Raw genomic sequence first — 55,472 nt, 5'->3', positions numbered from 1 at the left:
ATCGGAGGCTTCTGCGGCCGCGGTCCGGGTGCTGGTCCGCTGGCACCTCCCGCGGGTCTCACCGCATCGGGAACGCGCAACCGCAAATGCCCGTCGGGCGCCACCGCGTCGATGTCGGCGTCGATCGCGCGGGCCAATGCCTCGCCCGAAAGCGCCTTGTAACGCCCGGCCTTCACACCCGCGCGCAGCGCCGCTGCGTATTTCGTGCCGGTTTCGGGATAGACATAGTCGCGCTCGAGCAGCGCGGCATATTTTTCGGCGACCGCATCGCCATTCACTTCGTCCGCGGCAATCGCCGCCGGCGAGGCGATCAACGGCGCAGCGATTATCGCACCGGCCATCAGCAGGCCGGGCAAGAGGCGCAGGGAAATCGTCATCTTCATCTCCAATCCAACCCCGGATTGGCCATGGCGTATCACATAGACAATACAGATCAACTACATTTGTAGTCGATCCGTCAGGGCTGCCGTCTTTTGCGAGCGAACAGGATCAGGACGATACCGAGGATCGACAAAAACAGGCCATTGCGCGTCCAAACCGTGTCGCCGAGCATGAAACTGCTCGCCGGCCAGCGGACGATGTCGAGCCCCTGCAGCACCCACAGCCCGCCGACAAGGATCGCCGCGACCCCGACAATCGTCAGGATTCCCCTTAAAGCCCCCATGACGCCCTCCCTATCTGCGCTGCAATCCGATCAGCGGCCGCAGCCAGCCGATGTTGCGCCCGATGACGTAGAAAAGCCAGCATCCAAGCGTGGTCGCGACGAGCAGGACTAGGAAGGACGGCAGTGCCGCGACGCCGGCCTGCAGCAGATACCAGCCGACGACGACGATGATCGTCTGGTGGATGATATAAAAGGGGAACACCGCCTCGGCGAGCATCGTGCGCGACGGGTGATCGCGGTTCCAATAATGGTCGGCGATCCCGACCAGCGCGACGATCGTCGCCCAGCCCTGCACCAGATGCGCGATATTGAACGGCAGCCGGCCCCACTCGGCGGGCTGCGCCCCGGTCAGCCAGAGGCACATGATCCATGCGACCACCGCGAACGCCGCGACCGCGAGGACCAGCGCGACGCGCCACCAGCGCGCCACCACATCGAACAGCTGCGGCCGCACCCGGAGCAACCAGCCGACAAGGAAGGGCATCAGATAATGAAGATGCGACGGGCCGTCGTCGAACAGCGCGTGCGTCTCCTCATGGTCCGGAAAGGCGGCATGGATGAGCAACCACGCCGCGAGCGGCCAGATGAGCAGCCCAGCGCCGCTGAGCCACCGCGCCGCGCCATCGGCGATCCGCGCCCGCATCGCGCCCGGCACCAGCGCCGCCAGGGCCGCGGCGAGCATCGTATAGACCCACAGATAAACGACAAACCACAGATGCTGCCACGTCGGCAGGACGATCCCGCCCAGCGATCCGAAGCGGAAATAATCATGGAGCCAGAAATGCAGGAAGCCATGCCGATAGCCATGCTGGCCGACGAGTTCGATCCACGGCTGCGGCGGGATGATGACGATGATGCCGAAGACGAGCGGGATCAGCAGCCGCGCGCTGCGCGAGCGCGCAAAGGCGCCGCTGCCGCCCAGCTTCGCGAACAGCGCCGCGCTCGCATAACCCGACACGAGGAACAGCAGCGCGAGCCGCCAGCTGTTCGTCGCGAGCATCGGCAACTGCACCCAGTCCAGCGGCTCGGCGATCTTCACATGCCAGCCCCACGGCACGAAATACATGCCGATATGATAGAGGATCAGCAGCCCGAACGCGCCGATCCGCAGCCAGTCCATGCCATGATGGCGCGCGGTGTTCAAAGGCTGCCGTCCCCCTTCGTTCCGTCATCCCGGCGAAGGCCGGGATCTCACCCTCGCGATCCAAAAGCAAGGTCGGGATTCCGGCCTTCGCCGGAATGACGAATGAAGGACTATTTCAGCACCCGCCACGCCAGCTCGGCAAACTCGCACAGGAGCGGCCGCGTATCGCGCGGGTCGATGATATCCTCGACCCCATATTTCTCCGCGGTGCGGAACGGCGAACGTACGCGATTGAGCCGCTCCCTGATCGCCTCCAGATGCGCCGCGGGGTCCTCCGCCGCCTCCAGCTCGCTCTTGTACGCAACCTCGACCCCGCCCTCGATCGGCAGGCTGCCCCAGTCGCCCGACGGCCAGGCAAAGCGGTACTGGAAGCGCTCGGCGTTCGACATCGCGCTGCCCGCGATGCCATAGGCGCGGCGCACCACCACCGATGCGAGCGGCACCGTCGCGCGGTAGATCGCGTTCATCGCCTGCACGCCGTACCGGATCGTCCCCGTCCGCTCGGCTTCGCCGCCGATCATAAAGCCCGGATTGTCGACCAGATGGACGATCGGCAGCCGGAACTGGTCGGCCATCTTCACGAAGCGTTCCGCCTTCTCGCTCGTCTTCGCGTCCCACGATCCGCCAAGATACGACGGATCGCTCGCGAGCACCGCGACCGGATAGCCGTCCAATCGCGCGAAGGCGGTAATCACCGCCCGCCCCCAACGCGCGCCCATTTCGAAGAAACTGTCCTGGTCGAACACCGCGTTCGCGATGCGCCGCATCGAGTAAACCTGCTTCGCCTCGCGCGGCACCGCCGACAGCAGGCTCTCCTCGCGCCGGTCGACCGGATCGCTGCATGCCGTGCGCTGCGCCCGGTCGTGGATCGACGACGGCAGATAGGACAAAAACCGCCGCGCCGCGGCAAAAGCCTCGACCTCGCTCGCGACCTCGTCATCGACGACACCGTTGCGCGTATGCACGTCGCTGCCGCCGAGTTCCTCGCGGTCCAATGTATCGCCGATCGCCGCCGCGACCGCGGGTCCCGCCGCGAACAGCTGCGACAGCCCGCGCACCATCACGCTGTAATGGCTCGCAACGACGCGCGCCGCGCCCAGGCCCGCGGTCGGCCCGAGCGCGAGCGCCACCACCGGCACGGTATCGAGGTTCGCGATGATCTCGTCCCAGCCGGGCACGTGCGGGATATAGGTATAGCCCATATCCTCCAACGTCTTGACCGACCCGCCGCCGCCGGTACCGTCGATCATGCGGATCAGCGGAAGGCGATATTCATGCGCCATCGCCTCGCACTGGACGAATTTCCGGTGCAGCGCCGCATCGGCCGCGCCGCCGCGCACGGTGAAATCGTCGGCCGAGGCGACGACCGGCCGCCCGTCGATATTCGCGCGCCCGAAGATGAAATTCGACGCCGCCAGATCCTCCAGCTCGCCGTCCGCACCATATTTGCCGCGGCCCGCGATCTTGCCGATCTCGCGAAAGCTGCCTTCGTCGACGATCCCCGCGAGCCGCGCCCGCGCGTCCATCTTGCCGCGCCCATGCTGCCGCGCGACCTTTTCCGCGCCGCCCATCTTCTCGGCCATCGCGCGGCGTTGGCCCAGCTCTTCGATCTCTTTTTTCCAGCTCATGGGGCGAAGGCTATCTTACGTTGACGGAAACGTCATCCGAAACCTATCGTCGGCAAATGACACGCCCGATCGCCCTCGCCCTCACCGCCGCGCTGCTCGTCATGTCGTCCGCCGCAGCCACCGAAACGCGTACGATTCCGGGCGTCGCCGACGCTTACAAGAGCGATGCCTTCGACCCGAACCCGATGCCCGCGATCGACGCCGCGCTCGCCAAAGCCGGACAGTCGGGCAAGCCCGTCCTGCTCGTGATGGGCACCGGCGGCTGCCACGACAGCGCCTGGCTCGCGAACCTGATCGCGACCGACCGCTTCGCCCCCGTCCGCAATCGCTACGAGATCGTCTACGCCGACATCGGCATGCCGCATATCAGCGGGCAAGGCCGCAACGCCGATGTGCCCAAGCGCTTCCGCTTTAAAATCAAGGGCACGCCGACCGTCGCGATCCTCGATGCGAATGGCACCGTGCTCAACCGCAAGGCGGCGCCCAAATGGCGCAACGCCGCGAGCCGCAGCGACGACGACATCTATAATGAACTGATGGGTTAGGGAGAGAGACATGGCCGACGGGATTCTCGCGGGGCGCACCGCGCTCGTCACCGGCGCCTCGCGCGGGATCGGCCGCGGCATCGCGATCGGCCTGGCCGAAGCCGGCGCCGACGTCGCGGTCAACTACACCCGCGGCGAAGACGCCGCCGCCGAAACCGTCGCCGCGATCGAGGCGCTCGGCCGCAAGGCCAAAGCCTATCAGGCGTCGGTCACCGACGAGGCCGCCTGCGCCGCGATGGTCGCCGCGATCGAGGCCGACTTCGGCCCCATGTCGATCCTGATCAACAACGCCGGCATCGCCAGCCGCGGGCAGTCGGTGGCCGAAACAACGCCCGAAGAAGTCGACAAGCTCTTCGCCGTCCACGCCGCCGGCCCGCACCGCCTGTCGCGTCTCGCGCTGCCGCAGCTCCGCACCCACGCGCGCAGCGACATCATTATCATCTCGAGCATCGCGACCTATACCCATTCGCCCAATGGCGCGCCCTACACGATGGCGAAGGCGGCCGGCGAAGCCCTCGCCTACGCGCTCGCCAAGGAAGAGCTCGGCAACGGCGTCCGCGTCAACATCGTCGCCCCCGCGCTCACCGTCAGCGACATGGGCGAGAAACTGTCGCGCGCGATCACCGGCAACGAGGACATCCACCATCTCGACACCAAAATGCCCTTCGGCCGCGTCGCCATGCCCGCCGACGTCGCCGCAGCGGTCGTCTGGTTCGTCTCGGGCGCGAACAGCTATTGCTCGGGGCAAAAGCTCAACATCGACGGCGCGGGTCAGGCGACCTTCCGGTGATGCGTCGCGGCGGCTTGCTGCTTGGCCTGTTGCTCCTGCCCCTCGCGCCGGCGGCTGGGCAGGTCGCATCGCCGGCGGAGGAAGATAGGCCTGCGGCTGAACCGGATGTGCGGCTGGCGGCAGGCAGGCCGGCAACTAGCGCGATCTGCCTCGGCCTCGACGAAGGTCAGGAGACGGCGCGTAAACAGCTCGATGAGGCCAAGAGCTTCTTCGACCCTCTCGCCTTTACCTGCGACGGCGATCTGCTCGATGCCGAAGAGGGTTTCGCTCCGCTCCTCCGCCGCCGAGGGCAGGAATCCTTCCGCCCCTATGACGATTCGAACAGGGCGGAGCTCGCGCCTGCAATCCACCTCCGTTCGACGGCGCTCTACATGCGCAGCAACTATCAGATCGTCCGGATCGATTGCGAATATCCGCCTGCCGACGACAGCGATGGATTGGGCAACCCGAAACCGAAGCAGGGGCGGGTCGTCCTCGATTTCCAAAACGAGTATATCAAGCCGGACCGGGGCAAATTCGAACTCGCGCTCGGCGCCGCCGACTGCGGCTTCATTGCCGAATGGCTGGAAGAATATAGTCCTGGCGAAGTGACCGAAAAACTGCCGTTCGACCCGATGGGCGAGATCATCCCGCACGCGGGAAAGTCGATATTTGAAGCCGTCGACATCGGCGGACGCCATTCACTATTTCATCGCTATGGCTCGCTCGGCGTGCTTCCCGACCCACCGAGCGACGCCATCGAAGGCCGGCTTGACCAGCTCATGGCCTATTTCGCCAACCGGGCGAAGGAAAGCGGCCGAAAGGTCCGCTGACTCTGCTAGTTGCCAACCCATGCGCCCCGATTCGCCCTCTCCCGTCATCCCCTTCCTGATCGCGTGTGCGGGGATCGCGACCTTTTCGGCGATGGATGTGCTGATGAAGGGCCTGTCGATCGAGCTCGGCGCCTATAACGCCGTGCTCTGGCGCACCGGGACCGGCACGCTGCTCGCGGGCGCGCTCTATTTCGCGAGCCGCCCAAAATGGCCCGACAAGGCGACGATGCAGATCCACGCATGGCGCTCGCTGTTCGTTGCGGGGATGGCGCTCTGCTTTTTCTGGGCGCTCGCGCGGCTGCCGATGGCGGAGGCGATCGCGCTCGCCTTTGTCGCGCCGCTGATGGCGCTCTACATGGCCGCGATCTTTCTCGGCGAGAAGATCGGTCCGCGCTCGATCGCGGCGTCGATCCTCGGCCTGTGCGGGGTGATCGTCATCGTCGCGGGGAAACTCGGCGGCAGCGACTATAGCGACGAGGCGCTACTCGCCGTCGGCGCGGTGTTCCTCTCGGCGATCTTCTACGCCTACAACCTCATCCTCGCGCGGCGGCAGGCGAAGATGGCCGAGCCGATGGAGATCGCCTTTTTCCAGAATTTCTTCGTCGCCGCGATCCTCGCATTGGGCGCGCCATGGTTCCTCGCTGTCCCCGCTGCGGGCCATGCGCCGCACATCCTCGGCGCCGCGCTCCTCGCGACGACCTCGCTGCTGCTTTTGAGCTGGGCCTATGCCCGCGCCGAAACGCAGATTCTCGCGACCACCGAATATACGGGTTTCCTGTGGGCGATGCTCTTCGGCTGGTTCTTCTTCGACGAAGCCGTCACGCTGCCGACTTTCGCCGGCGCGCTGCTGATCGTCGCCGCCTGCCTGATCGTCGCGCGCAAGGCGCCGCACGGCGACCCGATCGAGCCGGCGGCCGCCTGATCTCCCCTCCCATTTATGGGAGGGGTTGGGGGAGGGCATGTCGAGGTGGGGAGTTGCCGAAACAGGCCCTCCCCCAACCCCTCCCGCAAGCGGGAGGGGAGAAGATCACACCGCCGCCCGCGCCAGCCGGTCGTTGATCGCCGCGCCCAGCCCCTCGACCGGGATCGCCGCCACCGCGATCTTCGGCTTTGCACTTGCCGCCCCGGCGTGGAGCGCGTCGAACAACCGCGCCGCCGCCTCGGTCAAATCGCCCGCGGCGCTCAAATCATAATCACCCGCGACCGCGCCGAACCCGATCCCGAACTCGTCAGCGGCAAAAATCACCGCCCCCAGCCGCACCGGCTTTCCCGGCGCATAATGGCTCGCGAGCATCCCCGGCGCGACGATCTCCGATCCCTTTACACCGGTCACCGCAAGCCCGCTCGCTTCGCCGAGCATCGCGGCGGTCACCGGCCCCGGGCGCAATATCTCGATCGCGCCGTCCTGCACGCGAGCAATTGTCGATTCGACCCCTGCCGTCGTCGCGCCGTCGTCGATCACCATGGCGATCCGCCCGTCGAGGCTCGCGAGCACATGGCTTGCCTTCGTCGGGCTCACCCCGCCGCTCGCATTGGCGCTGGGCGCGGCGAGCGGTGCGCCACTCTCGGCGAGCAAAGCCTGCATCGCGCGGTGTCCGGGCACCCTTATCGCGATCGTATCGAGCCCCGCGGTCGCGATGCTCGCCACCGGGCAATCCGCTGTGCGCGGCACCACCAGCGTCAGCGGCCCCGGCCAGAAGCGCGCCGCCAGCAGGCGCTCGACATCGCCAAACACTCCTAGACGCTCGGCCCCGGCAAGGTCGGGCACATGCACGATCAACGGATTGAAATCGGGCCGCCCCTTCGCGGCATAAATTCGCGCGACCGCCTCCGCATTGCGCGCATCGGCGGCGAGGCCATAGACCGTCTCGGTGGGCACCGCGACCGGCTCGCCTGCCGCGATCAGCGCCGCCGCCTCGGCGATCGCCGAGCTATCGAACGGAAGTGCAATTGTAGACTTTGAGGCATCGGCCATGCCGCGCTATAGCGCCCGCGCAACGAGATTCACCAGCAAAGTAGCTTGCCCATGACCTATACGCCGCCGACCACCGAACAGCTCTTCGTCCTCGACCATATCGCGCGCGTCGACGCGATGGCGCAGCACGAGCGTTTCGCCGCCGCAACCCCCGACATGATCGAAGCGATCGTCACCGGAATCGGCGAATTTGCCGCCGACGTCTACGCGCCGCTCAACCGCGTCGGCGACGTCAACAACCCCAAATGGTCGGACGGCAAGGTCACCATGCCCCCGGGCTTCAAGGAAGCGTACAAAGCCTTCGTCGACAATGGGTGGGGCAGCATCGACGGCCCCGGCGAATATGGCGGGCAGGACCTGCCTTTCACCCTCGCGACCGTGGTGATCGAGGCGCTCGGCAGCGCCGACATGGGCTTTACCCTGTGCAACATCCTGACCCCCGGCGCGATCCACGCGCTGATGGCCTATGGCACCGAGGAACAGCGCCAGACCTGGCTTCCCAAGCTCGTCTCGGGCGAATGGAACGGCACGATGAACCTGACCGAGCCTGCCGCGGGCAGCGACGTCGGCGCGCTGCGCTCGACCGCCGAAAAGGTGACCGAAGGCCCGAACGCCGGCCTCTACCGGATCAAGGGCCAGAAGATTTTCATCACCTTCGGCGAGCATGATCTCACCGACAATATCGTCCACCTCGTCCTCGCGCGCACCCCCGGCGCGCCCGAGGGAACGCGCGGAATCTCGCTCTTCCTCGTCCCCAAATACCGCCTCGACGCCGATGGCAAGCCGGCGCATTCGAACGGCGTCCATTGCGCGTCGATCGAGCACAAGCTCGGCATCCACGGCTCGCCCACCGCAGTGATGGTCTATGGCGAGGACGAGGATTGCCTCGGCGAGATCGTCGGCGCCGAAATGGGCGGCATGCGCGCGATGTTCGTGATGATGAACAACGCGCGGCTGATGGTCGGCTGTCAGGGCGTGCAGATCGCCGAGCGCGCGACGCAGCAGGCGCAGCGCTTCGCCGCCGAGCGCGTCCAGTCGGCGCTCGCGGGCGGCACCGACCGCAACCCCGTCACGATCGACCAGCACCCCGACGTGCGCCGCATGCTGTGGCGGATGCGCGCGCAGACCGAGGCCGCACGCGCGCTGACCTATTATGCCGCCGCGCAGATCGATTTCGGCAAGCTCGGCGACGAAGCCGCCGCGATGCGCGCCGAGATCCTGATCCCGCTGGTCAAGGCGCACGCGACCGACATCGGTTGCGAGGTCGCGAGCCTCGGCGTGCAGGTTCACGGCGGCATGGGCTTCATCGAGGAAACCGGCGCCGCGCAGCATTATCGCGATGCACGCATCGCCCCGATCTACGAGGGCACCAACGGCATCCAGGCCGCCGACCTCGTCGGGCGCAAGCTCGGCATGGCGGGGGGCGATCTTGTCCGCTCCCTGATCGACGATATCGCGCACGGCGCCGCCGACTTCCCCGAATTGCAGCAGCTCGTCGACGCGTGCCGCGCGGTCACCGACTGGATGGTCGGCGCGAACACCGGCGACCGGCTTGCCGGCAGCTATCCCTATCTCACCATGCTCGCGACTGCCACTTGTGGCTGGCTGATGGCGATCCAGCACAAAGCCGCGCGCGCGGCGCTCGACGAAGGTAGCGGCGACCGCGCCTTCCTCGAAGCGAAGATCGCCTCGACGCGTTTCTATCTCCAGCAGATCGTCCCCGCGGCGACCGGCCTCGCCGCCTCGGCGCTCGCTGGCGACGCGGCGCTGGCGCCGCTGCCCGCGATCGCCTGAAACACATGGAATCCTGCGCCTGATGCTCCGGCGCGCGGCGCAGGATTTCATTCATAATTAACACGATGATAACCATCTGGGACTAGGCACGGGCCGGCAATTGCTGGAGACGTGCGTGCCCATCCCGGTCAAAAGTCTGATGATCAGCTGGCGAACCATCGCCCTGTCGCTGCTTCTCAGCCTGGCGGCGGGACTGACGTCGATCGCCGAACCTATCGATCGCGTGCTCGAAGCCTTCGTTGGCAGCGTCGCCTGGCGGCCAGTGACCGGCGACATCGTGATGGTCGAACTCGACGCGAAGACACTAGATGCATCACCCAATCGCGATTATGCGCCGCGGCATTATGCCGCCGTGGTCGACGCTGTGAATGCGGCAGGCGCCAAGCGCCTGTTCGTCGATTTCTATTTCGACCGCCGCGAAAAGGACCGCGACTTCCCTCTGCTCGTCGATGCTGTGAAGCGGATGGGCGACCGCGTCGTCCTTGCGGTGCCCACGCGGACTGCGCCGGGTTCCGGTGAAAATATCTCGACCTTTCCCAGCCCCGCTTTCGGCAACGACGTGCGGATCGCCAGCATCGCGTGGGAAACCGAATTTTGGCAGCTGTGGCGCGTGCCGATCAGCTATGCCGCCGACGACCGCGTGCTGCCCAGCTTCGCGTCGATCATCGCCGGCAAATATAGCGCGGAGCCGGCGACCTTCCGCCTCGACTTCACTTACGACCCAGCGACGATCCCGCGGTATAGCGCCGCCGATGTCGTCAGCGGCAAAGTCGCCGCACGCGAACTCGTGGGCAAGGACGTCATCTTCGCCCCGACCGCCCCCAATTTTCAGGACAGCTTCTTCCTTCCCGGTCACAACCGCCTTCCAGGCGGCTATGTCCACCTGATTGCCGCTGAGACGCTAAAGCGCGGCAATCCGGTCGACGTCGGCTGGGCGCCGGCCTTCCTGCTCGCCGTCGGGGTTATGATGGCGTTGCTGTTCGCGCAGGTGAAGCGCGGCTTCATGTCGCTCGCGGTGGCGACAACGGCGCTGCTCGTTGCCGGTAAGGTCGTCCTCAGCTCCATGCTGATCACGATCTGGATCGGCCCGGCGCTCGTCTTCATCGCGGCGATCGGCACCAACGTATCCCGCACCCGCCGCCGTGCCTCTGCGCAGCGCGAAAATCCGGTGTCAGGCCTCCCCAATTTCGAAGCGCTGCGGACGCAGACGGCGTTCGGCAGCGCGACTGTCGTCGCGGCGAAGGTCGTCAATTTCGAGGATCTCGCCGCCTTCATCCCGGGCGACGGAATCGGCAAGCTGGTCGAGCAGGTCACGCGACGCCTCCAGCTCGCGTCGCAGGGGACGACGCTGCACCACGATCTCGACGGCACCTTCGCGTGGCTCGTCCCCTATTATCAGCACAGCCAGATCGAGGGGCAGCTCGCGGGCCTCGCCGCGCTGTTCAACGCGCCGCTGACGATCGGCGAGCTGCGCGTCGACGTCGCGATCGCCTTCGGGGTCAATGACGAGTTCGAAGGGTCGAACGCGCAGCGCCTCGCCGCGGCGCTCGTCGCGGCCGAACGCGCGATCCGCACGCGCTCGCTATGGACAAAATATACCTCGCGGCAAAAGGAAGACGCCGGTTGGCAGCTCTCCTTCCACTCGCAGCTCGAGGACGCGCTGACCGGCGGCGACATCTGGGTCGCCTTCCAGCCGCAATATCAAATCGCGACGCGGCAGCTCGTCGGGGTCGAGGCGCTCGCGCGCTGGACGCACCCGACGCGCGGCCCGATCCCGCCCGACGAATTCATCGTCCAGGCCGAAAAGAGCCAGGACATCTATCGCCTGACGCTGTTCGTGATGGACCAGGCGATCCGCTCGGCGGCGCAGCTGCGCGAACGCGGGCTTCCCATCAGCATGTCGGTCAACCTGTCGGCGAGCCTGCTCGACCATAGCGACCTCGTCGGCACGATCCGCGTGATGCTCACCGCGCATCATCTGCCGCCCGAGATTTTGACGATCGAGATCACCGAAACAGCGCAGATCGAAAACAGCCGCCAGGCGCGCCAGACGCTCGCTCAGCTCCGCCGGACGGGCATTCGTTTGTCGATCGACGATTATGGCACCGGCCAGTCAAACCTCGAATATCTAACCGAGATCGAGGCCGACGAAATCAAGATCGACAAGCGATTCGTGATGACGATGCGCGATTCGCAGCGGAACCTCGAAGTCGTCAAATCGACGATCGATCTCGCGCACCGTCTCGGCGCCGTCGCGGTCGCCGAAGGCATCGAAGACGCCGAAACCATGGCGCTTCTGGCGGGCCTCGGCTGCGATGTCGGCCAGGGCTATCATCTTGGAAAACCTCAACTGTTTTCCGAACTGACCGCGACTCTCACCGCCACTTCCCAGAACCGCACTGCATAACTGCCAAACTGGCGGCAATGTTTATAGTTAAGACTCGATTTACCTTAATAATTAAGGTATACGCGCTGTTAACTGTTCCGTCGTGGGCAGTGCGACAGGAGATTTGTCATGGGTTGGTTTTGGCGATTCCTGGGCGGCGGCGGCACCGATAGCGGTGGCGGTCAGGCCTGACCCGGATTAGAATTTAGGAATGGGGCTCCGGCATAGCCGGGGCCCTTTTCTTTTGCCCGAAGCCCACGAGGCGGTCCGCCGCAGGAGGATCGCTTGCCGATACAATGAACCGCACCACAACAGCGTCACCGGTGCCGTCTTTCGCACTTGCCTTCCCCACTCAAAAAAATCCGCTTTTCATCCCGCTTCTGCCAATCCGCGCGCTAACCCGCGGAAAGGCTGGCGCGGCGCCTCGCGCTCGTGCATCCGCCGCGACGAGACGAATCAAATTATCGACGAATTGAGTCCCCGATCTGTCATTTAGCGTCTTGCATCGCGGCGCCGACGTGGCACTATAGGTGGTGGGTCACACACGGGGGCACCCCAAGAAATAGTATTCGGCTGCAACTGGCGGATTTCCGTCGTCCATCCCATATGGACACGGGAAAACCCTCGCTGCGCCCAAAAAAAGTGCCCACGTGGACAGGTTTAGATGCTAAGACCGGGGCTTCGCCCTGAGTCGAACAAGACAGGAACAAAGCGCACCGCGTGCGCGTTCAAATCGGGGGCGAATAAGATGGATTTTCGGGAAACGGAACGGGTGGAGACGAGCGACGTGGCGACGATGGAACTGGCAAAGAATGACGCTCCGGCAGCGAGCGAATCGGTTGCCGATGCGGCGCCCGCGGCGAAGCTCAACGACAGCAGCGAGCCCAAGGTGCACGCGCGCCGATTCGAGATCGTCACCGACAAAAGCCGCGACGCGCTGCTCACCGACTTCGGCAAGGAAACGCTCGAGGATCGTTACCTGCTGCCCGGCGAATCATATCAGGATCTCTTCGCGCGCGTCGCGTCGGCCTATGCCGACGATCAGGATCACGCCCAGCGCCTCTACGACTATATCTCGAAGCTGTGGTTCATGCCCGCGACCCCCGTTCTCTCGAACGGCGGCACCGGCCGCGGCCTGCCCATCTCCTGCTATCTGAACTCGGTCGACGACAGCCTCGAGGGCATCGTCGGCACGTGGAACGAGAATGTCTGGCTCGCCAGCCGCGGCGGCGGCATCGGCACCTATTGGGGCGCGGTGCGCGGCATCGGCGAACCCGTCGGCCTCAACGGCAAGACCAGCGGCATCATTCCCTTCGTCCGCGTGATGGACTCGCTCACCCTCGCCATCTCGCAGGGCAGCCTTCGCCGCGGCTCGGCCGCCTGCTATCTCGACGTCTCGCACCCCGAGATCGAGGAATTCCTCGAGGTGCGTAAGCCGTCGGGCGACTTCAACCGCAAGGCGCTCAACCTCCACCACGGCGTGCTGATCACTGACGAGTTCATGGAGGCCGTCCGCGACGGCGCCGAATTCAACCTCCGCAGCCCGAAGGACAACAGCGTCCGCGGCACCGTCGACGCGCGCGGGCTGTTCCAGAAGCTCGTCGAAACGCGCCTCGCGACCGGCGAGCCCTACATCATCTTCATCGACCAGGTGAACCGCATGATGCCGAAGCATCATCGCGATCTCGGGCTCAAGGTCACCACCTCGAACCTCTGCTCGGAAATCACGCTGCCCACGGGCCGCGACCATCTCGGCAACGATCGCACCGCGGTCTGCTGCCTCTCGTCGCTCAACCTCGAAACCTGGGACGAGTGGAACGGCGACAAGATCTTCATCGAAGACGTCATGCGCATGCTCGACAATGTCCTGCAGGACTATATCGACCGCGCCCCACCCGAAATGGCGCGCGCCAAATATAGCGCCAGCCGCGAACGCTCGGTCGGGCTCGGCGTCATGGGCTTCCACAGCTTCCTCCAGGCGCGCGGCCTGCCGTTCGAGGGCGCGATGGCGAAATCGTCGAACCTCCGCGTCTTCAAGCATATCCGCGCGCAGGTCGATCAGGCGTCGATGCTGCTCGCGAACGAGCGCGGCCCCTGCCCCGACGCCGCCGATCAGGGCGTGATGGAGCGTTTCAGCTGCAAGATGGCGATCGCGCCGACCGCGTCGATCTCGATCATCTGCGGCGGCACCAGCGCGTGCATCGAGCCGATCCCCGCGAACATCTACACGCACAAGACGCTCTCGGGCAGCTTCTCGATCCGCAACCCGCACCTCGAAGCTTTGCTCGTCGACAAGGCGAAGAACAGCGACGCGGTGTGGAACTCGATCCTCGAACGCGGCGGCAGCGTCCAGCACCTCGACTTCCTGTCGCAGGACGAGAAGGACTGCTACAAGACGAGCTTCGAGATCGACCAGCGCTGGCTGCTCGAACTCTCGGCCGACCGCACGCCCTACATCGATCAGGCGCAGTCGCTGAACCTCTTCATCCCGGCCGACGTCGAGAAATGGGATCTGCTCATGCTCCACTACCGCGCGTGGGAACTCGGCATCAAATCGCTCTATTATCTCCGCTCGAAATCGGTGCAGCGCGCCGGCTTCGCGGGCGGGGTCGAGGCCGACAACACCGCCGAAGCGCCGAAGTTCGAACTGAGCGCCGAGAGCACCGACTATGACGAGTGTCTGGCCTGTCAGTAACGCTCCCGCCGCGTGAACCCCGGCGAAAGCCGGGACCCAGCGCGCAGTAACGCAACACAGGATTGGACCCCGGCTTTCGCCGGGGCACACGAACCGAGACAAGACCCGAGGATAAGAACATGTCCCTTCTCGAAGCCCGCAAGACCTACAAGCCCTTCGAATATCCGTGGGCCTATGATTTCTGGAAACGCCAGCAGCAGATCCACTGGGTTCCCGAAGAAGTGCCGCTGGGCGAGGATTGCCGCGACTGGGCGCAGAAGATCAGCGACCATGAACGCAACCTGCTCACGCAGATTTTCCGCTTCTTCACGCAGGCCGATATCGAGGTGCAGGATTGCTACCACGACAAATATGGCCGCGTGTTCAAGCCGACCGAAATCAAGATGATGCTGACCGCGTTCAGCAACATGGAGACGGTGCACATCGCGGCGTACAGCCACCTGCTCGACACGATCGGCATGCCCGAAAGCGAATATGGCATGTTCCTCGAATATGACGAGATGCGCGCCAAGCACGATTATATGGGCACCTTCGGCGTCGACAGCGACGAGGATATCGCGCGCACGCTCGCGATGTTCGGCGGCTTTACCGAGGGCCTCCAACTCTTCGCCAGCTTCGCGATGCTCATGAACTTCCCGCGCTTCAACAAGATGAAGGGCATGGGCCAGATCGTCAGCTGGTCGATCCGCGACGAAAGCCTCCACTGCGAAGGCATCATCAAGCTGTTCCACACCTTCGTGAAGGAACGCGACTGCCTGACCAAGGCGGTGAAGGAAGACATCATCGACACCTGCCAGAAGACGGTGCGGCTCGAGGATGCGTTCATCGACCTCGCGTTCGAACAGGGCCCCGTCCCCGGCATGACGCCGAAGGAGATCAAGCGCTACATCCGCTACATCGCCGACTGGCGCCTCGGCCAGCTCGGGTTCCAGCCGATCTACATGATCGACGAGCACCCGCTCCCCTGGCTCGCCCCGCTGCTCAACGGCGTCGAGCACGCGAACTTCTTCGAAACGCGCGCGACCGAATACAGCAAGGGCGCGACGCGCGGCGACTGGAACAGCGTGTGGACCAGCTTCGACAGCCGCAAGAAGGCGAAGAACAGCGAAGACGCGGCGCCCGTCAACGACGCCGAAGCCGACGGCGAAGACATGTTCAAACAAGCCGGCATCGCCGCGGAATAAGCGACCCTGAAAACCCCTCCCGCCTGCGGGAGGGGCAGCAAGACTTGGGAGCTTGCTCCCTACTCGCCGCGGGGAGGGCAACGCCGCCCCACAAGATTAAGACAAGAAGTCAGAGGCAACCCAAATGACCGAAAAACAGAAACTCCTGATCCTCAGCCAACCCCAGCGCGCGAGCCTCGAAGGCCTGTCGAACCGCCGCCCCCAACTCCCCACCGATCCCGTGCGCGACGAACTCGTCACGCTGGGACTGGTCGTCAAGCAGGGCGCCAAATGGGCCCTGACCCCGCAGGGCAAGAAGGTGCTGGCGGCAAGCTCGAACCGGCGCAACTCGGGCGGATTTTCGGTTTGATAATGACGGATAAGCGGGAAGGATAAACTCGATACTACCAACCCGGAAACAATGGAAAAACTGGTCTAAACCAACTAAATACCAATTTATTGGTTTAATTGTTGCCGTGCTCGCTCTGTTTTCGGCCCCGCAATACATCGCAGGCTTGTTCGAGGAACCAACGGCGCGGAGTTATACGTCCGATCGCATCAAATATGTTCAAAAATTAGACGATGCTAGCACGTGCTTCGCCGCACGGCTGTATGTTGATGAACGCGATGAAATGCTGTCAAATTGTACCGTTGACCTAACTGGGCTTGCTGCGTTTTTTAAGACGTTTTCGCCGTATATTGCTACAACTCCCTATAGCGGCGCTGAAAATCTAGAAGGCTACAGCGTACAAGCCGAGGCTGCCGCACATATAATAAACGGCGCTGCGACGCGCGAAGACCTAATAAAGGGAGAGGAAGAACTTGGTATCAGCTTAGCCGAGGTCGCATATCATTTATGCGGACTAGAATGGCATCTTCGTTCGAGCCCTCCCGATCCCATAGGGAACATGTCTACTTCTCGCGTAGAATCTTATCAAAGAGCATGGTTGAACTGGCTAAGGTATACCAAATCGGACTTTCGCCACGCGTTTTTCTCTCATGATAAATATCGCGTAAAGGACGATCCGGATTGCTCAAGCTTCATAGGACTGATCGACTAAATCAAAATTCAGACATCCTGCGCTGTCTCTTCTCCGAGGCGCGACTACTCACCGGAACTGCGGAATATTGACTAGATTCGTGATTTCTTGCTCGGCGCACTCCGCATGGATGCCGGATCAAGTCCGGCATGACGATCCAGAGAGAAGCATCCAATCCGACCCCATCTTCGTCACCCCGGACTTGATCCGGGGTCCATCGCCGCCCTAGCCTCCGCCCCATGCACGCCGACTTCCAGCCCTGCGCCTATATCATGGCCAGCGCGCGGTGCGGCACGCTCACACCGGCGTCACCTCGCACCCCCTCCGCCGCGCCGGCAAGCGATCCGGCAGGGCAGCAGACCAACCGCCTCGCACGCTCCTTCCTATTCGCCGTCCTGCGTCAGTTCACCGAAATAATTGTCCATCCGCTGGCGCCCATCCTCCGAAAGCGCGATGTGGATCCGGCGCCCGTCGTCAGGATCTTCAGTGCGGTCGAAGAAACCTTCGTCGGCCATCGTCTTGATCCATCGCAACGCTGTCGTCGCGGGGACCGCCGCGGCGATACACAGGCTCGAAACCGAAACCGTCTTTCGCTCATAGTGCGACGCATACAGATCCAGCAGCATATCCCATGCGGGATCGGCAAAAAGATCGGCGGGAAAATGACTTTCCCGCCGCCGCCGTCTCCAGATCATTTCACGAATGCCGCGCGCCTTTCCGTCGGGAAAGGAAATCGGCACCGGCTTGCCGCGCCACCCGCCGCCAACATGTCGATAAGTCGATTCCGGCGTCGATATGACCGGTCCGTTTTTGAACAGCGACTGAATCTGCTGTTCGATGAGACTCAACCGATATGGCAGATCATAACCACTGCCCGGATCTATTCCTTCCCGTCCCATTCGCATCCCCCTGCTCCCAAGACACGGGAATCATGCCTCAAATCGCATCCATGTTCGCGTAAATTTAACTCCAAAATGAATTTTAAAACTTCCATATTGGCAATAATTCAGGAAAAATCCGAATAATTCCGTAACAAAGCCCGAAAACGACGCATGTCAAAATCGAGTCAAATAGGACAAGACTATTTAAGCTTAACAAGAATTGCGGCGACCACTTAATAGACTCTCACATTGCCGAGGCGCCGCATGGGTCCGGTTCAAGTCGGACGAGGCACTCGCCTCGTCCGAGATTACAACGCGGGATAGACCGTCCTGCCTTCGCGTAAACCCAATCTCGGCGCCGCTGCCGCGCCCCAAATCCTATTTCGCACACCCCGCCCCAAAAACCCCTGTCCTACATTCTCCGCCTATGCTCCAAACTGGCGGATGAGCCACATCGCCCCCATCCCCTCGCCCGGCGCGACCCCCGCCCCCACGGTCGACGACGCCCCCGCGCTCGACGCACACGGCCACGACCCCGCCGCTTACGACTGGGTGCCGGTGCTGAAAAAACGCCGCAAGGATGGCTGGTCGCCCGACAAGCAGCGCGCTTTTATCGAGGCGCTGGCCGACAGCGGCTCGGTCGCCACCGCCGCGCAGCGTGTCTGCATGTCCGAATCCTCCGCCTATCGCCTGCGCCGCGCGCCGGGGGCGGAGGCGTTCGACCGCGCCTGGTCGGCGGCGATCGAAGCGGCGTCGAAGAAATTGCTCGACGCCGCCTTCGAACGCGCGCTGGTCGGCACCGACGAGCCGGTGTTCGACCGTGAAGGCCGCCGCGTCGGCCGCCGCCTGCGCCAGAGCGACCGCCTGCTGATGTTCCTGCTGCGCGCCTACGGCCCCGATTGTTTGCGCGGCAATGCCGCCGGCCGAGCTGCCCCCGCCGCGACCCCGATCGCCGAGGCGCTGGTCCATCTGCACCCCGAACCGCCCGCCGCGCCCGCCGCGCTGATGGCGCCCGACGATCTCGCGGTGGCGCTGGAGGTGGCCGACCTGTGCGACGGCGAGCTGCCGCGCTGGTATCGCGACGACACGGACGAAGCGGTCCCGGTGTCGCCGGCGATGCCGGCGCGCGATGACGATGAGGCTGAACTTCGCTGAACTTTGGGACCGCCAGAGCGACTCCGCGCCCCTCAATGCACCGTAACTGGCCGCATCACCCCGCCCACGCGCGCCACCGCAAACATCACGCCGTCGCGCACGACCTCTGGCGGGCCTTCGAGCATATAAAGTTTCACCAGCTCGCGCGTGACCTCGCTGTCGTCGTCGACGACCAGCCGCAGCGAATCCAGCCCGATATTGCCGCGCGCCACCACCACATCGCGGACCAGCGCGAGCGGCCAGCGCGCGCTGGCGCCGCGATAGAGCGTCACCCCGTCGTGGCGGAGGTAATCGCCGCGCCGCCGCCACATGCCGAATATATACGCCCAGACGCTCAGCACCGCGGCGATCGCGAGCAGCAGCAGCGGCTGCCCGAAGACCATGTTCCAGAAGGCATCGACCGGATCGCCGCCCCAGTCGAGCCGCACCGCGAGCACGCCGAGCAGCACCGCGCAGGCGAATTGCCACCCCACCAGGGGCGCCGTGCGCAGCCGTGCCACCACCACCATTTTCCGGTCCCCGTCGATCATCGCGGCCTAAATAGGCATCGCCGCCCCGCCGCGCTACCCCGCGCGCTTTCGCACCGCCCTGCCCGCTGCGAGTCGCCAACATCGGCGCCAGCCAGCCGACGGACCGCCCCGCCCGCGCGGCGAGCCGCCACCGCTTGCGCCGCGCCGCTGCTATACTGGCGGGCGAAAGGAGAAAGCCCATGCAGGCCGTAACCGAAGGCGACCGCCGCAAGGAGGTTCGCGTCCTCCTCGATCAGATTCAGGCGCACCCCGAACGCGACTGGACCGCGGCGCGCCAGCGCCTCGCGACGCTCAATAAATTGATCGCCGGACCGCCCGGAAAACCGCCCCGCCCGCAACCGCATTAGCCACTCGTCGCGCACGCGCGGCGGTCCGTCGCAATCGCCGCGATGCGATGCAACAATCGGACATTGCACAAGTTTCTTGCGTCAAGGCATCGGCGCCGCCCCCTTCCCCCCCGCGGGGCGCGCCGATGCCTGACCCAGTCCCACGACGGAGACACAGACATGCGCAAAGCATTTGCCCTTCTGACGGTCGCCCCCGCCTTCCTCGCTTTCCCGGCGTTCACGCAAACCGCGCCCGCGCCGGCCCCCGCCCAGCTCGCCCCCGACGGCAGCGCCAACGTCAATCTGGTCGGCAAGGTCGGGCTGAAGGGCGGCGCGGTCGATGCCGCGGTCGATGGCGTCACCAACCCCGTCGGCGGCACCGTCGATCGCGTCGACAGCACGGTCGGCAAGGCCGTCGATACGGCGAACCTCACCCTCGCGACGCGCGAACAGGTGCGCGCGGGCGCCGAGCTTTACGACACCAGCGGCAACAGCGTCGGCACGGTCCAGAGCGTCGAGGGCGACACTGCCGTCGTGGTCCGCGGCGGCAAGCTCTACAATGTGCCGATTGCCCAAATCTATCATGGCGCAGTGGGTGCGACCCACGGCCTCGTCACCAAATTGTCGAGCGCCGAAATCCAGGCGCGCACCACCGCCGCGATCGAATCGCGCTGACATATCGGGACTAGCCGCGGCGACCCCTTGCAATAAGGGACGTGGCCGCGCTGGGGGGAGCCGGGTGCACTCGGCTCCCCGCCTTGGAAAATCGGGAGAGACCGCATCGCGCCAGCGATCGGGGAGGGAGCCGGGACACCGGCTCCCTTTCGTCGTTATGCCGCATCCGCATAGGAAAATGGCCCGCCCCAGGGGAGGGGACGGGCCAGTTCGGTGCCGCCGCGCCCGATTGCGCCGCCGGCCCTCTGTTATCTCGCCTAAACTATTCGGCCTCTTCGAACAGGTCGACCGCGTTCGCGGCGTTCGCCGACAGGCGAACCGTGTCGCCCTCGACCGCCGCGACCAGACCCGCGGGCAGGTAATGATGCTTGCCGTCGCCACTGTCGGCCTTGGTCAGCTTGATGCGCTCGCCGTCGAGATGGTCGACGGTGCCGACATGGACGCCGTCGGCGCCGACAACATTCAAACCTTCCTTGATCGCGCTATGGTCATGCTCTGCCATCGTCATTCTCCTTGCCGCTCCGGGAAGGGGGAGCTTCGCCATCATACGCGCAGAAAGCGAGTCGGCTCCATATCCCGAGGCAAGGCGCCCGAAAGCCGCGCCCACTTTCCATCGCGCCGCCGTCCCGAACGATCAGCACCAGGGGCGCCGCCGCCCCTCCCATGGCCGCGCCAGCCCTTCGTCAACGAGCACCGACCCGACGCTCGTCCCGCCGCGCGTCACGATGCGCAGGTTGCGGCCATAGCGATCGGTGTCGCGCCCGGCGCTTTCCAGGCTGAAGGCGCCGGCATTCAGCCAGGTGCGGAGCCGTTCGGTCGCGGCATCGCCGAGCGCCGCCTCCTCGGCGCAGCGCGCGGGATGCGTTTCGGGGGTGTCGATGTCGGCGATGCGATATTTGTCGCCCGCGAACCAGAAGGTGTCGCCGTCGACGACGCAATTGCAGCCGCCGCCGCTGTGGCAGAGCGCGAAGCGCGCCGACAGCGCATCGCGCTCCGCCGCGCCTTCGCCGCCCGCAAGCATGGACATCGCGGGCGCGGGCGTCGCTTCGGCGCCGCCCGGAAAGCCCTGAAAGGTCGCGAGCGTAGCGACGAACGCAGCGGCCATCGCCCGCGTCAGCCACAGCTTCGGTGGGGCGGTGCGCCGCCGGCGTACCGCCCGCGGATCGTGAAAATCGGGTTCGGACATGCGGCGACCCTAGCGGTGGGGGCCTGACAAAATCCCGGCGAGGCCGCTCCGCTTTGACCGGCAAAGCAGGTCAATCACGCCCGCTACGGCGCCGTTCTGATCCTCAATCCAAGGGTATCAGGGCGCGCCGCGCGGCGCGTCGTCCTCGACCCCGCCCTCGCCAAGCTCGTCATCCTCGTCGTCGTCGCTGCGTTCGCCGCGATAGGCATCCATGTCGATCCGCCCCGACCGTTCCATCTGACGCATATGGTCAACCAGATCCTGAACATCGTCGCTGGCGTTCCCGTTGCCGACCTTGTCGCTGTCTTCCTGCGGCCGATCGCGACGCGCGGCTTCGGCAACGCTCTGCGCCTGCGCCTCCTCGTCATCCTGCTCGCGATTGCGCGCTTCGGGGGCTTCGTCGGCTTGGGCATCTGCTTTGCGGGGATCGTCGATCATGGCCGGCTCCTTTCAGGGGACAGCCGGGAAACGCGCGGGATCGCGCGGCCGTTCCTCAGGCGGCGGCCGCCAGTATTTTCGTCTCGATCACACGAATGAAGACCTCGGGATCCTGCGCCCCCGGGATCAGCATCCGCCCGCCGAGGATGAAAGCGGGCACCCCGGTGATATTCTGGTCGGCCCAATAGGCTTCCTCGGTGCGCACCATCTCGCCGAACTCGTCCGACGCCAGAATCGCCGCCGCGCGCGCGCGGTCGAGCCCCACCGACGCCGCGACGTCGGCGAGCACCGTATGATCGCTGACATCGCGATTGTCGGTGAAGTGCGAGGCGAACAACGCGAGCTTCAGCGCGGTCTGCACGCCCGTCGCCGCGTCCTGCTCGGGCTCCTCAAGCGCCCCCGCCCAGGTCAGCAGGCGGTGCGCATCGAAACTGTTACGCACGCGGCTTTCACCGCTGCGGTTGAAGGTGAAGCCGAGATCGGCGGCGACCTCCGCCATCTTGCCGCTGTTCGCGCGGCTCTGCTCGGCGCTAATCCCATATTTGCGCATGACATGCGCGGCGGTATCCTCGCCCTCCGCCGGCATGTCGGGGTTCAGCTCGAACGGATGCCACTGAACGCGGAAATCCAGCCGCTCCGCAAAATGGTCCATGACCTTGCGGAACTTCAGCCAGCCAATGATGCACCAGGGGCACATTACGTCGGACACGATGTCGACGCTGAGGCGCGGTATGCGCGGTTCGGTCAAATTTCTTCTCCTGCCGGCACGCCCCGCCGCACTCAGTCGGAACGGCGATCCTTGCCCGTCCGCCGATCGCCGTTGCGGCGATCCGGCCCTTTATAATTCGGGTCGTCGGTCGTCCGGCGGTCACTCGACCGCCGCTCCGAACTCGTCCTTTTGTCCTCATCGCCTGTCATACGCTTCCTCCCCACCACAAAGGAAAACAGAAGCGACCCCGCGCGCAATAACTCATAAATTGGTTAAGAAGACAAGCAGCGGCGGGAATAGGCCATTGTGGGTAGCGTCGGGTTTGGGGTGGCAAGCGGACGTTGCCTTCACCCCACTTCGTCATCCCGGACTTGATCCGGGATCCCGCTTTTTGACGCACTCAATGGCTTCGGCATCAGGCGGGACCCCGGGTCAAGTCGGACGAGTCACGCGCCTCGTCCGAGGATGACGACGATGATTATCCTTCTTGCCCATATGTGTACCCCGGCGAAGGCCGGGGTCCAGGGCTTTGGAGAGCCGACCTATGTTGGCCCCGCTCTGGACCCGGCCTTCGCCGGGGTACATATTTCTAACGGTAGCTTCCGGTCGAAAGCTGCCCACGCATCAGATCATCTGAAACGACCCGCTCTTCTCGAAAGCGGTAAATGCCTCGACGCTTCGGCGCATATTCTCGAGCATCGGGGGCAGGTCGTCCGGGCGATACCAACGCAGATCCAGCGTTTCCGAGCCGTCGGCGGTCACATCGCCGTCAAATTCGGTCGCAAAGAACATCATGACGAAGAACTGGCAAACATCGCCGTTCGGGAAGCGCACCGTCTCATATTCCGGATCGCTGCCGAAACCGAAGGGCACCGGATTTCGAATGCGAAGTCCGGTTTCCTCAAGCGTCTCGCGGACGGCCACCTCCGTCAGATCCTCGCCCTCCTCCGCATTTCCGCCGGGAAGTCCCCACACGCCGAAGTCGCTTCGATGTTGCAGGAGAATCGATCCGTCGCCGCGGACTATCACGACGCGCGCGCCCGGGACGAGGAGGCAGCGGCTCCCAACGAGCGAACGCAGCTTTCCAAGATAGCTGTCCGCGAAACTCATCGGACGGCCCGCTATCCAGCGTCGACGGGCACCGCATTATCGACCGCCGCGACCGGCCGCGACAATACCCACCAGCTGCCGATCATCAGCAGCACGGTCAGCGCCTCAATGATCATCGCCTGCACGATCCCCGTGTTCACCGCATCGCCGCTCGCCACCCCGAACAAGCGGCCGGCGAGCGCGGTGCCGTAAAGCGCGGCGGGCACCAGCAGCGCGCGCAGCCAGCCCGGCACCAGCGCGCCGGTCGCGGCCGCGCCCGCGGCGACAAGGAAAAAGGCCGACAGGTCGGCGCGGATCGTATTGGTCGCCGGGCCCTCGACCAATATGCCAAAGGTCTCGGTATAGCTCGCGGGGTCGAACAACCCGCGCGCGCCGACGATGACAAAGAACAGCGCCCACAGCAGGACGGCGCCGCGCAAGACCCAATTGACCATCATTCTTCTCCCCGATTTGCCGGCAGGCTGCGGCATCGGAGAAAAAAGTGCAATCTATTCCGGGTTAAACATCGTCCGCCGCGAACGTCTCTTCGATCCAGCCGCCGCCCAGCACGCGCGAATTGTCGGCGGCATCGTACAGCACCGCCGCCTGCCCCGGCGCGACGCCATATTCGGGCGTCGCAAAGATCAGCCGGTCGCCCGCGACGCGCGCGGGCACCGGCTTCGCCATGCTGCGCACCTTCGCCAGCACGGCGCGCCCGTCGACCGCGCCCAGCCAGTTCGCTTCGCCCAGCCGCGCACCCGACACCGCGAGCGCGCGCCGCGGCCCGACGATCACCGCCTTCGTCGCGGCTTCGAGGCGCACCACGTACAATGGTTCGGCCTGCCCGCCGATCTCGATCCCGCGCCGCTGCCCGACGGTATAATGAATCAGGCCCTTGTGCGCGCCGAGCACGGTGCCGTCGACATGGACGATGTCGCCCTGATCGTCGGCCTCGGGACGCAGCTTGCGCACCAGCGTCGCATAATCGCCATCGGGGACGAAGCAGATGTCCTGGCTGTCGGGCTTGCCCGCGACGCCGAGCCCCAGATCGCGCGCGATCTCGCGCACCACGCTCTTCTCAAGGCCGCCCAAGGGAAAGCGCAGAAAGTCGAGCTGGTCCTGCGTCGTCGCGAACAGGAAATAGCTCTGGTCGCGCGCCGGATCGACCGCACGGTGCAGTTCGGCGCCCGCCGGGCCCATCACACGCCGGACATAATGGCCCGTCGCAAGGCAATCGGCTCCCAGCTCTTTCGCGAGCCGGAACAGGTCGGTGAACTTCACCCCCATATTGCAGCGCACGCACGGGATCGGCGTCCGGCCCGACAAATATTCGTCGGCGAACTGGTCGATCACCGTGTCGCGGAAACGGCTTTCATGGTCATAGACGTGATGCGCGAAGCCCAGCCGGTCGGCGACCGCGCGCGCGTCGCGGATGTCCTGCCCGGCGCAGCAGGCACCGACGCGCTTCGCCTTGGCGCCATGATCATAGAGCTGGAGCGTCACGCCGATCACCTCGGCGCCCGATCGCGCGGCGAGCGCGGCGACGACGCTCGAGTCGACTCCGCCCGACATCGCGACAACGATTCGCCGGTCCTTGAGCGGCGAAGCGAGCTGAAAGTCGGCCTGGGCGAGCCCGGCGGGGGAAGGAATCGTCGCAATCATGGTCGGCGCCATCTAGGGACGCGAATGCAAAAAAGCCAGCTTTTCCGCGCAAAGTGTCAAGATATTGACGGGGATTAAGCTTCGCTAACGGGTTCTGAAACGGGCATTTACGGGACCTTAGCTCCTCTGGCGTAGACGAGTCGCATGAACTTCGTTCCGTCCGATCTTCCGCGCATCGCCGGCGCGGCCAAGCTGTCAAAGCCCGGCTTCGACATCATATTGGCCGTGTCCAGCGCACGCCAGGCCGCCCTGCCGACGGTGCGGCAGCTCAGGACGCAGGCGCATCGCGAACGCCATGCCGCGAAGCTTAACGCCGTGCGCCACATATTTTGCGGGACGCGCGCAACAGCGGAACAAAAAGCCCCGCGCGTCGTTCGTTTCTTCGATTTATCCGACGATGCGAACGCCCTGCCCGAAACTATGAACGGCCTGTTTACCAGAGGATTTCAGCCGATGTTGAATCCCTCGGATCTAGATATGAATGCGTCGGGCACACCCCCCTCCGACGGTAATAATGTGGAATGACTATGATCGAGAATCAGAAAATCCGGCCCGCACAGGTTATCGGCCCCCTCGGAGAGCCCTTGACGCTGGACTCGCTGCCGCCGCCGACGACGACCCGCTGGGTCGTTCGCCGCAAGGCAGAGGTCGTCGCGGCCGTTAACGGCGGACTCCTGTCCGTCGACGAAGCGTGCGAACGCTATGGGCTGACCCTCGAGGAATTTGCCGGCTGGCAGCGGTCGATCGACCGCAGCGGCATGCCCGGACTGCGCGTCACGCGCATCCAGCATTACCGCGACCTCTACGAGCGCCAACAGCGCTTCTAAAGGCCGCGGGACCGGACCAGACATGAGAGAGGGCGCTTCGGGCGCCCTCTTTTTTTGCCTGCCGTACACGGACTGGCAAAAAGCCGGGGCGATCCGGGCCGGCCTTAGCAACGCCCATATCAGAAAAGAAATACACGCGATTTCATTAGCTTGACAATTTCATTGCAACCCTTGCGTTCACCCCGCGTTAAGCCCCCAAGTCAACTTTGGGAGTCATTCAATATGCGTAAGATGTTCATCACCCTCGCCGCCACCTCGGCCCTCGCGCTCGGCGCCTGCCAGAGCCCGGCTGCCGACAAGGTCGAGGATCAGGCCGAAGCCAAGGCCGACGTGATCGACGAGCAGGCCGACGCCATGCCCGAGGGCGCGGCCAAGGAAGCAACCGAAGCGAAGGCCGACGCGGTCGAAGCCGCCGGTGAGGAAAAGGCCAACGCGATGGACGATAGCGGCGAGATCGCGCCGTCGGAAGTCGCCCCCACCACGCCGCCGGCCGACCCCGCCAAGAAATAAGGGCTGCCTCCCCTAAAGGGCAGGGTGAAGGGCGCCGGATGATTCCGGCGCCCTTTATCGTGCGCGGCCTATTTTCGCGAACCTGTGATCTCGATCACCGTCGCCCCGCGCAATCGCAGATATTGACCCTGAATGGGACGGGAACTCGCTTTCAGCGACCCATTTCACGGACCACCCTCCCGCCGCCACCAGCGACCCAGGGCGGCGGGAGGGACTAGCCGCTGGCTTGTTCCAGCAGGCGCAGCACATCCTGCACCCCCGGCGCATCGTCATCGGCGCGCAGCGCCGCGATCGCCGCCGCGACGTCGAGCCTATAGTCCGCGACCCCCGCCGACTCGCCCGCCCACGCCGCATCCATCGATTTCACCAGCCGCCGCGCCGCGGCATTTTCCGACAGCATATGCACCTCGAGCATATCAAGCCCCTCGGCATGGCAATGGACGAGCAGCGCCGCGGTCATCATCCGCGCCAGCCCCCGCCCCTGGAATGCGTCGAGCACCGCAATCGAAAATTCGCCCACCGGCCCGTCATGCCGATGGCGCACCGCATGCACCGCGCCGATCGGCGGCTGCCCCGGGCATTCGGTGCAGATCGCGCCCCACGCGATATGGTCGTGCCCGTCGACATCGGCGAGCCGCTCGACCACCGCATCGGGCAGCACCGGCGCGGGCGAGAAAAAGCGCAGATAGCGCGACTCCGCCGACAGCTTCGCAATCCCCTCGCGGATCAGCGGCGCATCGTCGGGGGTGATCGTGCGCAGGCACACCGCGGTGCCATCGTTCAGCGTGCAGTGCACCGCGATATCCTCGATCCGCGGCGCCACCCGCGCCCCTGCCTGCTTGTCCATTCCGGTCATCGCGGCCTCCTGCCCGCGCACGATAGGGGCGCCGCGCCCCGCCCGCAATCCACCGCTTGGCGGCGCGCCCTACGCATTTTTCCCCCGCCATAATCGGTGAAATGTTGAAAGCCGGACCACCCTTAACTTTGGTAATGTTGCACCTCGAAGTCGAAAAGGTTGCACGTCTGTGATCCACGCCCACCCGGACAGCGACACACGCTATGAAGTGCTCGGCGACCGCCTCGCGCGGCTGCGTCAGGCACGGGGGCTCAGCAAGACCGACATCGCCGGCCGGCTCGGCGTCACCGTCACCTCGATCTGCTATTGGGAACAGGGCCGCTCGCGTCCGCGGCTCGCGCGGCTGGAGGCGCTTGCCGACCTCCTCGGCACCTCGCCCACCGAGCTCCTGAGCCGCGACAGCGCGCCGGGCAGCGACCATCTTTCGGACCTCGTGACCCGTATGCGCGCCGAAATCGCCCACGCCGCGGGCACCACCCCGTCGAAGGTGCGCATCACCATCGAGATGTAGGCGCCCGCCGCCACCCCCTCCCCCTTCGTCGCCCCGCCCCTGACACGGGGCGGCGTTGGGCGCATGCCTCTCCATTTTCCCCTTTCCTACATTGTTCCCATATGGTTCGTTTATGAAATTCAAACGAACCACAGGAACTAAGCCCATGAAACAGGAAATCCTCCCGCCCCTCCCCGCCGTCATCGACGCGGAGGCTGACCCCGCCATCGATCCCGATGCTCTCCCCGAAGAACTCGCCTTCACCCCCGTCGAACAGCGCACCAAGCGCTGGACCGGCATCACCGCGCAGAAACAGCGGATGTTCATCGCGCATCTCGCCGCGACCGGCGCGGTGAGCATGGCGGCAAAGATCGCGGGCCACTCGACCTCGGCCTTCTACCAGCTACGCAAACGCGACGACGCCGGCAGCTTCGCCGCCGCGTGGGACCGCGCGGTCGAGGCGGGCGCGCGCCGCGTCGCCGATCTGCTCATGGAATATGCGATCTACGGCGTGCCCGAGACGATCTCGAAGGAGGGCCGCGTCATCCTCGAACGCCGCCGGCCGAACGTGCGCGCGATGCAGCATATCGCCGCGAGCCGCTTTCCCGAGAGCTTCGGCGCGGGCATCAACCCCGTCGATGCCCCCGCCACCGCCCTCCCGCACGCGGTCCGCCGCCTGCGCGAGAAATGGCAGGCCGAGTGGGAGGCCGAGCGCCAGGCGCGCCTGATGGAACGCAATGCCCGCGCGAACCGGCAGGACACCGACCTCGACGACCGCCTCCGCATCATCCGCACCGCCTATCAGCGCAAGATTTCGCACGACCCGGTCAAGCGCGCCGCGTGGGACCTGCTCACCGGCCCCGGAACCGATTGGGCCGCGGTGCGAAAAGCCGACGCCTATATCAACCCGCAGAAGCACGAATGGCACATGCACCACCCCGACATGATCGTCCCGCTGTCGGCGGGTGCGGGCAATGTCGACTGGGAGGAGGCCGAGGGCGGCGACCTGTCGAACCCCGCCCCGCCGCCCGCCGACCATGTCCGCTGGACCGAGGGCGGCGAAGAGGACGAGCTGTGGTTCGACCGCTTCGAGGAGCATATGATCGAGGGCGAGGCGGGCGAAAGCGACCTCGCCAGCGGCAAGATCACCCGCGGCGACATGCGCGCCGCCGCCAACCGCCTGCGCGAGCGTGCCGAGGGCTGGCAACAGGCGCGCCAGCCCGTGATCCAGCACCCCCACGAGTTCCTCGCCGACACCCACAGCCAAAGCGGCCCGACCAGCCGCGACCGCGACGCCGCCCGCCGCCGCGCCGAGCGCGAGATCGCGGCGCTCGAACGCGAATGGAACGCCGCCTACAGCGAGGCGAGCTGGGCGGCGTGGAAGGCGGGAGGGCCGGCGCCCGGCGCGCGCCAGGCGGAAGACGAAGCATGAGCCTCGACCGCCGCCTCCGCGAAGGCGCCTCCACCCCGAAACCGGCTCCGCCCGCTTCGGCCGAAGGGTCGAGATCGAATGGATCCAGCTGCGCGAGCCCTATGGCGGCTGGGTCCCCTACGAAGGCTTCCAGCCCGAAAAGGCCCAGACCTGCCTCTCCATCGGCCGCCTGATCCACGACGATGATTGCGTGAAGGTCCTCGACGGATCGGCGATGATCGTCGGCGACGAGGAACGACTGATGCTGAGCGGCGTGATCGAGATTCCGGCGCGGTGCGTGGTGCGGATTGTGCGATTGGAGGAGGCGATGACACGATAGGCTAAGTTCAGGGAGGATGAACTTTCCTTTAAGCTGACTATTCTTAGATAATGGATAATCGTTCGCAGGAGAGTCGCAGCCAGTTGATGGCGAAGGTCGGCTCGAAGAATACAAAGCCCGAAATCGAAGTGCGGTCCTTGCTTCACCGGCTTGGGTATCGCTTTCGCCTGCATCGGAAGGAATTGCCGGGTAAGCCCGACATCGTTTTCAAACGACGCCGTAAGGCCATTTTTGTGCACGGATGCTTCTGGCACGGGCACGGCTGTCGGATAGGAAAACTTCCGAAATCCAATCTTGGATTCTGGCATGAGAAGATCGAACGAAACCGCAAACGCGACGCCGAGAAACGGTCCGAATTGGAGCAGCTTGGATGGTCAGTCGAAGAGATATGGCAATGCGAAATCAAGAATAATCAATTGCTTGAAGAGAGGTTGCAGAAATTTCTCGGACCCACAAATTCGATCGACATTCCCTAAATGTTCTGCTACGAACGCTCTACGAGATTCGAAGGGAGTTTAAAATGAGGCCAATCGGGATCGACCTTTTCGCCGGTGCTGGCGGGATGAGTCTCGGCTTCGAACAAGCTGGTTTTGACATTGTCGCGGCTGTAGAAATTGATCCGGTCCATTGCGCTGTCCATAAATTCAATTTTCCTCATTGTGCCGTCATGCCGCGCTCGGTTGTTGGACTGACCGGTAGCGAAATTCGAGTTGCAGCCGGAATCGGCAAACGGCGTGTCGACGTTGTTTTCGGCGGCGCACCCTGTCAGGGATTCTCGATGATCGGGCAACGAGCGCTCGATGATCCCCGCAATGCACTTGTGCGGGACTTCTTACGGATCGTCGCCGAATTGGACGCGACCTACTTCGTATTTGAAAATGTAAAGGGACTGACGATCGGCAAACACCGCCAGTTTCTGGACGAGATCGTCGCCACAGCAAACGAACTAGGTTACGATGTGCTGTCGCCATGGCGCGTGCTCGACGCTGCCCATTTTGGTGTTCCGCAGCATCGTGAGCGTCTATTCCTGTATGGCGCAAAGCGGCCGAAAGCACTGCCTAGCTATCCCCAACAAACAACCAAAGCGGCCGATGGCCGCGGCAAGGCCCCCGCGACACTCCCTCTGGGGCCGAACGTGTTCCAAGCGCTATCGGATATTCCCGATGCCGACCTATTCGAAGCCCTATTCCACACCGACGAAATTCGGCCCGATGCTTGGGGCAATCCGAGCCCCTATGCTAGCGAGCTACGCTGCCTGACCAACAACGCTTGGCATTTTGGCTACGTGAGACAATGGGATCCATCGTTGCTGACCTCGAGCGCCCGAACGGACCATACCGACATTTCGCGAAGGCGTTTCGCAGCTACAACCGGAGGCGACACCGAACCCGTGTCACGATTCTATAGACTCGCCCCGGAGGGCCTCAGCAATACATTGCGCGCCGGAACCGACGGTGCGCGAGGCGCCTTCACCAGCCCACGACCGATCCACCCCGAACACCCGCGCTGTGTAACGGTGCGAGAAATGGCACGACTTCACGGCTATCCCGACTGGTTCCGTTTTAACGAAACTAAGTGGCATGGTGCACGCCAGATCGGCAATTCAGTTCCGCCTCCGCTCGCTCGCGAAGTCGCGGCAAAGGTTTTGGAATCTATGGGCACAGCGCCGGAAACGCCGTTCGAAACGTTAAGCTTAGGCGATACAGCTTTGCTGCGAATGAATCTATCGCAGGCTGCTGAGCATTTTGGAGTAGCAGCGATTCCGTCCAAACGAGATCGTAAAAGCGGCGCCGTAAAACGCCGGCAACACGAAATTGAAGCCGAACAACTTGCGAGGCGCGCATATGGCCGATGACGCGGCTCCCGACGAGATAGAAACGCCCGCATCGCCAAAGCGCACAGCGGCCTACAAATCCATAATTCTCGACATTTTCCAGCGCTTTTATAATAATGGCGATACGGAGTTTGAGTTCCATCGCGATGACATAGCTGTAGCCGTCGAACGAACAGGCGTAAAAAGCCCAAAAAATCCTGGTGATGTAATATATGCTTTTCGGCATCGGACTGCATTGCCGAAGCCCATTTTAGACACGCAACCCGACGGCCTTTATTGGCTAATCTTAGGAGCTGGCGACGCGCAATACAGGTTTAGATTGAGTCGCCTGTCTCATTTGGTCCCTACGCCCGGCCTTATGATTCGAAAAATTCCTGATGCAACACCAGGAATCATAAATCAACACGCGCTGACTCAAGAACAAGCCCTGCTTGCCAAGGTAAGATACAATAGACTTGTCGATATTTTTCTTGGAATTACAGCATACAGTCTCCAAAATCACCTTCGAACCAAGATCGTTAACTACGGCCAAATAGAGATAGATGAGCTATACATTGGAGTTGACAGCAATGCGGCTCAATATATCGTCCCGGTACAAGCAAAGGGAGGGAACGACAAGCTTGGGGTGATACAGACTATTCAAGACGTGACGTTTTGCAGAGTTGGGAACAGCGCAGGAAATAAATACGAAAACTTGATACCGAGAGCGGTGTCGACACAGTTTATGAGCGATGACGTGATAGCGATGTTCGAGCTCGTTTTCGACGGAAGCGACGTATCGATCGTGCAGGAAAAGCACTATCGGCTGGTCGACGCCTCGGAAGTAACACTCGCGGAGCTTAAACTGTATTCCCAAGGCTAGGACATCGAAGGGGCGAACGGCCCGGCAGCTTCAACCACCCTGCCCCATTTTTCCTTAGCAAATCAGGCATCATCCCCCATCCGCAGCGCCGCAATAAATGCCTCCTGCGGGATATTGACGTTGCCATATTCGCGCATCCGCTTCTTGCCCTCTTTCTGCTTTTCGAGCAGCTTCTTCTTACGGGTCGCGTCGCCGCCATAGCACTTCGCCGTCACGTCCTTGCGCAGCGCGGCGATCGTTTCGCGGGCAATCACCTTGCCGCCGATCGCGGCCTGGATCGGGATCTTGAACATGTGGCGCGGGATCAGGTCCTTCAGCCGCTCGCACATGCCGCGGCCGCGCGTTTCGGCGGTGCCGCGGTGGACGATCATGGAGAGCGCGTCGACCGGCTCGTTGTTGACGAGAATGCTCATCTTGACGAGGTCGCCGGGGCGGTGGCCGATCTGGTGATAGTCGAAGCTGGCGTAGCCGCGGCTGATGCTCTTCAACCGGTCATAGAAATCGAACACGACTTCGTTGAGCGGCAGTTCATAGGTGATCTGCGCGCGGCCGCCCACATAGGTCAGATTCTTCTGCACCCCGCGGCGGTCCTGGCACAGTTTCAGGATCGGGCCGAGATATTCGTCGGGCACGTAAATCACCGCCTCGATCCACGGTTCCTGGATCTCGTCGATGCGGTTCGGGTCGGGCATGTCGGCGGGGTTGTGGAGCTCGATTTCCTTCGCCGCCTCATTCTTGGTGTGGCCGAGCTTCAGCTTGTACACCACCGACGGCGCGGTGGTGATCAGGTCGAGGTCATATTCGCGCGTCAGCCGCTCCTGGATGATCTCGAGGTGGAGCAAGCCGAGGAAGCCGCAGCGGAAGCCGAAGCCCAATGCGGCGCTGCTTTCCATCTCGAACGAGAAGCTCGCGTCGTTGAGACGGAGCTTCTGGATGCTCTCGCGCAATTTCTCGAAGTCGTTCGCGTCGGTCGGGAACATGCCGCAGAAGACGACGGGCTGGACTTCCTTGAACCCCGGCAGCGCCTGCGCCGCGGGCTTTTTCGCGTCGGTCACCGTGTCGCCGACGCGCGCCTGCGCGACGTCCTTGATCTGCGCGGTGATGAAGCCGATCTCGCCGGGGCCAAGCTCGGCAAGCTGCTCGATCTTCGGCGTGAAACAGCCCACGCGGTCGATCAGGTGGGTGGTGCCCGCCTGCATGAACTTGATCTGCTGGCCTTTTTTCAGCACGCCGTCGACGACGCGGATCAGGATGACGACGCCGAGGTACGGGTCGTACCAGCTGTCGACGAGCATCGCGACGAGCGGCGCGGTTGCATCGCCCTTTGGCGGCGGGATGCGCGTGACGATCGCCTCGAGCGCTTCCTCGATGCCGATCCCGGCCTTGGCGCTGGCAAGCACCGCGTCGTCGGCGGGCAGCCCGATGATGTCCTCGATCTCGGCCTTCACCTTGTCGACGTCGGCCGCGGGCAGGTCGATCTTGTTGATCACGGGCACGATTTCATGGTCGTGCTCGATCGACTGATAGACGTTCGCGAGCGTCTGCGCCTCGACCCCCTGCGCCGCATCGACCACCAGCAGCGCGCCCTCGCACGCCGCGAGCGACCGCGACACTTCATAGGCGAAGTCGACGTGGCCCGGCGTGTCCATCAGGTTGAGCTCATACGTCTCGCCGTCGTGCGCCTTATACTTCAGGCGCACCGTCTGCGCCTTGATCGTGATCCCGCGCTCCTTCTCGATATCCATATTATCAAGGACTTGCGCCGACATCTCGCGCGCGGTCAGCCCGCCCGTGAACTGGATCAGCCGGTCGGCGAGCGTCGACTTGCCATGGTCGATGTGCGCAATGATGGAGAAGTTGCGGATATGGGAAAGAGGCGTGGTCATGCGCCGCGCCCTAGCAGCCGAAAGCCGCGCTGTCAGCAGGGGAAGCTACAGCGCAAGCCAGCGCCGGCAATCGTCGCGAACGCGGGCGTCGCAGTCGGCCATGCCGCGCTCCAGAACCGCAGCTCGCGCGTTGCCCTCTTCCACCGCCGCCAGCGCCCCAATCGCATTCGCGCGCGCCCTTGGGACCGGATGCGCCTTCGCGAACTGCTCCGCCACATCCTTCCCATTCCCGGTCAAATGCACCGCGCAGCGGAGCACCATCTCGCTGCTCGTCAGCGTCGGGCGCTTGGCGATCGTTCCGTGCTCGAGGTCGACGATATATTGATCGCGCCAGGGGACCTGCTCGCCCTCGTCCATGATGTTGAGGCTAACCGAGAGGCTTGGCGGCGGGAGCTGGCTGTGGATGTCGCGGTGGGCGCGGTAGAGCATCATCTTGCCTTCGCTGAGGCTGTAGCGCTCGACGAATTTGAGGTTCAGCGGCTCGCCGAGGCGGCCGTCGACGGTTTCGGGGTCATAGTCATAATAGTCGCTGACATAACCGGGGCCGAAATAACCCGCGGTGAGGAAGTGGAAATTATGGTCGTGCGGGACGCCGTAGGAGAAGGCTGCCGGGCCGCTCGCGGTGTAGGCGGCGTCGCGCTCGGAGGGCCACATGTTGGCGCGGAGGTAAAAACCGCGCGGGCTGCGGTGGAGGAGGAAGACCTGCGCCGTGTAGCGGTTGATTTCGAGCTGGTCGGCGTAGCTCGCCTTGAGCGCGTCGATCACGCGGTCGGTGAGGAAGTCGGGGTTGCGTTGGAGGCCGGCGAGGAGGTCAGCGCAGCGCGCGATGCTGTCCTCGTCGGCGAGGTCGACGCCGCTTTCATCGAGGCGCGCGGTCACCTCTTCGATATCGAGCGCGGGGCCCGCAAGCGGTTCGATCAGGCGGGGCATGCGGTTGGCCCCTTCGCATGGGGCGCGGGTTTGGGGGTGGAGGGCGCCGGGCTTGTGCAAGGCCCCGGCCCTCCACCCCCCTCCCGCCCCGTCTCACCGGAAGGCAGGGAGAAGAGCGCGTGCGTCGCCGCCGCGGCGCGCCGAACCTCGGGATGCGGATCGCTCGCCGCCATCGCGCTGAGGTGCGGAAGCGCCGCCGCGGGGTCGAGCGCGACGAGTTCGCGCATCGCGTTCCAGCGCGCGGCGAAGTCCTCGCTCGCCGTCTCGGCGACGAAAAGCGGCGCGGCATCGGTCCTGCCATGCTGGCGGAGCAGCGCGAGGGCCATCTGGCGGAAGCTGCTGTCGCGGCGCGACGCGCTGACGTGGGTCAGGCGACCGCTTGCGATGTCATATGCGCGGATCGGAAGCCGCGACGGCGGCTGGACGTTGAGTTCGACGAAGAGGATGTCACGGGGGACGCCCGCGCGCCCGTGCTGAAGCGTGAAGCTTTGGCGCGCGGTGTCGAGGATCAGCGTCTCGCCTGTCCGCAGCGGACGCGGCGGCCGGCTATGGCACGGGGCGGCGTTCTTAGCGGTGCATCCGCCGGCATCCTCGGCCCCGCTGACCGTCACGGCATGCGCGCGAAGCTCTGCCCCGCCACTTTCGAGCACATGGATCGCTGCGCGGCCGGGGACGAAGACCGCGGTGGCAGGCGCGGCACTATTCGCGGTAAACGGCCGCAACTGGAGCGTCAGGCGGATCGCCCCATGATCGGCGAGGACCAGCCCGCCGGCGCCGCCATCGCCGCCGCCGACCATCCGCAGCGGCGGACGCGCAAAAGGGTCGGCGGCAAGCAGCGCCAGCGCTGCATCGAGCCGGCCGCGAAGCCAGCCAGTGTCGGAGAGCCACGGAAGCAGGCGCGATATCGCGACGTCGGCGGGGGCATCGGCGAGCGCCGCGATGGCGGTTACCAATCCGTCGGGGGCGTTGTCGGCCGATTTCCACGCAGTGTCGAGGTCGGTGACCGCGCGGCGCATCGCCAGACTGCGTGCGGCATCGGCGCGGGGGAAATGGTCGTGGCGGGATGGCATGCCGTGCATCGCGAAAGGCGCGGGAACGGAGGGCGCCGGGTTGGTGACGCCGCCCGTTCCCGCCGCAGCTCAGTCGTATACGATCATCGCGATGGCGACGGCGAGTTCGAACACCGACGGCCCCGACGATGCACTTTCGCCCACAAGCGAGCCGAACAATCCGACCGCGGTGTCGAGCAACGGCAGCGCCTCGATATCGATGGTTGGCAGACCCATATTCCCCCTCCTGTCTTGATCGGCGACGCGACCTGCCGCCGGGGAACAGAGCTAGGAAGGTGCGGGCGCGCTTCACAGTTAACTTATCGTAATCGCAGGCCATGCCGCTGGTCGAAGCGGGGTTGCGGCGGCGCGGACCGGGGATAGGGTGCGAGGCTCGAAACCGGGAGACCCGTCATGCGCCACACCATCGCCGCCGTCCTTTGCACGCTGTTGCTCGCCGCGCCCGCAGGGGCTGAAACCTTGCTCGTGGGTAACAAGGGCGAAGATACGCTGAGCGTCATCGCGCTGGCGTCAGGGGAGGAGCTGGTGCGGCTGCCGACGGGCAAGATGCCGCACGAGATCGCGGTCTCGCCCGACGGCAAGCAGGCGGCGGTGGTCGCCTATGGCGGCACGACGATCGACCTGTTCGACGTCGCGAGCCGGACGAAGGTCCGAACGATCGACCTCAGCCCAAACCAGCGGCCGCACGGACTGCTGTGGCTGTCCGACGGGCGGCTGGTCGCGACGACCGAAGGCAGCGAGTCGATCGCGGTGGTCGCGCCTGATGGCAAGCTGACGTCGATTTCGACCGGGCAGAAGGGGACGCATATGATCGTCGTCGCGCCCGACAATCGCACCGCTTACACCGCGAATATCGGATCGGGGACGATCAGCGTGCTCGACCTCAAAACCGCGAAGAAGCTGCGCGACCTCATCATCGGCGGCAAGCCCGAGGGGCTAGCGCTGACGAAGCGCGGGCGCGAGCTGTGGGTCGGCGACCTCGATGCGCCGCGCGTGTCGATCTGGGATACGAAGACCGGCAAGAAGATCGCCGAGCAGCCGGTCGACCCGGTTGCGATCCGCGTCCTGACGAGCCCCGACGGCAAGCTTGTCGCGACGAGCAACATCGCGAGCGGCACCATCAGCCTGTTCGACGCCGAAACGCGTGCACCGCTGAAGACCATCAAGGTGTCGGGCGAGCAGGCGAAAGGACAGGTCACGCTGTTGTTCAGTAGCGATTCGAAGCGGCTGTATGCGGCCGAGACCGGGCATGACAAGATCGCCGAGATCGACGTGGCGAGCGGCGCAGTTCTGCGCCGGATCGTCGCGGGCAAGAATGGCGACGGGCTGGCGATCGCGCCCTAGGCTTTTTCTGCCATCAGCTTGTCGCGAAACGCCGCGAGGCGCGCCACTGCCTCGTCGAGCACCGCGCCCTCCTTGGCGAAACAGAGGCGCAGGATGTGGCGCGGGCCTTCGCCTTCGAAGAGCGCCGAGACGGGGATCGAGGCGACCCCCACTTCGCGCACCGCGCGTTCGCTGAACTCGCGATCCGAAAGCGCGATCCCCGACGCGGCGAGGTCGATGCACAGGAACCAGGTCGCGGCGTTCGGCAGGACGGCGAAGCCCGCGGCGGCCAGCGCGTCGCTGAGGCGCTGACGCGTTGCGGCCCATCCGCTGCGCTGTTCCGCAAACCATCTGTCGGGTTGCGACAGCCCCTCCGCAACTGCCCATTGCAGCGCGGGCGGCGTCGTGAAGGTGAGGAACTGGTGCGCGCGGCCGAGCGCGGTCGCCAATGCGGGCGCGGCGCAGATCCAGCCGGTCTTCCATCCGGTGAGGCCGAAGATCTTGCCCGCCGAACCGATTTTCACCGCGCGTTCCGCCATGCCCGGGAAGGAGATCAGCGAACGATGCGGCGCGCCGTCGAAGCGGACATCCTCCCAAACCTCGTCGCAGATCGCGACGAGGTCGTGACGAACGCAGGTGTCGGCGATCATTGCCAGTTCGGCTTCGCTCGCAACCGTGCCCGCGGGATTGAGCGGATCGTTGAACATCAGGACGCGGGTGCGCGACGTGATCGCCGCCGAGAGTTGCTCCACGTCATAGCGCCAGTCGGGGGGCGTGAGCGCGATGGATACCGGCACGCCGCCCGCGCGGTGGACCATCGGCGCATAGCTGTCATAGGCGGGCTGGAACAGGATCACCTCGTCGCCCGGCGCGACCAGGCCAAGGATCGCCGCCGCCAGCGCCTCGGTTGCGCCCGAGGTCACGATCACTTGCTCGCGCGCCAGCGCCAGCCCTTGCCGCCGCGCATAAAAGCCGCAGATCGCGTCGCGCAGTTCGGGGAGGCCGAACGCCGGCGGATATTGGTTCGACTTTTCGGCGAACGCACGCGCCGCGGCGGCGATCATGTCGGGATACGGCGGCTCGTCGGGAAAGCCCTGCCCGAGGTTGATCGCGTCATGCGCCCGCGCAAGCCCTGACATATGCTCGAAGATCGTCGGCTCCATCGCCGCATAGAGCGGATGAACCGCGTTCGTCACCGGGTCAGCCAGAGCGACAGGCCGGGCGGCGGATCGGCGGGGCGCGCGTCGGCGATGTGGCGCACGGCATCGGCGCGCGCGCGGTCGAGGATGGCGGCGGGGACGTCCGCCGCGTGGAAGATGTGATCGGCCTCGCCGAGCAAGCGCGCGGCGCGCAACGTAAGGTCGTCGGGGTCAATGCTGGCGAGGTGGATGGTTTCAAGGCGCGATGACTGGCCCCCGGCATCTCCCGCCAGCCAGCTTTCGACCTTGTCCGCCGCTTCGGCATCGAGCGGGTCGAGCGCGCCGCCGCTTGCGAGCGCGGCGTCGATCGCGCGGCGACGGTCGGCGGCCGCGGGCCAGCGCGCTTTCATCGCGCCGCGCGCGGCATGGAGCGCTGCGGCGAGCGGGCCGAGGCGGGCGGGGAGCAAGGCTTCGATGCGCTGGCGGACGGCTTTGGCGAGGCCGGCCGAGGCTCCGCCCGTCCCGATCGCGATCGTCACCGGCGCGCGGTCGACGATCGCCGGGGTGGTGAAGTCGCAGAGAGCGGGGCGGTCGACAACGTTAACGAGAAGGCCGCGCGCGCGGAGCGCAACGGCGGCGGCGCGGGCTTCGGCGTCAACGTCGAGCGCGACGAAAGCGATCGTCGCGCCTTGTTCCCACGTCGGGACGATCCGCCCGCCAGCGCGCACGATCAGCCGCGCCTTGGCGTCGGCAGCCTCCCCCTCCCCGACCAGCACGACCGTGCGGCCGCGAAGGTTGAGGAAGATGGGAAGCTGCTCCACGTCAGTCGATCCAGTCGGGTACGCGCTCGGCGGCCATGATCGTGCCCGCCGCGATGCGGTCGGCGACGACGGCATAACGGTCGCCGTCGACGAGCACTTCGGGAACGAGGCTGCGGCTGTTATAGGTCGAGGCCATCGTCGCGCCATAAGCCCCCGCGCTGCAGAAGACCGCGAGGTCACCCGCCTCGACCTTGTCGATCAGCCGGTCGCGCGCGAAGGTGTCGCCGGTTTCGCAGACCGGCCCAACGATCGACGCGGTCATCGTCTCGCCCGACGGCTTTACCGCGACGAAATCGTGCCAGGCGTCATAGAGCGCGGGCCTGGCAAGGTCGTTCATCGCCGCGTCGACGATGACGAAGGGATGCGTTGCGCCGGGCTTCACCCACAATGTCTCGGTCAGCAAAACCCCCGAATTGCCCGCGATGACGCGGCCGGGCTCGAACATCAGTGTGACGTCCCAATCGCGCGTTACCCGCGCGACCATCGCGCCATAATCGGCGGGCGACGGCGGAATGATATTGTCGCCCGCCCGATACGGCACGCCAAGCCCGCCGCCGAGGTCGACATGGGTGATGCTGTGCCCCGCCGCGCGCAGGTCGGCGACGAGCTCGCCGACGCGCTTGAACGCCGCCTCGAACGGGGCGAGGCTAGTGAGCTGGCTGCCGATATGGACCGCGATGCCGCGCAAGTTGAGCCCCGGCAGCGCCGACAGCCGGGCGAAGATTTCGTGCGCGACGTCGATCCCGACGCCGAACTTGTTGTCGGCCTTGCCGGTCGAGATTTTGGCATGCGTGCCCGCGTCGACGTCGGGATTGACGCGCAGCACCGCGGGCGCGGTCATTTCCTTGGCGAGTGCAATCTCGGCGAGTGCGATACCCTCGGGCTCATGCTCGATGTTGAACTGGCCGATGCCCCGGTCGAGCCCCTGCGCCAGTTCGGCGCGCGTCTTGCCGACGCCCGAGAAGACGATGTCCTCGGCCGCCATGCCCGCCGCCAGCGCGCGTTCGAGCTCGCCGCCCGATACGACGTCGGCGCCATAGCCCTGCCGCGCGAGCACGCGCAGCACGCCAAGGTTGGGGTTGCTCTTGATCGCAAAGGCGAGGTGCTTCCTGGGAACATCCTTGAGCCCGTCGCGGAACGTCTGCGCATGCCGCTCCAGCGTCGCGCGCGAATAGACATAGACGGGGGTGCCGATTTCTTCGGCGATGCGCGGCAGCGGAATATCCTCGGCGTGCATAACGCCGTCGCGAAGTTCAAAATGATTCATTGATAAAAAGTCCTGAGGCTCAGCCCGGAGGCGGCAAGTCGAAATCGTCGGGTTCGCGTTGTTCGGACCGTTTGAGAAGTTCGTCGCTGCGCGCGGGCCGGGCCTGCGCGTCAGGCGTCGTAAGCTCCTCCGTAGTCGGGGCGCGGGCCGCGCCGACGGGAATCACCGGTGCAGGCTGGCCTGCCACGGGCTTCAAATCTTCCTTGCTGCCGCACGCGCCGAGTAGCGCGATTGCAACCATGCCAACAATGAAGAGGCGCTTGGTCGCCATCAGATCGTCCCTTCGAGCGCCGCACGGGCCGCGGCAATGGCCTGCCTTACCCGTTCGGGCGCCGTGCCGCCATAGCTGGTGCGGCTGGCGACTGACGCCTCGACGGTCAGCGCGGCGAGCACTTCGGGGGTAACCGCCGCGTGGATCGCGGCGGCGTCGGCTGCGGGCAGTGCCGACAGCTCGACGCCCAATTCCTCGGCGCGCTTCACGCACGAACCGACGACATGATGCGCCTCGCGGAACGGCAGTCCCGCCTCGCGCACCAGCCAGTCGGCAAGGTCGGTGGCGGTCGAATAGCCCGAAGCGGCGAGCGCGCGCATGCGGTCGGTGCGGAAGGTCAGCGTTTCGACCATCCCCGTCATCGCGGCGAGCGACAGCGCGAGCGCGTCGAAGGCGCCGAAGACGGTTTCCTTGTCGTCCTGCAGGTCCTTCGAATAGGTGAGCGGCAAGCCCTTCACGATCACGGAGAGCCGCTGGAACGCACCGAGCAGCAGGCCCGCGCGCCCGCGCACCAGTTCGGCGGCGTCGGGGTTGCGCTTTTGCGGCATGATCGAGCTGCCCGTCGACCAGGCGTCGGGCAGGCTGATGAAGCCGAAGGGCTGGCTGGCCCAGATTACGATTTCCTCGGCGAGGCGCGACAGGTGGATCGCGGAAATCGATGCGGATGCACAGAATTCGAGCGCGAAGTCGCGGTCGGACACGGCGTCGATGCTGTTCGCCATTGGGCGATCGAAGCCGAGCGCCGCGGCGGTCGCGTGGCGATCGAGCGGGAAGCTGGTGCCGGCAAGCGCGGCGGCGCCGAGCGGCGATTCGTTGAGGCGGCGGCGCGCATCGGCAAAGCGCGAGCGGTCGCGGCCGAACATCTCGACATAGGCGAGCAGATGATGGCCGAGCGTCACCGGCTGCGCGACCTGGAGGTGCGTGAAGCCGGGCATGATGCTGTCGGCATGTTCGTCGGCGCGCGCGAGGAGCGCGGTCTGGATCGCCTTCAGCCCCGCATCGATGCGCTCGCATGCGGTGCGCACCCACAGGCGGAAATCGGTGGCGACCTGATCGTTGCGCGAGCGCGCGGTGTGGAGCCGTCCGGCGGGCTCGCCGACGAGGTCCTTCAGCCGCGATTCGACGGTCATGTGGATGTCTTCGAGCGCGAGGTCGACGGGAACGCCGTTCGCGGCGAATTCGTCGGCGATCTGCGCAAGGCCGCGGTCGATCACCACCGCGTCGTCGGCGCCGATGATCCCCGCGGTGCCGAGCATCGCGGCGTGCGCGCGGCTCGCCGCGATATCTTCTTCCCACAGACGCTTGTCGACCGGGATCGAGGCGTTAATCTCTTGCATGATCGCGGCGGGTCCGCCACCGAAGCGGCCGCCCCACATGCTGTTGCTATCCGGAGTATTCGCCATCCGCCGCGTCCCAAATCCGTCCCTTGCGATCCTCGCCGTGCTTCTGGCCGGATCAATCGCCGGCTGCGATAGGGAAAAGCAGCCGGACGGGCAAGCGGGGCAAGGCCAAGCAAATGTTTCGGCGGGCCAAGCGAAGGGGCTCGGGAAGTTCGAGTATATTGTCGATCGCAGTCACAAGGGCGCCCCGGCACCTACGGTCGGCTTTCGCGGACCTGACGACGCCCCGGTGACGCTGGCGTCGTTTCGCGGGAAGCCGCTGCTCGTCAACCTGTGGGCGACCTGGTGCGCGCCGTGCATCGCCGAAATGCCAACGCTCGACGCGCTGGCGGCGAAAAGCGCCGAGCGCATGGGGGTGATCGCCGTCGCGCAGGATCTGCAAGGGGCGGAAATTGTCGACCCGTGGTTCCAGAAGGCGGGACTGAAGGCGCTGCAACCCTATATCGACCCCGAAAACGGCCTGCTCGACGCGGCGAACAGCGCTTTGCCGACGAGCATCTATTATGATGCCGCGGGGCGCGAGATCTGGCGCGTCGTCGGTGCCATCGACTGGCAGGGCAAGGAAGCGCAAGCGCTGCTGGCCGAAACTGCGTCTTGACGCAAGAAAGGGCGGACTCCCCATGACGTCCGCCCTTCCCTACGACCCAGAGCAAGGCTCCGGGGAACTCCACAGGACTTAGCCGCCGACGGTCACGCGGCCGGTGCGATAGCCCTTCTCGCGCATTTCCTTCACATAATCCTTGTCGGCATCGACCACCTCGGTCTGCCATTCATCCCACGCGTCCCAGCGATCCTCGCGGTCGGTCGAATGGCGAAGGTCGCTGGTCAGCTCCTTCTCCGCCTCCAGAATGTCGGCCTTGTAATTATACCATTGCTGGTTGACGACGCCCGCGATCGGGGAGGTGCGGATGTGCGGCGCCTCGAAACCCGGGGGCATCGCGCGATAGGGAACGGCAGCGACGGCGGCCGTCGCGGGGAGCGCCATCATAGCAGCGAGGGTGGTCCATTTTTTCATCGTCCATCTCCTGATTGCCCGCCCGTTCGGGGCGGTCAGGGGAGTCAACGAAACAGATCGTGCTTTTATTCCCGGCTGAACGCCGAAATGGCACGGGTCGCGGTGGAAACGCTCAGCCGGGGTGGGCTTCGTCACCAACAGCGGAGCGAAGCAGGCCGCGAAACACGTCCTGCGCGCTGCGTTTTCCCTGCGTTACATCATACACATCGCGTGCGATCGGCATGTCGAGACCATGCTTTTCTGCGAGCGCGATGACGGTCGGCGCGCTCTTCACCCCCTCGGCGACCATGTTCATGCCCGCGATGATCTCCTCGATCGGGCGCCCCTTGCCGAGTTCGACCCCGACGTGGCGGTTGCGCGACAACGGGCTGGTGCAGGTCGCGATCAGGTCGCCCATGCCGGTGAGCCCGGCAAAGGTTTCGGCCCGTCCGCCCATCGCGACGCCGAGCCGGGTGATTTCCGAAAGCCCGCGTGTCATCAGCGCCGAGCGGGTATTGTCGCCCGCGCCGAGCCCGTCGCCCATGCCGACCGCGATCGCGATGATATTCTTGAGCACCCCGCCGAGTTCGCAGCCGAGCAGGTCGGTGTTGGTGTAGACGCGGAACAGACCCGAATGGAACACGGGCTGGAGCGCGCGGACAACGATCTCGTCCTCCATCGACAGGACGCTTGCCGCCGCCTGCCCCGTCATGATCTCGCGCGCAAGGTTCGGCCCGGTGAGCACGCCAACGGGGTGGCCGGGAAGCACCTCCTCGATCAATTCGGTCATCCGCTTGCCCGACGCGAGTTCGAGACCCTTGGTCAGGCTGATGACGGGGACCCACGGACGGAGATGATTGCGTGCTTCCTCAAGCACGGCACGAAAGCTGTGTGAGGGGACGCCCATGACGAGCACATCGGCGCCCGCGACGACCTCGGCCATGTCGGCGGTGGCGCGCAGCGTCGGCGGCAAAGCGATGCCGGGCAGATATTTGCGATTTTCGTTGTGCGTGTTGATGTCGCCGACGGTCTCGGCGTCGCGCGCCCACAAGGTGATCGGCGCGTTGCGCGACACCACCGAGGCAACCGTCGTCCCCCAGCTGCCCCCGCCGAGCAGCCCCACCTTCAACCGCATTCCACTCTCCCTGTTTTGGGGGGAGACTGACGCGCATTTCAATGCTTGGCAAGGAAGCCCTTCATCACCGCGGCGGTCGCCTTCGGATCCTCGATCATCGGGACATGGCCGACATGTTCGAAGATATGGCTCTCGCTCCCCGCGATCCCCGCTTCGAGTACGGGCACGCAGCTGACGTCGAGCAGCTTATCGTGACGCCCCCAGATGATCAGCGTCGGCACCTTCACCTCGCCGAGGCGGCCGTTCAGCGGATGGTCGCGCCCCTCCGTCGCGATCACCCAGAAGATCTTGTCGAGTTGGTCGCGATATTTGAGGCCGTCGGCGTAGAGCACGGGTTTCAGCCGTGCGGGAATAAACGGCGGTTTGTGGACGACCATCGCCACCAGCCGGTCGGCATCGTCCAGATTGGCGAGGATGAGCGGATTATAATCCTCGTTTGCCGCGAGTTTCTGAAGCTCGCTTTCATTCGCGCCATTGACGCCCGCATTGTCGAGCAGGCTCAGGCTGGCGAGCGCGTCGGGGCAATCGATCGCATAGCGCAGCGCGATCCAGCCGCCCATGCTGTTGCCCGCGACATGCGGGCGCTGGAGGCCGAGGGTGTCGGCGAAGGCCTTCAGCCGCGCGGTCTGCGCCTGCAGGTCATAGGCGAGGTCGGGATTGCGCTCATTCTCACCGAACCCCGGCAGGTCGGGCGCGATGATATGATAATCGCGTGTCAGATAGGGCGCGATCATCGACCAATTATCCTTGTCGCCCGCAAAACCGTGGACGAGCAGCAGCAGCGGCTTCGACGGATCGCCGCCCTCCAGATAGGGCCAGGTGCGGCCGTCGACGACGACGCTCTTCTGCACCGTCCCGCCGCGACGGCGCAGCAGCGCGCGCCCGATCGCCACGAGGCGTCCGGGAAAGACGAAATACATCAGCGCAAGCGCGATCAGCGGCGCGAAGATCAGGACGAGCAGGATTCTCATGCGGCGGGCGCGCCTTTCACATGCGCGTCGAACCAACCGATCAGATCGTCGAGCACCGCGTCGCGTTCGGGCTCGTTGTAGATTTCGTGGAACAGGCCGGGGTAGATTTCGAGGCGCTTGTCCTTCGACGCGACATTGGCGAACAGGTAGCGCGAGCCCGCGGGCGCGGTCAGCCGGTCGGCTTCGCCATGCTGGATCAGGATCGGCAGGTGGATCTTCGGCGCGTCGGCCTGCGCAACCGCCATCGCGTCCATGAATTCCTTGCCCAGCCGCGCGCCGATCTTCCCGCCATAGACGAGCGGGTCGGCTTGATAGGCAGCGACAACCCGCGCGTCGCGGCTGACGCCGGTGGCATCGAGCGAAAGCACGCCGAGGCGCGGGAAGAAGCGCGAGAGGAAGCGGCTGATCCAGACGGTGAAGCGCGATGGCGGTTCGGCGGGCAGGATCGCCGGGCCCGAGACCGCGGCTGCGACAAAGGCATTCTGGCGCTCGATAAGGAACAGGGTCGCGATCAGCCCGCCCATGCTGTGGCCGAGCAGCAGGCGCGGCGTATCGGCATGGTTGATTTCGACGAGTGTCAACAATTCGCTCATCCCGTCGAGAAACGCCGAAAAGCGGGGGACGAAACCACCCTCGCCATCCGAATTGCCATGTCCCCAATGGTCGACCGCATAGATGGCGTAACCCGCACCGGTCAGCCGCTTCGCGACATGTTCATAGCGCCCAGCATGTTCGGCATAGCCGTGCGCGAGCAAGATGATCGCGCGCGGGCGGCCCTCGGGCAGCCAATGGGTGACGTGCAGCTTTGCCCCCGCCCCCGCGGAACCGGCAGGCAGGATTACGGCACCCGCCGCCATGCTCAGCGAACCGCCTTCTTCAGCGCGGCGCTGCGGTGCCCGGGACCGTCGTCGCCTGCCTTGTCGATCTTGGCGAGGATCGCTTCGAGCGCGCGGCTGATCGCGGTCTGGGTGCGGACCATTTCAACCTTGGGCCATGCGGTGCGCTCGCCGGTGTCAATCAATTCGTCGATATCCTCCTGCCCCAGATCGCTCAGAATTTTGGTCGGCGACCAGAATTTGGGCGGGCGGATGATGTTGATGTCGCCGGTATATTCCTGGTTGATCACCGAGCGCGCCATGTTCGCAATGCTATTGAGCGGCGGGATCAGCTCGAGCGGCTTCTGGAAAATCACCATATTCGCGTTGAGCCACGCCTTGAACGTCGCCATCGACGCATGCTGGATCGCCTCGATCGGCGCCATCTGCTTGCGCGTGTCGGTCGCGAAGGGCAGCGCGATCGGGTTCGCCTGGCTGACGATATGATGGTTGACCCCGTAAAGGCGTTCGAGCCGCTTGGTCGGGATATCGTGCGTCACCGAGCCGTCGACCCAGCGCCGGTCGGGCTGGTAAGGGATGCGTTCGCTCTTGTCGTCGCGCGCCATCAGCATCACCGGCGGGAACACGCCAGGTACCGCGCACGACGCGAGCACGGCTTCACGGATCAGCACATTCGGCGCGGTGATCGCGTTCAATAGCCGGCCGTTCTGATGCTTTTCGGCGGGCGCGACCGAGACGTTGAGGTGGCGGCCGCTGACCTCATAGGCTTCCTGAAAGGTCAGGTCGGGGATCAGATCGGCGAGGCGCTCGCGCACCTCGTCGGGCGCGAGGCGCCTTTGTTCGGGATCGCGGTCGGGGTTGGCGAGGCGGTTGCTTTCGAGGAAGGCGCCGATGTCGGCGTTCTTGCGCGTGCAGACGATGGCGGCGACGATCGACCCGCCGCTCGCGCCCGACATGATCGCGGGCAGCACGCCTTCTTCCCAGAGCGCCTTCACCACGCCGATGTGGAAAAACAGGAAGCTGCCCGAACCCGAAAGCAAAAGCGCCGAGCGGCCATAGCAATGCTGCGCGCGGCGGAAGAAATCGCGCTTTTCCTCGCGGGTGATGCTGCGCGCGGTCGCGATCTTGTCGAGCGACGCGACGACCTCGGCGACATAATCCTCGACCAGCTTCTTTGTGCCGAAGCGGGCCTTTTGATAGAGGCGCTCGTGCCCCATGCCGTCGATATTGCCGTGGATGCCCTCGTTGAGGACGAAGAGCAGCCCCTTGACGTCACCCGCCGCTGACAGCTTGCGCAGCTTTTCGAGCCGCGCGCGGATCGCCTTATAATCGAAATGCTTGCTTTCGTCGGCGTCGCGCCACGCCTGCAATCCCGATTTCCGGTCATGTTCGCGTGCGGCGTTGCTCCATGCGGCATAATCGGGCGCGATCACCAGATCGCGGTCGGCGCTGAGCGTCGAGGTGAAGAGCATTCGGTAATCCTGCGAGAGCATCGTTATTTTTTCGGATTCTTGCCGGTTGCGTTCGCTTTAGCAACCGGTTTCACCCTGGCCTTCGCAGCAGGTTTCGGGACGGCTTTGGATTTCGGCTTGGTCTTGGCCACGGGTTTCGGCTCTGCCGTAGCGGCTTTGGGCTTTTCGGGCTTCGGCACCGCTGCCATCAGGTCGGCGAAACTTTCCTCGATGCATTCGCGGAAAAAGGCGATGTCGGGCATCACCGCACGCTCTGAGATCAGCGAAAAGGCGATGCGGCCATTATAGCTGGGGGTCGCGACGAACAGCCCCATATTGTTCGCGAGCGGCGCCATGCCGTGCTGCTGCACGAGCTGTGCGCCCGCAAGATAGAGCGGTACCTGCGCGCCGGGCACGTTCGAGATGAACAGGTTGGTGCCGCGCACCGCGAAGCGCTCGCTGGTGACGAGGCGCGCGACCGCCGCCATCGTCGCGCCCGGAATATGCTGTGACAGGTCGGTCATAATGCGCGCGCTGACCCCCGCCTTCGCCTCCTTCGCCTCGACCGTATAGTCGCGGATCGCCGCGAGGCGCGCGAGCGGGTCGGCGATGTCGGTGCGCACCGGCACGCTCATCGCCGACACCTGATTACCCGGCTTCGAGGCTTTTCCGCCCTTCCCGCGCAAATTGATCGGCGCGACCGCGACGAGGCTGTCTTTCGGTAATTCCTTGTGCTTCGCGAGATATTTCCTGAGCGCCCCGCCAACGGTGGTGAGCACGACGTCGTTGACCGTTGCGCCGGGCACCTTCTTGCGGATCTCGGCGACGTCGGAGAGCGCGACCGTCGTCGCGTCGAACATCTTGTGCGGGCCGACGGGCACGTTGAAGCGCGTTTCGGGGACACCGGCGGTCATGCCGCCCTCGGCGATCGACTTGCGCGCTGACGAGATGATCGCGGGCGACATTTTCATCAGCGCGTTCATGAATTTGACCGGCGACTGCATCGACGCCGACCAGGCGCGCGAGAGCGTTTCGGTGCTCGACGGCGCCTTGCCCAGCTCCTCGACCGGCGGCGGTTCGGCAATCGCGGGCGTGCCCTTCGCATCGATGTCGCTCATCGCAATGAAGGCGTGCGCGCCGGAGGCACCGTCGACCGCGGCGTGATGGACGCGGTGGAGCATCGCGAAGCTGCCCTTCGGGATGCCCGGGATGCGATCAAGCCCCTCGATGATATAGATGTCCCAGAGCGGGCGGTTCATATCCATCGGCTTCGAGAACCAGCGCGCGACCGCGATGCAGAATTGCCGCCAGTCGCCGGGCTCGGGCAGCCGCGCATGGCTCATATGCGCCTCGATGTCGAAATGCTCGTCCTCGACCCAATAGGGATGGTCCATGTCGAAAGGCAGGCGGTGCAGCCGGCGCTTGAACAAGGGCGAGGTGTGAACGCGGCTTTCGACGTGGCGAATGATGTCCTTGAAACGCACGAAGCCGCCCGGTGCGGTCGAGGGGTCGTAGATATAGACCCCCATGATGTGCGTCAGATTGTTCGCGGTCTGCGTGTAGAGGAACTGGGCGTCCTGCGCGCTGAGCTGTTTGAGCATCCTATCCTCCTGAACCCGGCAACCGGTCGGCAAGCGCCACGGTTGAAAGGCGCATCGTTTCCATGACGTTGGCGAGGCCGCGCAGTTCCATCAGCAGCGCGCGGCGCGCGGCGAGGCTCACCGGGGTCGCATCGGTTGTCAGCCCCATATGGCGCATCAGCGACAGGCCGTTGGCGAAGAGCAGCTTGCCGATCGCCGCCTCGCTGCTGATCCGGCGCAGTAGATACGCCTGCCTGCCCTCGGCCAGCGCAGCATCGAGCAGCGCCTGTTCGTCGACGGCGTCGCCGGGCTTCGCGCGCGCGAGCAGTTCGGCGACGACCGAATAAGCCTCGGCAAAGGGAAGCAATATCGCGTGACCGACCGCCGGCTGGCACCGCCGGAGGAGCTGCGCGATACCGCGATCGCCACTGGCAAGGCGGCGGTCCCATACGGGGTCGATACGCGCAAGCTCGGCCTCGATCGCGGCGCGATGTTCGTCGCGTGGCGGGTAGAAGAATTCGAATTTGAACAGGTCGCGCAGCCGGTCGATCTTCGCCCAGAAGGCCGCGGTCGCATCGCCGCTGTCGGCGTCGCGCAGCTCGAACAGCGCGAGTTCGATCATCGCGCGGTCGAGGAAATGATGCGCGATGATGTTGCGGTAGTAACTCGCCATCGGATGTTTGGCGGGGTCGATCGAATAGACATTCTCGCTGCCCGCCTCGTAGCGCGTCAGCAACCCGCTCGCGACGAGCGTGTCGACCGTCGCCGAGAACGCGGCGTCGTCGCCGCTTTCGAGTTCGCTGCTGAGGCGGATATCGCGCGCCCTTGCCCAATCGGTCACCGCGCCGATCGCGCCGAGCAGTTCGGCAGACGTCGCCCCGCGCGGCGCCATGCCGAGCAGGATCAGGCACATGACCGAGGTGACGGTCAGCGGGGTGACGCGGTTCGCCTCGACCGCGACCGCGAAGGCAATCGTTTCGAGCGCGCGCTTGTCGTCGGGGGCCGGCGCCACGTCGATCACCACGGGGTTGCCGATGTCGAGGCGGATGCGGCCCGAGGGTTCCTTGAGGCTCTTCATATAGCCGAGGAACCACGACAGGCTCTCGGGCTTCTTGTTCCGGCCCGTCTGTTCGGCCGCATATTCCTCGACGTCGCGGATCAGGTCGAAACTGGTGACGAAGGGCACGAAATGCACGTCCTTCGTCCCCGTCGCATGCGCCGCGTCGAGGACATATTTCATCAGGCCGTATTTGGGCGGCATCAGCTTGCCGAGCCGCGAGCGGGTGCCCTCAAACGCCCACGACAACGGGAAGCGTTTAGCAAGCAGCCAGGCGATATAATGACGCAGCACGAGCTTGTAGACCGGCTGATCCTGGAAGCTGCGCCGGATGAAGATCATTCCCGAACGGCGGAAGAATTCGCCCATGACCGCGAAATCGAGGTTCGCGCCGCCGAAGCTGTGCAGCATCGGCAGGTCGTTCTCATAGGCAAGCCGGCTGGGCGTCGCACCGTCGATATAGGTTTTGTGCGTGAAGAGGATTGCGGTCGGATGCTCGCGCAGGATCGACCGAAGCTTCGCGAGTTCGGCGGCGTCGATTTCCATTTCGGGCGCGTAGCCACCGAACATCATGCGATCGAGCCTTGCCCGCAGGTCGAGGAACAGCGCCGACGGCCGCGCGATAACCTCCTTCATCAGCGGCCGCGCCTCGCGATAGAGGTCGGCGACCGGGCGCCCCGTCTTCTCCGCAAGCTCGGCGAGCGCCGCGCGGAATTTCGGGCTGGTGCGCAGCCCATCCGCGACAAAACGCGGGACCTTATAGCGTGTGCCTCGAATACCGCGCTCGGCAACGTCGAGCGCAAGCGCCGCCTGCCGCGCGACGAAGCCCGCGAATTCGGGACTGTCGGCGCCCTCGCCATCGCCGCCGCCGGTCTGCGCGCAGAAGCGCATCCGCAGCGCATCGAGCGTTGCCGCCTCGCCGACCAATATCTGCGCACGCCGCCGATCGCGAAGCAGGATCAGCCGCGCGCGCAGCGGCCCCGGATGGCGCGGGTCGCCAAAGATCAGGTGGCGGAACTTGAGCGCGCGGTTCTTGTCGAAACCCGGGATGCGCCAGGCGACGCGCAGCGGCACGATCTGTCGCGACGGCGCGCCGCCGAGCCGCGCCTGCAGCACGTCGACGGGCAGCGCATGGTCGCCGTCCTCGATATCGAGGCTCGCCCACGCCGGCTCGTCATCGCCGCCAATATCGTTCGACGTCGCATGAATCCAGTCAAGCAACAGCCGCCGCTCGATCCCGTTGCGCGCGTCTATGATATAGAGCCGGTCGGCCGCCTGCTCCGCCACGATCGAGGTGCGGCGTGTTCCGTCGGCCACCGCTTAGCCGGTCTTTCCCTTGCGGGCGGCCGGCCTTTTGGGCGGCGCCTTCTTTTTCGCCGCCGGCTTCTTTTCGGCCGCCTTCTTCGGCTTCGGCTTTTCGGCCTTCGCTTCGGAAGGCGTTTCGGCCGCGACCGATTCTGCCGCGCTTTCCTCGGGCTGGCCTAGCGTGCGAAGGAACATGTTCCGCACGTCGCGGACATGATTATTGATCGTCCGCGGACTCCACTTCGATGTATCGACCGGCGGCAGCACGGTGACGCGCACCGTCGCGGGGCGCATCACGAACTCGTTCTTCGGCGCGACGTCCGTGGCATTATGAATCACGATCGGGACGATCGGCACGCCCGCCTGCATCGCGAGGTGGAACGCGCCCTTCTTGAACGGCTCGAGCTTGGGGGTCAGGCTGCGCGTGCCCTCGGGCGAGATGCAGATCGACTTGCCCTCGACCTTGATCGCGTCGACCAGCGGCTCCATCGCCTTGATCGCGCTCTTGCCGTCGGCGCGGTCGACGAAGACGGTGCCGCCCCATTCCATCAGCTTGCCGAGGATGGGGATGTCCTTGATCTCCTTCTTGCCCACCCCGCCCATGTCGCGGCGGATGAGCTTGGCGAGGATCATCACATCCGCCTTGCTCTGGTGGTTGAAGATGAAGACACAGGGGCGCGAGGACCACAGGTTCTTCTCGTCCTCAACCTCCAGCTCGACCCCGGTGATCGCGGTCGCGAAGTCGCCGAACAGGCCGATCGAGAAATTCGCCGCCTCGCGCTGCGAACGGGTGAGCGCCCAGATCGGCAGCCCCGCGGCGAAGGCACCGACGAGCGAGCCGGTGGCATAGATGGTGCGCGTATAATCGACCCAGCTCGGCGTCCCGCGGCTCGCGAAACGCTGCACCGGCCAGCCATTTTCTTCGGCGATGGCCTTGAGTTTCAAATTCGGGTTGAGCGGGCGCGGCTTGCCGACGCGTTCGAGCAGTTCGATGTCGTCGTCGCTGTCCGAATAGAAAAAGCTCTGGTCGAGATCGAGGCCATATTCGGCGGCGAGTTCCTCGGCGGCGAGCACCTTGCCCTCGCCGAAGCACAAGGGTCGGATGATCTCGCCGGTGAAGACGCCATCCTCGATCTCATAGGCCGAGCATTTGATGTCCTCGATGCCCAGGTCGCGCGCGGTCGGTTCGATCTGGTAGATTGTCGCTGACGAGATGATCGCGACGCGGTGTCCCTTCGCCTGATGCGCCTCGATGATCGCGCGCGTCTCGGGATAGATCTTGCGCGCGATATGCTTCTTGTAGAGTTCTTCGCCGAACTCGATGAAGCTTTCCTCGTCGACCCCGCGCATGAATTTCGCGGCGCCCGACATCAGCCCCGAAAAACCGATGGTGCCAAGGCTGTGTTGCGCGATGACCTGCGCGGTTTCGGCAATCTCCTCGACCGACATTTCGCGGCGCTGGAATTTCTCGCGCAGCATTGCGGTCGCCGAATAGCCCGAGATGATCGTGCCGTCGAAATCGAACAGCGCGGCGATATGCGGTCCGGGTTCGGACGCCAGGACTTCTTCCAAATGCGGCTGAGGCCTCGGCACGCGCATCTCCCCACCAAGCGGCTATATTGCCGCCTTTCTCTGCACGATGGCAGTAAAGATGGCGTTTATCAATGGCGCGAAAGTGCAGCCGCCTCGCGCGCAAGTGCTTCGATTCTGGACGGATCGAGCGGACCCGACGGGACGACCCAGCTGCCCCCGACGCAGAGTACCGGACCCAGCGCGAGCCATTCGGGCGCGGTCGCGGCGCTGATTCCGCCGGTGGGGCAGAAATTGATCCCGCCGAAGGGGCCGGCAAGCGCCTTCAGCGCCGGGATGCCGCCGCTCGTCGCGGCAGGAAAGAATTTGAAGCTGTCGAGCCCGAGGTCGAGCCCCGCCATGATGTTCGACGCATTGGCGACGCCGGGCAGGAAGGGAATGCCGCTCGCCACCGCCGCTTCGCCGAGGCTGTCGGTGAGGCCCGGCGAGACGATGAATTCGGAGCCCGCGTCGATGGCGTCTTTCAGCATCCGGGGGTTGAGCACCGTCCCCGCGCCGACCACCGCGCCCGGCACCGTCTTCATCGCGGCGATCGCGTCGAGCGCGGCGGGGGTGCGCATCGTCACTTCGAGCACCTTGAGGCCGCCCGCAACGAGCGCCTCAGCCATCGGCACCGCATCCTCGATGCGGTCGATGACGATCACCGGGATTACCGGCGCCAAACGCATGATTTGCTCGATACCTGAATCCGACATTTCAATCTCCGTTCGCCCTGAGCTTGTCGAAGGGCTGTTCTTTTCTCGACCCGTTCAACGGGAAGGACGGTCCTTCGACAAGCTCAGGACAAGCGGGTTGGTCTCAGACGACCGTTTCCATCGCCGCGAGCACTGCCGATCCGCCTTTTTCGGCTTCGTCGGCATGGTGGCGAAACAGCGCGAACAGTTCGCGGCCGACGCCGACCGCGGGCGGCGGCGGGACGGCCGGACTGCGCGCGGCCCAGACATCGGGATCGACGAGCGCGAGCACTTCGCCCTTGCGGGCACAGACGCGGACGATGTCACCGTCGACGAGGAAGGCGAGCGGGCCGCTGACGCCGTCGATGCCGGGCAAGGCTTCGGGCGAGAGATGGATCACCGCGGGCACCTTGCCGCTCGCGCCCGACATGCGGCCGTCGGTGAGCAGGGCGACGCGGAAACCGCGGTCCTGCAAAACGCCGAGCGCGGGGGTGAGCTTGTGCAGTTCCGGCATGCCGTTGGCGCGCGGCCCCTGGAAGCGCACGACGACGATGACGTCGCGTTCGAGTTCGCCCGCCTTGAACGCCGCCAGCACCGCGTCCTGCGTGTCGAAGATCCGGCACGGCGCCTCGATCGTCCAGCGGTCCTCGGCAACCGCGCTCGTCTTGATGATCGCGCGGCCGAGATTGCCCGCGAGCAACCGCATCCCGCCGTCGGGCGAAAAAGGCGCCGCAGCGGGGCGGAGCATGGTGTCGTCGCGGCTCTCGGCGGGCGCGGCCTGCCAGTGGAGTTCATCGTTCACCAGCACCGGCTCCGACGCATAATCGGCCATCGTCCCGCCGACGGTGAGCACATCGCCGTGCAGCAGACCCGCGCCGAGCAGTTCGCGCACGACATAGCCGATGCCGCCCGCGGCATGGAAATTGTTCACATCGCCCGCCCCGTTCGGATAAACACGCGCGAGCAGCGGCACCGCGTGGCTCAGCTCGTCGAAATCCTGCCAGTCGATGATGATCCCCGCCGCGCGCGCGATTGCGGGCAGATGGATCGCATGGTTGGTCGAGCCGCCGGTCGCGAGCAGGCCGATCGCGGCGTTGACGATCGCCTTCTCGTCGATGCAGCGCGCCAGCGGACGATAATCGTCGCCGTCCCAGCCGATCGCGGCAACGCGATGCGCCGCGGCACGCGTCAGTTCCTGGCGCAGCTTGGTGCCGGGGTTGGTGAAGGCGCTGCCGGGGACGTGGAGCCCCATCAGCTCCATCATCATCTGGTTCGAGTTCGCGGTGCCGTAGAAGGTGCAGGTGCCCGCACCGTGATAGGAGGCAGCCTCGGCCTCGAGCAATTCGTCGCGGGTC

General features: G+C 65.0%; 57 protein-coding genes (2 of these 57 cut by a window edge). 23 read left to right on the top strand and 34 right to left on the bottom strand.

What is annotated here, in order from left to right; genetic code table 11:
- The 4 genes from V8J55_RS09695 to V8J55_RS09680 form a co-directional block, all read right to left on the bottom strand.
- A protein-coding gene (locus V8J55_RS09695) for a S41 family peptidase (RefSeq protein ID WP_336445403.1) crosses the window boundary here: on the bottom strand, positions 1 to 377 show its 5' end (the start). The gene continues 721 nt to the left of window position 1, outside the view; only the first 377 of its 1,098 coding nucleotides appear in the window; it begins with the start codon at positions 375 to 377; the stop codon falls past the left edge of the window.
- A gap of 80 nt (positions 378 to 457) precedes the next feature.
- Positions 458 to 664: a hypothetical protein gene (locus tag V8J55_RS09690; RefSeq protein ID WP_336445402.1), complete on the bottom strand. Its 207-nt coding sequence runs from the start codon at positions 662 to 664 to the stop codon at positions 458 to 460.
- A 10-nt stretch (positions 665 to 674) separates the two neighbouring features.
- Positions 675 to 1,808, bottom strand: a complete 1,134-nt coding sequence (locus V8J55_RS09685) for an acyltransferase family protein (protein WP_336445401.1) — start codon at positions 1,806 to 1,808, stop codon at positions 675 to 677.
- A 110-nt stretch (positions 1,809 to 1,918) separates the two neighbouring features.
- On the bottom strand, positions 1,919 to 3,436 hold the full coding sequence (locus V8J55_RS09680) for an acyl-CoA carboxylase subunit beta (protein ID WP_336445400.1): 1,518 nt from the start codon (positions 3,434 to 3,436) through the stop codon (positions 1,919 to 1,921).
- 20 nt (positions 3,437 to 3,456) lie between these two features.
- On the opposite strand from V8J55_RS09680, the gene V8J55_RS09675 reads away from it, so the two are divergent.
- Genes V8J55_RS09675 through V8J55_RS09660 form a run of 4 tightly spaced genes read left to right on the top strand, consistent with a single transcriptional unit; the run spans position 3,457 to position 6,505 of the window.
- Positions 3,457 to 3,981 (top strand): thioredoxin family protein, encoded by a 525-nt coding sequence (locus tag V8J55_RS09675; RefSeq protein WP_336445399.1) that lies wholly within the window; start codon positions 3,457 to 3,459, stop codon positions 3,979 to 3,981.
- 10 nt (positions 3,982 to 3,991) lie between these two features.
- Entirely contained in the window at positions 3,992 to 4,771 is a 780-nt protein-coding gene (locus V8J55_RS09670) for an SDR family NAD(P)-dependent oxidoreductase (protein WP_336445398.1), read from the top strand.
- Entirely contained in the window at positions 4,768 to 5,583 is an 816-nt protein-coding gene (locus V8J55_RS09665) for a hypothetical protein (protein ID WP_336445397.1), read from the top strand. The genes V8J55_RS09670 and V8J55_RS09665 overlap by 4 nt, the downstream gene beginning before the upstream one ends.
- 19 nt (positions 5,584 to 5,602) lie before the next feature.
- The gene (locus tag V8J55_RS09660) at positions 5,603 to 6,505 is read left to right on the top strand and encodes a DMT family transporter (RefSeq protein WP_336445396.1); all 903 of its coding nucleotides are present in this window, start codon (positions 5,603 to 5,605) and stop codon (positions 6,503 to 6,505) included.
- Positions 6,506 to 6,610: 105 nt separating this feature from the next.
- Here V8J55_RS09660 and V8J55_RS09655 read toward each other — a convergent pair whose 3' ends face one another.
- Positions 6,611 to 7,558 carry an L-threonylcarbamoyladenylate synthase gene (locus V8J55_RS09655; protein WP_336445395.1) on the bottom strand — a complete coding sequence of 316 codons (948 nt, stop codon included), beginning with the start codon at positions 7,556 to 7,558 and terminating at the stop codon, positions 6,611 to 6,613.
- A gap of 51 nt (positions 7,559 to 7,609) precedes the next feature.
- Between V8J55_RS09655 and V8J55_RS09650 the strand changes: the two genes are divergently transcribed.
- The 5 genes from V8J55_RS09650 to V8J55_RS09630 all read left to right on the top strand — a co-directional run bounded on the left by V8J55_RS09650 (position 7,610) and on the right by V8J55_RS09630 (position 15,966).
- Positions 7,610 to 9,352 carry an acyl-CoA dehydrogenase gene (locus V8J55_RS09650; protein ID WP_336445394.1) on the top strand — a complete coding sequence of 581 codons (1,743 nt, stop codon included), beginning with the start codon at positions 7,610 to 7,612 and terminating at the stop codon, positions 9,350 to 9,352.
- Between the two features lie 115 nt (positions 9,353 to 9,467).
- Complete coding sequence (locus V8J55_RS09645) at positions 9,468 to 11,759, top strand: EAL domain-containing protein (RefSeq protein ID WP_336445393.1); 2,292 nt, start codon at positions 9,468 to 9,470, stop codon at positions 11,757 to 11,759.
- Positions 11,760 to 12,486: 727 nt separating this feature from the next.
- Complete coding sequence (locus V8J55_RS09640; RefSeq protein ID WP_336445392.1) at positions 12,487 to 14,433, top strand: ribonucleoside-diphosphate reductase subunit alpha; 1,947 nt, start codon at positions 12,487 to 12,489, stop codon at positions 14,431 to 14,433.
- A 119-nt stretch (positions 14,434 to 14,552) separates the two neighbouring features.
- On the top strand, positions 14,553 to 15,617 hold the full coding sequence (locus tag V8J55_RS09635; protein WP_037518520.1) for a ribonucleotide-diphosphate reductase subunit beta: 1,065 nt from the start codon (positions 14,553 to 14,555) through the stop codon (positions 15,615 to 15,617).
- Positions 15,618 to 15,741: 124 nt separating this feature from the next.
- Positions 15,742 to 15,966 carry a hypothetical protein gene (locus V8J55_RS09630; protein ID WP_336445391.1) on the top strand — a complete coding sequence of 75 codons (225 nt, stop codon included), beginning with the start codon at positions 15,742 to 15,744 and terminating at the stop codon, positions 15,964 to 15,966.
- A gap of 1,053 nt (positions 15,967 to 17,019) precedes the next feature.
- On the opposite strand, the gene V8J55_RS21670 is transcribed toward V8J55_RS09630, so the two are convergent.
- A complete protein-coding gene (locus V8J55_RS21670) occupies positions 17,020 to 17,535 on the bottom strand; it encodes a hypothetical protein (RefSeq protein ID WP_443030798.1) in 516 nt (171 codons plus the stop codon).
- Positions 17,536 to 17,961: 426 nt separating this feature from the next.
- Here V8J55_RS21670 and V8J55_RS09620 point away from each other — a divergent pair, with 426 nt between their 5' ends.
- Positions 17,962 to 18,672 carry a hypothetical protein gene (locus tag V8J55_RS09620; RefSeq protein WP_336445390.1) on the top strand — a complete coding sequence of 237 codons (711 nt, stop codon included), beginning with the start codon at positions 17,962 to 17,964 and terminating at the stop codon, positions 18,670 to 18,672.
- Positions 18,673 to 18,704: 32 nt separating this feature from the next.
- Here V8J55_RS09620 and V8J55_RS09615 read toward each other — a convergent pair whose 3' ends face one another.
- Positions 18,705 to 19,202: a hypothetical protein gene (locus V8J55_RS09615; RefSeq protein WP_336445389.1), complete on the bottom strand. Its 498-nt coding sequence runs from the start codon at positions 19,200 to 19,202 to the stop codon at positions 18,705 to 18,707.
- A gap of 179 nt (positions 19,203 to 19,381) precedes the next feature.
- Here V8J55_RS09615 and V8J55_RS09610 point away from each other — a divergent pair, with 179 nt between their 5' ends.
- Positions 19,382 to 19,549 (top strand): hypothetical protein, encoded by a 168-nt coding sequence (locus V8J55_RS09610; protein ID WP_171013687.1) that lies wholly within the window; start codon positions 19,382 to 19,384, stop codon positions 19,547 to 19,549.
- Positions 19,550 to 19,708: 159 nt separating this feature from the next.
- Positions 19,709 to 20,203, top strand: coding sequence for a hypothetical protein (locus V8J55_RS09605; RefSeq protein ID WP_336445388.1), 495 nt, complete (start codon positions 19,709 to 19,711; stop codon positions 20,201 to 20,203).
- A gap of 262 nt (positions 20,204 to 20,465) precedes the next feature.
- Here V8J55_RS09605 and V8J55_RS09600 read toward each other — a convergent pair whose 3' ends face one another.
- From V8J55_RS09600 to mnmA, 7 genes are all read right to left on the bottom strand, one after another.
- The gene (locus V8J55_RS09600; RefSeq protein WP_058539995.1) at positions 20,466 to 20,705 is read right to left on the bottom strand and encodes a DUF2171 domain-containing protein; all 240 of its coding nucleotides are present in this window, start codon (positions 20,703 to 20,705) and stop codon (positions 20,466 to 20,468) included.
- A gap of 132 nt (positions 20,706 to 20,837) precedes the next feature.
- On the bottom strand, positions 20,838 to 21,389 hold the full coding sequence (locus V8J55_RS09595) for a thermonuclease family protein (RefSeq protein ID WP_336445387.1): 552 nt from the start codon (positions 21,387 to 21,389) through the stop codon (positions 20,838 to 20,840).
- A 117-nt stretch (positions 21,390 to 21,506) separates the two neighbouring features.
- A complete protein-coding gene (locus V8J55_RS09590; protein WP_336445386.1) occupies positions 21,507 to 21,827 on the bottom strand; it encodes a hypothetical protein in 321 nt (106 codons plus the stop codon).
- Positions 21,828 to 21,882: 55 nt separating this feature from the next.
- Positions 21,883 to 22,575: a DsbA family oxidoreductase gene (locus V8J55_RS09585; RefSeq protein ID WP_336445385.1), complete on the bottom strand. Its 693-nt coding sequence runs from the start codon at positions 22,573 to 22,575 to the stop codon at positions 21,883 to 21,885.
- A gap of 585 nt (positions 22,576 to 23,160) precedes the next feature.
- Entirely contained in the window at positions 23,161 to 23,646 is a 486-nt protein-coding gene (locus V8J55_RS09580) for an NUDIX domain-containing protein (RefSeq protein ID WP_336445384.1), read from the bottom strand.
- A gap of 11 nt (positions 23,647 to 23,657) precedes the next feature.
- The gene (locus V8J55_RS09575; protein ID WP_336445383.1) at positions 23,658 to 24,080 is read right to left on the bottom strand and encodes a hypothetical protein; all 423 of its coding nucleotides are present in this window, start codon (positions 24,078 to 24,080) and stop codon (positions 23,658 to 23,660) included.
- Positions 24,081 to 24,144: 64 nt separating this feature from the next.
- A complete protein-coding gene (gene mnmA, locus V8J55_RS09570; RefSeq protein WP_336445382.1) occupies positions 24,145 to 25,287 on the bottom strand; it encodes a tRNA 2-thiouridine(34) synthase MnmA in 1,143 nt (380 codons plus the stop codon).
- Positions 25,288 to 25,431: 144 nt separating this feature from the next.
- Between mnmA and V8J55_RS09565 the strand changes: the two genes are divergently transcribed.
- The 3 genes from V8J55_RS09565 (at position 25,432) to V8J55_RS09555 (ending at position 26,624) form a co-directional block, all read left to right on the top strand.
- Positions 25,432 to 25,812, top strand: a complete 381-nt coding sequence (locus tag V8J55_RS09565; protein WP_336445381.1) for a hypothetical protein — start codon at positions 25,432 to 25,434, stop codon at positions 25,810 to 25,812.
- A gap of 2 nt (positions 25,813 to 25,814) precedes the next feature.
- Entirely contained in the window at positions 25,815 to 26,114 is a 300-nt protein-coding gene (sciP, locus tag V8J55_RS09560; RefSeq protein WP_325546331.1) for a CtrA inhibitor SciP, read from the top strand.
- A 222-nt stretch (positions 26,115 to 26,336) separates the two neighbouring features.
- The gene (locus V8J55_RS09555) at positions 26,337 to 26,624 is read left to right on the top strand and encodes a hypothetical protein (protein WP_037518530.1); all 288 of its coding nucleotides are present in this window, start codon (positions 26,337 to 26,339) and stop codon (positions 26,622 to 26,624) included.
- A 214-nt stretch (positions 26,625 to 26,838) separates the two neighbouring features.
- Here the strand turns inward: V8J55_RS09555 and V8J55_RS09550 are convergent, their stop codons facing one another.
- Entirely contained in the window at positions 26,839 to 27,480 is a 642-nt protein-coding gene (locus tag V8J55_RS09550; RefSeq protein ID WP_336445380.1) for a GNAT family N-acetyltransferase, read from the bottom strand.
- Positions 27,481 to 27,649: 169 nt separating this feature from the next.
- On the opposite strand from V8J55_RS09550, the gene V8J55_RS09545 reads away from it, so the two are divergent.
- From V8J55_RS09545 to V8J55_RS09520, 6 genes are all read left to right on the top strand, one after another.
- Positions 27,650 to 27,991, top strand: coding sequence for a helix-turn-helix domain-containing protein (locus V8J55_RS09545; protein WP_336445379.1), 342 nt, complete (start codon positions 27,650 to 27,652; stop codon positions 27,989 to 27,991).
- Positions 27,992 to 28,136: 145 nt separating this feature from the next.
- Positions 28,137 to 29,402, top strand: a complete 1,266-nt coding sequence (locus tag V8J55_RS09540) for a hypothetical protein (RefSeq protein WP_336445378.1) — start codon at positions 28,137 to 28,139, stop codon at positions 29,400 to 29,402.
- A gap of 190 nt (positions 29,403 to 29,592) precedes the next feature.
- Positions 29,593 to 29,721: a hypothetical protein gene (locus V8J55_RS09535; RefSeq protein WP_336445377.1), complete on the top strand. Its 129-nt coding sequence runs from the start codon at positions 29,593 to 29,595 to the stop codon at positions 29,719 to 29,721.
- A 50-nt stretch (positions 29,722 to 29,771) separates the two neighbouring features.
- The gene (locus V8J55_RS09530; protein WP_336445376.1) at positions 29,772 to 30,197 is read left to right on the top strand and encodes a very short patch repair endonuclease; all 426 of its coding nucleotides are present in this window, start codon (positions 29,772 to 29,774) and stop codon (positions 30,195 to 30,197) included.
- Positions 30,198 to 30,241: 44 nt separating this feature from the next.
- Complete coding sequence (locus tag V8J55_RS09525; protein ID WP_336445375.1) at positions 30,242 to 31,576, top strand: DNA cytosine methyltransferase; 1,335 nt, start codon at positions 30,242 to 30,244, stop codon at positions 31,574 to 31,576.
- On the top strand, positions 31,566 to 32,417 hold the full coding sequence (locus V8J55_RS09520; RefSeq protein WP_336445374.1) for an endonuclease: 852 nt from the start codon (positions 31,566 to 31,568) through the stop codon (positions 32,415 to 32,417). Before V8J55_RS09525 ends, V8J55_RS09520 begins: the two co-directional genes overlap by 11 nt.
- A 62-nt stretch (positions 32,418 to 32,479) precedes the next feature.
- On the opposite strand, the gene lepA is transcribed toward V8J55_RS09520, so the two are convergent.
- From lepA to V8J55_RS09500, 4 genes are all read right to left on the bottom strand, one after another.
- Positions 32,480 to 34,303: a translation elongation factor 4 gene (gene lepA / locus V8J55_RS09515; protein ID WP_336445373.1), complete on the bottom strand. Its 1,824-nt coding sequence runs from the start codon at positions 34,301 to 34,303 to the stop codon at positions 32,480 to 32,482.
- 45 nt (positions 34,304 to 34,348) lie between these two features.
- Positions 34,349 to 35,233: a transposase gene (locus V8J55_RS09510; protein WP_336445372.1), complete on the bottom strand. Its 885-nt coding sequence runs from the start codon at positions 35,231 to 35,233 to the stop codon at positions 34,349 to 34,351.
- Positions 35,221 to 36,303, bottom strand: a complete 1,083-nt coding sequence (locus V8J55_RS09505) for a HEAT repeat domain-containing protein (protein WP_336445371.1) — start codon at positions 36,301 to 36,303, stop codon at positions 35,221 to 35,223. The genes V8J55_RS09510 and V8J55_RS09505 overlap by 13 nt, the downstream gene beginning before the upstream one ends.
- A 69-nt stretch (positions 36,304 to 36,372) precedes the next feature.
- Entirely contained in the window at positions 36,373 to 36,519 is a 147-nt protein-coding gene (locus tag V8J55_RS09500) for a hypothetical protein (RefSeq protein WP_336445370.1), read from the bottom strand.
- 177 nt (positions 36,520 to 36,696) lie between these two features.
- Here V8J55_RS09500 and V8J55_RS09495 point away from each other — a divergent pair, with 177 nt between their 5' ends.
- Entirely contained in the window at positions 36,697 to 37,647 is a 951-nt protein-coding gene (locus tag V8J55_RS09495; RefSeq protein WP_336445369.1) for a beta-propeller fold lactonase family protein, read from the top strand.
- Here V8J55_RS09495 and V8J55_RS09490 read toward each other — a convergent pair.
- The 5 genes from V8J55_RS09490 to argH are packed head-to-tail and all read right to left on the bottom strand — an operon-like array spanning position 37,644 to position 42,527.
- Positions 37,644 to 38,822: an aminotransferase gene (locus tag V8J55_RS09490; RefSeq protein WP_336445368.1), complete on the bottom strand. Its 1,179-nt coding sequence runs from the start codon at positions 38,820 to 38,822 to the stop codon at positions 37,644 to 37,646. The two genes, V8J55_RS09495 and V8J55_RS09490, sit on opposite strands and share 4 nt — an antisense overlap.
- Complete coding sequence (locus V8J55_RS09485; protein WP_336445367.1) at positions 38,819 to 39,586, bottom strand: precorrin-2 dehydrogenase/sirohydrochlorin ferrochelatase family protein; 768 nt, start codon at positions 39,584 to 39,586, stop codon at positions 38,819 to 38,821. The genes V8J55_RS09490 and V8J55_RS09485 overlap by 4 nt, the downstream gene beginning before the upstream one ends.
- A 1-nt stretch (position 39,587) precedes the next feature.
- The gene (lysA, locus tag V8J55_RS09480; RefSeq protein ID WP_336445366.1) at positions 39,588 to 40,853 is read right to left on the bottom strand and encodes a diaminopimelate decarboxylase; all 1,266 of its coding nucleotides are present in this window, start codon (positions 40,851 to 40,853) and stop codon (positions 39,588 to 39,590) included.
- A 19-nt stretch (positions 40,854 to 40,872) separates the two neighbouring features.
- Positions 40,873 to 41,124: a hypothetical protein gene (locus tag V8J55_RS09475; RefSeq protein ID WP_336445365.1), complete on the bottom strand. Its 252-nt coding sequence runs from the start codon at positions 41,122 to 41,124 to the stop codon at positions 40,873 to 40,875.
- On the bottom strand, positions 41,124 to 42,527 hold the full coding sequence (gene argH, locus V8J55_RS09470; RefSeq protein ID WP_336445364.1) for an argininosuccinate lyase: 1,404 nt from the start codon (positions 42,525 to 42,527) through the stop codon (positions 41,124 to 41,126). The genes V8J55_RS09475 and argH overlap by 1 nt, the downstream gene beginning before the upstream one ends.
- Here argH and V8J55_RS09465 point away from each other — a divergent pair.
- Positions 42,460 to 43,122 carry a TlpA family protein disulfide reductase gene (locus V8J55_RS09465; RefSeq protein WP_336445363.1) on the top strand — a complete coding sequence of 221 codons (663 nt, stop codon included), beginning with the start codon at positions 42,460 to 42,462 and terminating at the stop codon, positions 43,120 to 43,122. The genes argH and V8J55_RS09465 overlap by 68 nt on opposite strands.
- A gap of 78 nt (positions 43,123 to 43,200) precedes the next feature.
- Here V8J55_RS09465 and V8J55_RS09460 read toward each other — a convergent pair whose 3' ends face one another.
- The 10 genes from V8J55_RS09460 to edd form a co-directional block, all read right to left on the bottom strand.
- Positions 43,201 to 43,539, bottom strand: a complete 339-nt coding sequence (locus V8J55_RS09460; RefSeq protein ID WP_336445362.1) for a hypothetical protein — start codon at positions 43,537 to 43,539, stop codon at positions 43,201 to 43,203.
- A 112-nt stretch (positions 43,540 to 43,651) separates the two neighbouring features.
- The gene (locus tag V8J55_RS09455; protein ID WP_336445361.1) at positions 43,652 to 44,653 is read right to left on the bottom strand and encodes an NAD(P)H-dependent glycerol-3-phosphate dehydrogenase; all 1,002 of its coding nucleotides are present in this window, start codon (positions 44,651 to 44,653) and stop codon (positions 43,652 to 43,654) included.
- Between the two features lie 38 nt (positions 44,654 to 44,691).
- A complete protein-coding gene (locus V8J55_RS09450; RefSeq protein WP_336445360.1) occupies positions 44,692 to 45,624 on the bottom strand; it encodes an alpha/beta fold hydrolase in 933 nt (310 codons plus the stop codon).
- The gene (locus V8J55_RS09445; RefSeq protein WP_336445359.1) at positions 45,621 to 46,481 is read right to left on the bottom strand and encodes an alpha/beta hydrolase; all 861 of its coding nucleotides are present in this window, start codon (positions 46,479 to 46,481) and stop codon (positions 45,621 to 45,623) included. The genes V8J55_RS09450 and V8J55_RS09445 overlap by 4 nt, the downstream gene beginning before the upstream one ends.
- A 2-nt stretch (positions 46,482 to 46,483) precedes the next feature.
- On the bottom strand, positions 46,484 to 47,932 hold the full coding sequence (locus V8J55_RS09440) for a DUF3336 domain-containing protein (RefSeq protein WP_336445358.1): 1,449 nt from the start codon (positions 47,930 to 47,932) through the stop codon (positions 46,484 to 46,486).
- Positions 47,933 to 47,955: 23 nt separating this feature from the next.
- Positions 47,956 to 49,512 carry a wax ester/triacylglycerol synthase family O-acyltransferase gene (locus V8J55_RS09435; RefSeq protein WP_336445357.1) on the bottom strand — a complete coding sequence of 519 codons (1,557 nt, stop codon included), beginning with the start codon at positions 49,510 to 49,512 and terminating at the stop codon, positions 47,956 to 47,958.
- Position 49,513: 1 nt separating this feature from the next.
- Positions 49,514 to 51,865, bottom strand: coding sequence for a glycerol-3-phosphate 1-O-acyltransferase (locus tag V8J55_RS09430; RefSeq protein WP_336445356.1), 2,352 nt, complete (start codon positions 51,863 to 51,865; stop codon positions 49,514 to 49,516).
- A gap of 3 nt (positions 51,866 to 51,868) precedes the next feature.
- Positions 51,869 to 53,425: an HAD-IB family hydrolase gene (locus V8J55_RS09425; RefSeq protein WP_336445355.1), complete on the bottom strand. Its 1,557-nt coding sequence runs from the start codon at positions 53,423 to 53,425 to the stop codon at positions 51,869 to 51,871.
- A gap of 89 nt (positions 53,426 to 53,514) precedes the next feature.
- A complete protein-coding gene (eda, locus tag V8J55_RS09420) occupies positions 53,515 to 54,138 on the bottom strand; it encodes a bifunctional 4-hydroxy-2-oxoglutarate aldolase/2-dehydro-3-deoxy-phosphogluconate aldolase (RefSeq protein ID WP_336445354.1) in 624 nt (207 codons plus the stop codon).
- Between the two features lie 103 nt (positions 54,139 to 54,241).
- Positions 54,242 to 55,472: the 3' portion of a phosphogluconate dehydratase gene (edd, locus tag V8J55_RS09415; protein WP_336445353.1), read on the bottom strand. Its footprint extends 611 nt past the window's final position; the window shows 1,231 of its 1,842 coding nt (coding positions 612-1,842); its start codon lies off the right edge, out of view; its stop codon occupies positions 54,242 to 54,244.

Source organism: Sphingopyxis sp. CCNWLW2 (genome assembly GCF_037095755.1).
Classification (GTDB): Bacteria; Pseudomonadota; Alphaproteobacteria; order Sphingomonadales; family Sphingomonadaceae; genus Sphingopyxis.
Note: the sequence above shows the minus strand (reverse complement) of the source record. Positions and strands in the feature narration are given on the sequence as shown.

What these genes read in the sequence shown, in the direction of transcription:
- V8J55_RS09690 (WP_336445402.1), bottom strand. Translation starts at nt 664, where the DNA reads ATGGGGGCTTTAAGGGGAATCCTGACGATTGTCGGGGTCGCGGCGATC.
- V8J55_RS09680 (WP_336445400.1), bottom strand. Translation starts at nt 3,436, where the DNA reads ATGAGCTGGAAAAAAGAGATCGAAGAGCTGGGCCAACGCCGCGCGATG.
- V8J55_RS09670 (WP_336445398.1), top strand. Translation starts at nt 3,992, where the DNA reads ATGGCCGACGGGATTCTCGCGGGGCGCACCGCGCTCGTCACCGGCGCC.
- V8J55_RS09660 (WP_336445396.1), top strand. Translation starts at nt 5,603, where the DNA reads ATGCGCCCCGATTCGCCCTCTCCCGTCATCCCCTTCCTGATCGCGTGT.
- V8J55_RS09655 (WP_336445395.1), bottom strand. Translation starts at nt 7,558, where the DNA reads ATGGCCGATGCCTCAAAGTCTACAATTGCACTTCCGTTCGATAGCTCG.
- V8J55_RS09650 (WP_336445394.1), top strand. Translation starts at nt 7,610, where the DNA reads ATGACCTATACGCCGCCGACCACCGAACAGCTCTTCGTCCTCGACCAT.
- V8J55_RS09640 (WP_336445392.1), top strand. Translation starts at nt 12,487, where the DNA reads ATGGATTTTCGGGAAACGGAACGGGTGGAGACGAGCGACGTGGCGACG.
- V8J55_RS09635 (WP_037518520.1), top strand. Translation starts at nt 14,553, where the DNA reads ATGTCCCTTCTCGAAGCCCGCAAGACCTACAAGCCCTTCGAATATCCG.
- V8J55_RS09630 (WP_336445391.1), top strand. Translation starts at nt 15,742, where the DNA reads ATGACCGAAAAACAGAAACTCCTGATCCTCAGCCAACCCCAGCGCGCG.
- V8J55_RS21670 (WP_443030798.1), bottom strand. Translation starts at nt 17,535, where the DNA reads ATGGGACGGGAAGGAATAGATCCGGGCAGTGGTTATGATCTGCCATAT.
- V8J55_RS09620 (WP_336445390.1), top strand. Translation starts at nt 17,962, where the DNA reads ATGAGCCACATCGCCCCCATCCCCTCGCCCGGCGCGACCCCCGCCCCC.
- V8J55_RS09615 (WP_336445389.1), bottom strand. Translation starts at nt 19,202, where the DNA reads ATGATCGACGGGGACCGGAAAATGGTGGTGGTGGCACGGCTGCGCACG.
- V8J55_RS09610 (WP_171013687.1), top strand. Translation starts at nt 19,382, where the DNA reads ATGCAGGCCGTAACCGAAGGCGACCGCCGCAAGGAGGTTCGCGTCCTC.
- V8J55_RS09605 (WP_336445388.1), top strand. Translation starts at nt 19,709, where the DNA reads ATGCGCAAAGCATTTGCCCTTCTGACGGTCGCCCCCGCCTTCCTCGCT.
- V8J55_RS09600 (WP_058539995.1), bottom strand. Translation starts at nt 20,705, where the DNA reads ATGGCAGAGCATGACCATAGCGCGATCAAGGAAGGTTTGAATGTTGTC.
- V8J55_RS09595 (WP_336445387.1), bottom strand. Translation starts at nt 21,389, where the DNA reads ATGTCCGAACCCGATTTTCACGATCCGCGGGCGGTACGCCGGCGGCGC.
- V8J55_RS09590 (WP_336445386.1), bottom strand. Translation starts at nt 21,827, where the DNA reads ATGATCGACGATCCCCGCAAAGCAGATGCCCAAGCCGACGAAGCCCCC.
- V8J55_RS09580 (WP_336445384.1), bottom strand. Translation starts at nt 23,646, where the DNA reads ATGAGTTTCGCGGACAGCTATCTTGGAAAGCTGCGTTCGCTCGTTGGG.
- V8J55_RS09575 (WP_336445383.1), bottom strand. Translation starts at nt 24,080, where the DNA reads ATGGTCAATTGGGTCTTGCGCGGCGCCGTCCTGCTGTGGGCGCTGTTC.
- mnmA (WP_336445382.1), bottom strand. Translation starts at nt 25,287, where the DNA reads ATGATTGCGACGATTCCTTCCCCCGCCGGGCTCGCCCAGGCCGACTTT.
- V8J55_RS09565 (WP_336445381.1), top strand. Translation starts at nt 25,432, where the DNA reads ATGAACTTCGTTCCGTCCGATCTTCCGCGCATCGCCGGCGCGGCCAAG.
- sciP (WP_325546331.1), top strand. Translation starts at nt 25,815, where the DNA reads ATGATCGAGAATCAGAAAATCCGGCCCGCACAGGTTATCGGCCCCCTC.
- V8J55_RS09555 (WP_037518530.1), top strand. Translation starts at nt 26,337, where the DNA reads ATGCGTAAGATGTTCATCACCCTCGCCGCCACCTCGGCCCTCGCGCTC.
- V8J55_RS09550 (WP_336445380.1), bottom strand. Translation starts at nt 27,480, where the DNA reads ATGACCGGAATGGACAAGCAGGCAGGGGCGCGGGTGGCGCCGCGGATC.
- V8J55_RS09540 (WP_336445378.1), top strand. Translation starts at nt 28,137, where the DNA reads ATGAAACAGGAAATCCTCCCGCCCCTCCCCGCCGTCATCGACGCGGAG.
- V8J55_RS09530 (WP_336445376.1), top strand. Translation starts at nt 29,772, where the DNA reads ATGGATAATCGTTCGCAGGAGAGTCGCAGCCAGTTGATGGCGAAGGTC.
- V8J55_RS09525 (WP_336445375.1), top strand. Translation starts at nt 30,242, where the DNA reads ATGAGGCCAATCGGGATCGACCTTTTCGCCGGTGCTGGCGGGATGAGT.
- V8J55_RS09520 (WP_336445374.1), top strand. Translation starts at nt 31,566, where the DNA reads ATGGCCGATGACGCGGCTCCCGACGAGATAGAAACGCCCGCATCGCCA.
- lepA (WP_336445373.1), bottom strand. Translation starts at nt 34,303, where the DNA reads ATGACCACGCCTCTTTCCCATATCCGCAACTTCTCCATCATTGCGCAC.
- V8J55_RS09510 (WP_336445372.1), bottom strand. Translation starts at nt 35,233, where the DNA reads ATGCCCCGCCTGATCGAACCGCTTGCGGGCCCCGCGCTCGATATCGAA.
- V8J55_RS09505 (WP_336445371.1), bottom strand. Translation starts at nt 36,303, where the DNA reads ATGCCATCCCGCCACGACCATTTCCCCCGCGCCGATGCCGCACGCAGT.
- V8J55_RS09500 (WP_336445370.1), bottom strand. Translation starts at nt 36,519, where the DNA reads ATGGGTCTGCCAACCATCGATATCGAGGCGCTGCCGTTGCTCGACACC.
- V8J55_RS09495 (WP_336445369.1), top strand. Translation starts at nt 36,697, where the DNA reads ATGCGCCACACCATCGCCGCCGTCCTTTGCACGCTGTTGCTCGCCGCG.
- lysA (WP_336445366.1), bottom strand. Translation starts at nt 40,853, where the DNA reads ATGAATCATTTTGAACTTCGCGACGGCGTTATGCACGCCGAGGATATT.
- V8J55_RS09475 (WP_336445365.1), bottom strand. Translation starts at nt 41,124, where the DNA reads ATGGCGACCAAGCGCCTCTTCATTGTTGGCATGGTTGCAATCGCGCTA.
- V8J55_RS09465 (WP_336445363.1), top strand. Translation starts at nt 42,460, where the DNA reads ATGATCGCGGCGGGTCCGCCACCGAAGCGGCCGCCCCACATGCTGTTG.
- argH (WP_336445364.1), bottom strand. Translation starts at nt 42,527, where the DNA reads ATGGCGAATACTCCGGATAGCAACAGCATGTGGGGCGGCCGCTTCGGT.
- V8J55_RS09460 (WP_336445362.1), bottom strand. Translation starts at nt 43,539, where the DNA reads ATGAAAAAATGGACCACCCTCGCTGCTATGATGGCGCTCCCCGCGACG.
- V8J55_RS09455 (WP_336445361.1), bottom strand. Translation starts at nt 44,653, where the DNA reads ATGCGGTTGAAGGTGGGGCTGCTCGGCGGGGGCAGCTGGGGGACGACG.
- V8J55_RS09450 (WP_336445360.1), bottom strand. Translation starts at nt 45,624, where the DNA reads ATGAGAATCCTGCTCGTCCTGATCTTCGCGCCGCTGATCGCGCTTGCG.
- V8J55_RS09445 (WP_336445359.1), bottom strand. Translation starts at nt 46,481, where the DNA reads ATGGCGGCGGGTGCCGTAATCCTGCCTGCCGGTTCCGCGGGGGCGGGG.
- V8J55_RS09440 (WP_336445358.1), bottom strand. Translation starts at nt 47,932, where the DNA reads ATGCTCTTCACCTCGACGCTCAGCGCCGACCGCGATCTGGTGATCGCG.
- V8J55_RS09435 (WP_336445357.1), bottom strand. Translation starts at nt 49,512, where the DNA reads ATGCTCAAACAGCTCAGCGCGCAGGACGCCCAGTTCCTCTACACGCAG.
- eda (WP_336445354.1), bottom strand. Translation starts at nt 54,138, where the DNA reads ATGTCGGATTCAGGTATCGAGCAAATCATGCGTTTGGCGCCGGTAATC.